The organism is Halomonas sp. 18071143 (assembly GCF_019211725.1).
GTDB lineage: Bacteria > Pseudomonadota > Gammaproteobacteria > Pseudomonadales > Halomonadaceae > Vreelandella > Vreelandella stevensii.
Map to the genome: position 1 here is coordinate 1,592,063 of NZ_CP078120.1, position 55,824 is coordinate 1,647,886.

Genomic DNA, 55,824 nt, shown 5'->3' on the forward strand with positions numbered 1-55,824 from the left:
AAGGGCTTGCCAGGGCAGGTGTCTGCTGGAGAAAGGGCGATCATGCAGAGTGCCAAGCGTAAAGAGGTGCAGGATGACCAAACGACCAAATGGACAGGGTGACGCTTCGATAGCCACCGTTTCGTGCAAGACCGAGCAGCTGCTGCTGGCAGCGTTGGAGCGGGGCGGCAGCTGCCTGGAAACAGGGCGCTACTTGATCAGCTATCGAGACGGCCAGGTGGAAGAGGGCATCAAGGCACTGCAAGCCCTTAACTTCCGTATTGCCGACGCGCGCGATTTCAGCGAGCAAGCGGTCAGCCTGGACGAAACCGGTGACGCAGAGGCGCTGGTATTTCCAGCGCTGGGCGTGGCCCTGGTGGGCGGCGATGCCTTGCAACACCACGGCATGGACGTACTGGACAAACTCGCGTTGAATAGCCCCATCGAGATCATCGAGCCCGAATATTTTGCCTTTTCGGAAAACTCGGAGTACTTGCGCGGTTTTCTGCGTGCCGCGACCACCATTGCCCGTGACATGGGGGTGGAGCTGGAGATGGAAAACGCCGTCGAAAAGCCAGAACAAGAGGGCCGCACCACCACCTGGGGGTTGGCCCGTTGCCGAGTACCCGCCAGCCAATGGAGTGGGGCAGGTATCAAGGTCGCCGTGCTGGATACCGGGATGGACCTGGGCCACCCGGAGTTTGCGGGCCGTGAATTTGTCGCGCGCAGCTTCGTCGGCGAGCCGGTGCAGGACCTCAATGGGCATGGTACACACTGTATTGGAACCGCCTGCGGCCCGAAGTCTCCCCGCGGTGATACCCCCCGTTACGGGGTTGCCTTCGATGCCCAGGTGCTGGTGGGGAAAGTGTTGACCAACTCGGGCAGCAGTACGGGCGCAGGCGTGTTGGCAGGTTTGAACTGGGCGATTGCCAATCGCTGTGAAGTGATCTCCATGTCACTGGGCAGCCAGAGCCCGGTACAGGCCGCCTACACCCATGCCGGTGCGGCAGCGCTACGCAACGACTGCCTGGTGATAGCGGCGGCAGGTAATTCAACCCTGCCAACCGGCGCCCCGGCGAACTCGCCCACGGTGATGTCGGTGGCTTCCCTGGATCCCAACCTGTCGGTGTCCAGCTTCTCCAATCATGGCAAGATCGAGCTGGCCGCTCCAGGGCGCGACGTGTTGTCTGCCTGGCCTCGGCCGACCTGTCACAAGGCCATCAGCGGTACCAGCATGGCGACTCCGCACGTGGCGGGCAGTGCGGCCCTTTGGGCCCAGTCGGATGCTTCATTGCGAGGCCGAAAACTGTGGGATCAGTTAATAGCCTCTGCTCGGCCTTTGCCGCTATCGCAAGAGCAGGTAGGCGCGGGGCTGGTACAAGCCCCTTAGGCTGCGTGGTGCGCTGGCGGTCTTCTCCGGCCGTCCAGCGCATGCCCATCAACACGTGTGGCATTGATTTTCGGGAGATACCTTCAATGGCAACGGTAACGCTCTGGCTGATCACGATCTCCAGCGATCAGCCCATCCATGACATCGCCACGCGTCTCAGCGCCGAAGGGTTCACCGTCCGCGAGGTGCTGGAGGAGATCGGCTGCATTACCGGCGCCGCCGATGACGCTACCGTCCAGCGGCTCAAACGCGTGCAAGGAGTGCTAGACATCGCCCCGGATACGCCGATGGATGTGGGGCCACCAGGTACGGATGAGACGTGGTGATCATGGCTTTTTGCGAGCTCATCAATCGAATGTGGCCGATTTAGTCAGTTCGCCTTGAGCGCACTCGCTTCCCCGCCGTGCTACTGCGGCTCCCCGTACTTTTCTTGCTGCCCGTCTTGCTGCCCGTCTTGCTGCCGGTACTCTTGCGCCGTGCGTAGCTCTTTTTGCTGGTTCCGCTGCGTTTGGCGGGGCCTGCGGCTTCGCCCTGAGCGGTTTGCAGGCTGTGGCGCAGTTTGCTGGCATCGCTTTGGCGCAGCAGGGTGTGCAAGTCTTCCAGCAGGGCGTGTTGGAAGGCGTTGGGGTCGTCCTGGCGTTCGGAGATCGCGCGCAGGCGCTGCTCCCAGAGAGCGGTGCGTTCGGGAGTGCTGACGGCGCTGGGCAGCGCGGCGATGAGGGCGACGCCAAGCTGTGTGGCGCGCAGGGCTTTTTGCTGGCGTACCAGGTAGCCGCGCTGCACCAGGGTTTCGATGATGCCGGCTCGGGTGGCTTCGGTGCCCAGGCCGTCGGTGTCGCGCAGGGTGCGGCGCACTTCCGGGTCGTCCACGTAGCGGCCAATGTTCATCATCGCCTTGATCAGGCTGGCGTCGGTGAAGGGTTCTGGCGGTCGGGTCTCTTTCTCTTCCACGCCTGCACCGAGAGCCTGGCAGGCTTCGCCCTGGGTCAGTGGCGGCAGCGGCGGGGCCTCTTCTCGGGTGGTGAACAGCGGCTTCCAGCCGGGGTCGAGAATGCTCTGGCCCCGCGTGCGGAAGGCTTCATCCAACAGGGTGAACTCGGCTTTGACTTCGAAAGTGCGCAGCGGGCGATAGAACTGTGCCATGACGTTGCGCACGATCAGTCGAAACACATGCCCTTCGGTGGCGGAAAGCTGGCTGAAATCGGCGGGTTTGCCGGTGGGGGCCAGGGCGTGGTGCGCGCCTACCTGTTTGTCGTTCCAGGCTTTTGAACGCAGGGTAAAGTCGGCTCCTTGGAGCCACCCGCGCAGGGTGTCGTCGTGTTGGCAGGCGCTGGCCAGGGTTTGTCGGGCCAGTGGCAAATGCTCCTCGGGCAGGTAGCGGCAGTCGGAGCGGGGGTAGGTAATCAGCTTGTGCTGCTCATACAACCGCTGGCAAATATCCAGCACCATCTGTGCAGAGAGGCCATGACGACGGGCGGCATCTACCTGCAGTGCAGAGAGCGAGTAGGGCAGCGGCGGGGCCTGGCGCTTCTCCTGCTGGTCTAATGTGGTGAGCGTGCCGCGGGCGCCGGGCAGTTGAACGGCCAGGGCATCGGCGGGGGTGCGGTCAATCAAGCGCCCTTGTTCATCCAGCGGCTGGTGCTCTTTGGGTGCCCACCAGGCGCGCAGCTGGCCCTGGGCCACCTGAAGGTCCACCCACAGCGGGTAAAAGGGGTGGGGCACAAAATCACGAATGGCGTTGTCGCGCCGCACGATGAGCCCGAGTACCGGGGTTTGCACACGGCCCACGGAAAGCACGCCGTCGTGGCCTGCCTGGCGGCCGGTAAGGGTCCAGGCACGGGTCAGGTTGATGCCGTACAGCCAGTCGGCGCGAGCGCGTGCCTGGGCCGCTTCGAACAGCGGCTGGAACTCGCTGTTCGGCCGCAGGCTGGCCAGGGCGCGGCTGACGGCGGGTCGGTTGAGGTCACTGACCAGCAGTCGCTGTACCGGGCCACGGTATTTCAGGTGCTCGATCACTTCCTGTACCAGCAGTTGGCCTTCGCGATCCGGGTCGCCCGCGTGCACCACGCTGGTGGCTTGCTTGATCAGTTTGCGAATCACCGCCAGCTGGCCACGTGCCTTGGGGCGCGGGACCAGCTGCCACTGCCGGGGCACGATGGGCAGCCTGTCCAACCGCCACTGTTTGTCGGCCGGGTCGTAGGCTTCCGGTGGGGCTTGCTCCAGCAGGTGGCCCAGGCACCAGGTCACGATGGTATCGCCGCATACAATCGCGCCATCCTGGCGTTGGCCGCCGGGCAGGGCATCGGCAATGGCCCGCGCCAGGCTGGGTTTCTCGGCGATAATCAAGCGCATGGGGTGTGATCCTGGAGGCAGTGAAGAACGAAAGGGCATGGTAGCAGAAGTGGCCAACGGGTTAGAGTTCTGATACATGAAAATGTATACAGGTGTCGTGGACATGCGGTAAAGCATCCGAAAAGGCGATCTCCATGCGCGAACGCGGCAGAACACGACGTTTACTGGGGCTGGGTGCCCGCACCGGCGGTGCACTGCTGAAGACTCGGCTGGGCGGCCAGGCAGATTGGCAGGCACTGGGCGAAGCGCTGTTCGAGGGGCTTTCCGAGTTGAAAGGCCCGGCCATGAAGCTGGCGCAGATCATGTCGCAGTGGGACGATTTGTTGCCGCCAGAGCTGGCCAACGAGCTGGCGCGCCTGCAGCGTCAGGCAGAGCCGATGCCGTGGCCCAAAATTCGCGAGGCGTTGGTGTTGCAGTACGGCGATATCGACAAGCACTTTCACAGCATCGAAGAGCGCCCGTTCGCCAGCGCCTCCATGGGCCAGGTGCACAAGGCCGTGACCCATGACGGTGAAACCGTGGTCCTCAAAGTGCAGTACCCCGGGCTTGCAGAGGTGCTGGAAAGCGACCTGAAGCAGGTCAAGCGGATCATGGGGCTGGGCCGCTGGTTCAAGGTGCCCCAGGCACGGCTGGATGCGCTGTTCGAGGAGTTGGCGGCGGGGCTGCGCGATGAACTGGATTACCATGCCGAGGCCCAAGCACTGGCGCGCTATCGCGAGCGCTACCTGAGCAACCCGGCGCTGGTGATCCCCGAGCCGCTGTTCGAGCTTTCCGGGCAGCATGTGCTGGCCATGCGCTATGTGGGCGGAACGCCGCTGCGTGAACTGGAGAGCGCCGACGATGCCACTCGCCAGCAGGTGGCTGTGGCGCTGGCCGACTGGATCACCGAAGAGCTGTTCACCTACCGCGAGCTGCATGCCGACCCCCACGCAGGCAACTTTGCCTGTGACGAGCAGGGGAGGCTGGTGATTTATGATCTGGGCGCCGTGATTCCGGTGCCGGAAGCGCGCCTGAAAGCCATGATGCAGCTTCTGGATGCCACCCTGGCACAGGACCCCATGGCCATGGACGATGCGCTGATGAAGATGGGCGGACGCCAGGGTCAGGGCGCTCCGCTGGCGCTCTACAAGGAGTCGGCAGAGTGCATCACGCCGCTGTTTGCGCCCGGCGAGCAGGACTTCAGCGATGTGCGTGTACACCGCCGACTGCGTGAGCTGACGCCCAAGGTATGGGCAGCCATGGACCGGCTGCAACCGCCGGCAGATACGCTGCTGCTTTCCCGAGCCCTGAACGGCCATTACTGGAATCTGGTAAGGCTGAAGGCGCGCCTCGACATGCAAGAGCGCACGCAGCCGCTGTTGACCTGGGCGCGCACCCCCTGACGGGGCCTTCTCCCTGAGCGATTGTCGCTGCGGCAGCGTGGTTAGCCATGCTAGACTACGGCGCTTTGAAAACGCGTATTGAAGACAGTGGAGACGGCAATGCTGGCGGTATGGGTCGATCAACTGCTGGGGTTTGCCTCTGGGGCACTCTCGGCAATCAGGCGGCAGGAGCACTACCCGGATTTCATGACCTGGGTGCGTGCCGAAGGCGCTGCATCCTTTAACGATAACCTAGCCACCGCGCAGGCGCTGGCGCCCATTTTATGGTCGCAGACACCGCTGGAGCGGCTGAACTTCGCCAGTGAACCGCTGGCCACGCCTGGCCGCAACGAGCCCTGCTGGTGCGATTCGGGCCGCAAGTACAAGCAGTGCTGCGACCGCGTCAACTTCCCCACCGAGATTCCCGAGCAGATGATGTGGATGCTCTCGCTGCGCGAGTGGAAAGGCGCCACTCTCAAGGCTGCCCTGGAGAGCCAGCAGGCACCGCCCCAGGCGCTGCTGGAAGCCGGGCTGATCGCGGCAGAAAGTGGCCAGACCGGCCGCGCCATGCAGATACTGGAGTCGTTGTTCGATGGCAGCGACTGGTCGCGGCTGCCTGAGCAGGCCGAACCCGCCTTCGAAATTTTGCTCGATATCTACCAGGAGCGTGGGTTCACCCGTAAACGCGCCGACCTGCTGGACGAGGTGATGGAGCGAGGGCCGCTGTTCTTGCGCGGCGTGGCCCTCGAGCGGCTGTGCCTGATGCACCTGGATAACGACGATCTCGACAGCGCTCGCGGGGCTTTTGTTAAAGCCCAGCAGGCGCTGCCCGACTCGCCGACGCTGGCCTATATCGAAGCCATGCTGCTGCTCCACGAAGGCCATGAGCAGGAAGCCAAGGAACGAGCCGATTTCTGGTATCGTCGCCTGGCACGCCAGGGCGGGCTGGATGACGAGCAGCTCGATTTTCTCGCCGCCCTGGCCGATAACCCTGGGGCCACCCTGGCCGACCAGCTATTGAGCGCCGAAGAGGACATGGCCACGCCGCTGGTGGCCCTGCAGGCGCTGCTGGCTGCGCTGCCCACCGCGCCGCTGTTGACCCTTACCCGTGACGATGAGCGGGGCCGCTTGCTGTATACCACCACCGCCCGTGAAGAGACGCTGTTTGCCGCCTGGCACGAGCAGTTCCAGGTGCTGGTGGACGAAGAGGTGGCGCTGGGTTTTCGGGACGACCCCTGGGTCAACGCCATCGACTGGATGTCCGAGCTGTGTGCCCACCCCGAGTGGTTGGATGCCCCCCAGGTCGTGCAGGATTTGACGCTGGCGCTGACCAGCCGTTTCGGCAGCCTGCCGTGGATGGCGCCCAGCCTGCTGGAGCCTCTGGCGCTGCGCCTCTCGCGTTGGCTGGAGCAGGTGAGGGCCGCTGGTGAAGGCAGCCTGTGCTGGGACGATGCCGATAATGCCATGCTGCTGCGTACCGGCCTGGCGCTGGTGGTGGGCATGGAGCGGGGCGCCCGGCAGCACTCTCGGGAGCTGGCCGAAGAGCTGCTGGCCATCGACCAGGAAGATAGCCTTGGGCTGCGTGAACTGGTGCTGGACCAGTTGCTGCGCGATGACCGCAACGAGGAGGCCCTGGCGTTGACCAACGAGCCGCAAAAGGACGACGGCTCGCTGGTGCTGGGACTATTGATGGGACGCACGCTGGCGCTTTATCGCCTGGGCCACCAAGAGGCGGCCGAGGCGGCGCTGGCCGATGTTATGGCCCACAGCCGCTATGCGCTGGAATTGATCTGCGCGGAAAACCCGCGCCCCTCCATGCCCCATCCGGATGGCCAGGTCGACCCAGGCTCCCGGGCGGAAGCCTGGCAGTACCGCACCCTGATGCGTGACCAGTGGCGCACCACGCCAGGCGCACTGGCCTGGCTGGAGCGCCACCGCTAGCGGGAAGCGATATTGGGCGTGGGCACCAGCTGCTTGTCGCGGCTGATCCAGATGGCCAGCAGGATGGCGGGCAGGCCCAGCAGGGTGGCGACCACGAAGAAGGTGGCGTAGCCCTGCGCCGTGACCACCAGGCCGCCAAAGCCGCTCAGGAATTTGCCTGGCAGCGTCATCAAGGATGAGAACAGCGCATACTGGGTGGCGGTATAGGCCCGTGAGGTGAGGCTGGAAAGAAACGCAATGAACACTGCGCTGGCCAGGCCATTGGCCAGGTTGTCACCAATAATGGTGATGACCAGCATCGGCACCTGGTTACCGATCAACGCCAGCACGGCAAACAGCAGGTTGGTCAGCGTGGCGGCCGCCGCGCCGAGAATCAGCACTGGGCCAATGCCGTAGCGGGCCACCAGTAACCCTCCCAGCAAACCACCGGTAATGCTCATGGCGATGCCGAAAATGTTGGTGACGCTGGCGATGGTGCCCAGTGAGAACCCAAGGTCGATGTACAGCGGGTTGGCCATGGAGCCCATGGCTAAATCACTGATGCGAAACACGCCGATAAATACCAGAATACCGAGTGCCTTCACCCCGTAGCGGCGAAAGAAATCGGTGAATGGGCAGACAATGGCCCCAATCGCCCAGGCGGTGATGCGCCGGAATACCTTGGGTTGACCGCGGCTGGCGCGGAGGAAGGCGCGCACCCTGGGCTCATGGATCAACTGCACGCTCAGCGACGCGCGCTGGGGCTCGGGGCGAATCAATACCGTCAGCACCCCGATACCCACCAGCGCCGCCATGCTCAGGTAGGCGGCGCTCCAGGAAAAGGCCGACGCCACGTAAAGCGCGCCAGCGCCCGCTGCGATCAATCCCCCGCGATAGCCAATGATGTAGGTCGAGGCCATGGCTGCCTGAAGGTCGTCGTTGGCCGATTCGATCCGGTAGGCATCGATGGCGATGTCCTGGGTGGCCGAGCCAAACGCCACCAGCAGCGCAAAGGCTGCGACCCAACCCAGATTACCCACGGGGTCGAGCCCGGCCAGCCCCACCAGCCCTGCGGCAATCATCCCCTGTGCCAGCAGCATCCAGCCTCTACGTTGCCCGAAGGTGCGGGTCAGCAGGGGCAGGGCCAGCCGGTCGACCACCGGTGCCCAGAAGAACTTGATGGAGTAGAGCATGCCGATCCAGGCGAAGAAGCCAATGGCGGCGACTTCCACGCCATCGCTGCGTAGCCATGCCGAGAGGGTCGAAAATACCAGCAGAAAGGGCAGGCCAGCGGAGAAACCAAGAAACAGCATGGTGATGACCGGCGCCTTGAGATAGATGGCAAGTGCCGCCAGCCAGCTACGCTGGGGGGTAGGGGTGGGCATGGGGTGTTTCGCTCCAAAAGAAAACCAGGGCGCAAGGCCCGCTAAAAACCGGTCGGTGGTAAACTGGGCCCGACATCCTATCAAGCCGACAGCTTACCGGAGAGGAGTTTTCCATGTCGATTACCGCCCATCAGGTCGTCACCTTGCATTATGTCCTCAGCGACGTGCTCAGCGATGGCAGTACCCGTGTGCTGGACGACTCTCGCGCGCGCGAACAGCCCCTGGAATACCTGCATGGCCACGATAACATTCTGCCTGGCCTGGAGCGCGATCTGGAAGGGCGCTCTGCTGGCGATGAGCTGCGTGTCACCTTGACCCCGGCAGATGCTTATGGCGTTCGCAACGAAGCGCTGGTGCAAGAAGTAAGCCGAGCATCGTTTGGCAGCGCGGAGCTTGCACCGGGCAGCCGTTTTCAAACCGAAGGCGAGGCCGGTCCGCAGATTGTCACCGTGCTGAGCATCGAAGGCGATACCGTCACGGTGGATACCAATCACCCGCTGGCCGGGCACACACTGCGTTACCACGTGACGCTGCTGGACGTGCGCGAGGCGACCCGCGCCGAATTGGCCAAAGGCCATCCGCTGCCGCCGGGTACCGAGCACAGCAAAGTCGAAGACCGCAAAGTGCTGTGACTGCTCCCCGCCCTGACGGGCGAGGCTTCCCACGTCTTAGGCCGCTGCCGGTGCGTGACCGGGCTTACACAGGCCTCGATGGGCAGAGACCGACAGTCCTTCGGCCTTTAACGTTAAAATGCCTTGCTGGCGAATGTTGATCGCGGCGTTTATGTCGCGGTCGATGCCTTGCGTGCCGCAGCCGGGGCAATCCCAAGTGCGAACCGTTAGCGGCATTTGTTCGACCTTGTGGCCGCAGCCTGCACAGGTTTTGGTGCTGGCAAACCACTGGTCGATTTTGACCAGATGCTTGCCTTGCTGCTTGGCTTTGTAGTCCAGTTTTTGGATCAGGCTGTGCCAACTGGCATCGGCAATATGTTTTGCCAGCTTGCGGTTTTTCAGCAGGTTTTTGACGTTCAAGGTCTCGACCACCACCGCTTGGTTATCGTCAATGAATTGTCGAGACAGTTTATGCTGGAAGTCAGCACGGGCATTGGCCAGGCGCTCGTGCGCCTTGGCAAGGGTTAGCCGTGCTTTCGCACGGCGCTTGCTGCCCTTCTGGCAGCGGGAAAGCGCTTTTTGTTTGCGCCGCAAATTAGCACGCGCCCGCTTCAAGAAACGAGGATTGGCCACTTTGCGGCCAGTCGAGTCGATAGCCAAATGCGTCAAGCCCATATCGACCCCCAGCACGGTGTCGACGGTTTGCAGCGGTGCGGGCGCCTCTACACCATCATCCACCAGCAGCGCGGCAAAATACTTGCCCGTGGTGGTGCGGGTTAAGGTGATGCTTTTCAGCGTGCCCGTTATGTCACGGTGAAGTCGGGCTTTAATCGGCGTGAGCTTCGGTATTTTGATCCAGCTCTCACCGACCTTGATGCCGGTACAGTGATAGCTCGATTGCTTACCGTGCTTGCGCTTGAATTTGGGGTAGCGGGCTTTTAACTGGGGGTTAAAGAAGTTCTGGAAGGCGCGATCCAAGTTAATGCACGCCTGCTGCAACGCAATTGAATCGTAGTCTTTCAGCCAGTGGTACTTGCGGGATTTTTTCGCTACCGCCAGTAGCGGCTTGAGGTCTTTCTTAGCCCGGAGCTTGGTGCCATGCCGCTTGTACTGCGTACTGATGATGTGCAGTGCCTTGTTGTACGCAAACCGCACCGCGCCGAACTGCTGATTTAAGAAATCAGCCTGTTCAGGGGTCGGGTAGATACGGACTTTAGTGGCTTTCAGCATGGCATTGCGGCTTATCAAGCTGTATATATATCCATATTAGCCGGTGAGGGGCGAAAATCAACCCCCAGCAGCGCTAGCGCGCTGCCCGCTTGTATCCCCGCCCGACTGGGCGAGGGTTTACGCGGGGTTTTGCTAAAACTGACGTACATCAAGTTCGCGACGCCCCATAGTGCGGTGGTTTTCAAAGGTTGACCCAGGTCAGTTTTCCCCTTCTCAAAACAGCTACGATGGCCTCATACATCACGGCGGGAGGGGAACATCATGTACTGGGACGATGCAGTCATTTTCGGCTTGGTAACTGTCGCATTGGTGATCGCGTTTATGGTGGGCTGGGTCGGCTTCGTGGTGCGTGATCATCTACGCAAGGATGAACGCAAGAAGCCTTGATCCAGCAGGCTGTAGCAGTCGTCAGGGGAGGGGGTTTACATGCAAGTGTAAACTTCCTTTTGCCGGCCCACTGGGCCGGCTTTTTTATGCCTGTGGTAAATCAGTTGACAGCCGTTGAAGTGTTTTGGCCTGATGCTCTGGTAAAGTGTGACCACTTGAACGCCTACCCTGACCAGGAACCGAACGGCCATGAACGCTGTGCTGCCACGTACTGCTGTAACGCCCCGCACTTCTTTGAAACCTCTCTGCAACATGGTGCTGGGGCTGCTCCTTGCGCTATGTCTCCCGACCTTGGCCCAGGCGCAGGCGTTGAATCTGGTCAATGGGGAGACCACCGAGAACAATCGCCATCAGTGATCTGCGTGAGCAGCCCAATACGACCTTTACCGTTTACGACCCTTATCAGGGGCGCGACGTGGAAATGCAGGGAATTCCGTTTCGTGAGTTTCTGGTGGAACACTTCGGGTCGGTACCCCCGCAACTGCACTTCACTGCCTGGGATGATTACGAAGTGACCCTGGGGGGCTGGGATAACCCGGTCTGGTATCTGGTCACCGTCGAAGATGGTGAGCCGCTGACGCTGCGCTCGCGGGGCCCGGTGCGTCTGGTGGAGCGTGAATACTCTGGCCGTGATACCGAAAACCTGCGTGAATTCAACGACTGGATCTGGATGATTCGCAGCATCGAGGCGCAGTGGTGAGTGCAGCGCCACCAGGAGAGCCAAAGCGTCGCCCCCGCTACATGACGTGGCTCTCCTTGAGCTTGATGAGTTTCATGGGCCTGATGGTATTGATCGTCTATGAGTCTCGTTGGGTCTACCCGGAAATCCAGGCCTACTTCAGCCAGACCGGCAGCCTGACCGGGCAGCAGCTGGCGACTCGGGCGAGAGGCTACGTGCAGAGCGCCCAAGAGTCGCTGCTGGTGGCGACGTCGCCACTGGACATCAGCGAGGCCAACCATGCGCTGGATCTTGCCTATGGGCTTTTCGATGTCAGTGTATACCGTCAGAACTACTCCTGTACCCTGCCCAGCTTGGCACTGGTCGACGAGATGACCGAACGCCTGGAACAACAGCAGATCGAACCCATCGACGCGGTCCACGCGCTATTCATCGCCGTGGACTGCCTGACGCGTATCGAAATGCACCAGTTGGATCGGCGCGGTATGGCGATCAATGATTTTTCCGAAAGCACCCGACGCCACAACCAGGTGTTGACCTACTCCAGTCTGCTGATCTTCGTGCTGGGTCTAGGGTTTTGGGCGATGCATGAGCGGCAGCTGCGTCAGACGGAAAACGCCACTGCTGAGAAACTGGACTGGATGGCCCGCGCCATGCGCGACCCGCTCACGGGGATCGGGAATCGCAGTGCACTGCATCAGGACGTGGTGAGTCGCGAGGGTGAGTCGTTGGGACTGATCTTGATCGACATCGATTTTTTCAAGCAGTACAACGATGCGCTGGGGCATCCTCAGGGCGACCGACTGCTGCGCCAACTGGCAAGCATGATCGAGCAGGCGCTGGGGCCGACGGCCCAGCTTTATCGATTGGGAGGCGATGAGTTTGCGGCGTTGCTACCGTGCCCTTCCAATAGCGTACTGGCACAGCAGTGCGAAGCGCTTCAGGCGGCGCTCGATGCGGCCGAGTACCCGCATCCCGCTCACCCGGATAAAAAACGCGTGACGCTCAGCGTAGGCGCCACGCGCTTTGCCTCGACGGCAACAGCATTCACGGGTGCCTACGAGGCGGCGGATAAAGCCTTGTACCAGGTCAAGACAGCAGGGCGGGATGGCTGGCAGATCACTGTAAGTGCATGACATCCCCATAAGGGGGGGGCAGGCGGCCCAGCATGTCGTTACGCGCGGCTAGCGGTATGCCTTTGTCCACCATATGGCATCGTTCAGATACTCCACTACCCGATTGAAGTGGGCATCGGTGATGCCCATGGTCTGGTGAGCACGGTCCATGGGCGGTCCATCGTACTGGCAAGGGTCATCGGCGATACGATACAGCAGGTTTTCCACGACGTTTTCCAGGCTGGCCTGCCCGCCGACGCGTTCGTATAACGTGGTAGATGGCTGCTGATGGGCGCAACCAGTGAGCAGGAGACCTGACAGGGCTCCAATGATCAACGTATTGCGGATGGCCAAGTGGCCAGGCAAAAGTGCGGGTTCTCGCAAATTGACGCAATGCAGGCATGGGATGTGCCTAAGCAGGGTCAGGGAAATGGCCTTATGATCTATTTATTATGTTGAAAAGTCATGTTTTTGCTCTAACGATAAAACCCTGAGAGGTAAAAAAGAGTAAACAATAGGGAAGTCATTGAAGGCGTCTGGTGTCGGTCACAGAGCTTGGCTAGAGTGATTTACGAAACGGTGTTCGTTAATTTGCTCAATCACCTTGATCAGGAGGATCACCATGCCCCATGAAACTGAAGAGGTATTGCAAAAGCGCCGCTCGCGCCGCCAGGTGCTGGCCAGCCTTGGGCTGGGTGCCGCAGCGCTCTACGTTGCTCCCACGTTCCTGTCGATGGGGCAGGCAGAAGCGCGCGTCCGTCGCTCACGGCACAGCCGTTCGCGGCCCAGCTACTCACGCCCCAGCTACTCACGCCCTCGGCACAAGCATCATGCCCGTCGTGATGAGCGATACTACCGCCCTCATGATCGCCGCCGGGCTGGCTATTCACGCCCGCATCGATCCCGCTGGGAGCGTGATGGCGTCATCGAAATCCGCCTTAGTCGCGTGCTGCCCAGGTGGTAACCGATCATGGTCATCCCTAATGAGCACGACTACCATCTGACCAGTATTGGCCCATGCCTGCGCCTGGTAGAGGCGGAGGATCTCTTGCCTGTGTTGCAGAAGGCCATGCCAGGCTGGCCCATCGAACGCTGCTCGGCGTTGCCGGAAGCCCCCGAAATCTGCGTTTGGCAGCACCCCGACGGCTACTGGCAGGAAGCGCCCGCGCTGCCCCAGGGGGCCTTGTTGGACACCGATGTTGGCACTGCCTGTAGCGTCGTCGCCGATTTGGCCGGGGCGTTCCTGCATCGCCACCCTGAGCTGGTGGGCTTGCACTGTGGCTCGGTGGAGCTCAACGGGCAGCTGGTGATTTTTCCCGATGCCCACCGGGCTGGAAAAAGCACCCTGACCTCGGCATTTGCTGCCGCAGGCTGCCGTGTGTTCGGGGATGATGTGCTGGCGCTCAATCCTGAAGGTGAAGGCATCGCGCTTGGCGTGGCGCCGCGTTTGCGGTTACCGGTCCCGGAGGCCTTGTCGGTAGATTTTCAGCACTTCGTGGCCTGCCATCTTGGTCCTTTCGACGACCGTTACGGTTATCTGAACTTGTCGAGTTCCCAACTGGCAGCCCATGGCGACCGCTCCCCGCTGGGGGCCGTGCTGCTCATCGACCGAGACCCCACGTTGACGGCCCCCCAACTGACACGCCTGAAGCCCGGCGATGGCCTATGGCAGTTGTTGCAACAGAACTTTGCCGAGCACGAGTCGGATCAGGCGCTGATGGAGCGCTTCCTGCCGCTACTGCAGCAGTTGCCGTGCTTTCTGCTGCGTTACGCGGATGCTTATGAGGCTGCCCTGTGGTTGGCACAGCGCTGGGAGGGTCGGCCTTTCTCGGCGGATCGCCAACAGAGCCAAGCGGTAGTGCGTGATGAACGCGGGACGGTGCCGTCACTGCCCTTGGACGACGCCCGCTACTGGCACACCAGCCCGGCGGCCTTCGAGTGGTCGCTGGGCGATGAGCTGTTCGTGATTGGCCAGAACGGGGGTGATATTCATCGAATGAACGCGACCAGCCGCGCAGTATGGGCTCTATTGCAGCATGAGCCGATGAACCTGCAGGAATTGAGTGAGACGCTCGTGGCGTTCTTCGAAGGGGCGTCGCTGCCGCAGGTAACGCGTGACGTGGCACAGTTGCTGGCCAATCTGGCCAAGGCGGGCTTGCTGCACAGTGTTGAAGCAGAGGTTGACAGGGTGACTGAGTGACCGGCTAACGCCAATGGTCGCGCCAGGCCTTCAATACCCGCTCGGGGTACCAGGTTTGCCCGAGGCTGCCGTTGTAGCGAGCCAGAGCGCGGGTGAAGTCACCCCGCTCGACGGCAAGATAGTGGGCCAGAATGGTGCTGCCGTAGCGCAGATTGCGGTTGGGGTCGGTCAGGTCGTCCATGGGCAGGCCCAGCTCGGCGACCCAGAAGGGCATGATCTGGCCCCTACTGCGAGCCCCATCATCAGGGCTCGCGTCAGGCCGTCCACCATGAAGGGCCGATCAGCCCTGTGCCAGGCCCGCTTTTTCACGCAGGAATTCGACGATCGTGTCGGCGGGCACCATGGTGGCGTCGCTGTCGCGGCGGCCCTTGTACTCCAGCTCGCCGTTGTCCAGGCCACGGTCGCCGATCACCAGGCGGTGCGGCACGCCCATCAGTTCCAGGTCGGCGAACTTGACGCCGGGACGAGTGTCGCGGTCATCCAGCAGCACGTCCAGACCTGCCGCCGTGAGTGCCTGGTAGAGGCGCTCAGACTCTTCACGCACCCGCTGAGACTTGTGGGCATTCATGGGCACCAGTGCCACCTGGAAAGGCGCGATGGCGTTGGGCCAGATGATGCCTGCATCGTCGTGGTTCTGCTCGATGGCAGCAGCAACCACACGGGTCACGCCAATGCCGTAGCAGCCCATGAACGGGTGGCTGGTCTTGCCGCTGTCGCCCAGTACGCTGGCATTCATGGCCTGGGAGTACTTCTGGCCCAGCTGGAACACATGGCCCACTTCGATCCCGCGTTTGATCAGCAGGGTGCCCTGACCATCCGGCGAGGGGTCGCCCTCTACCACGCTGCGCAGGTCGGCGACCTGGGGCAGGGGGGCGTCGCGCTCCCAGTTGATACCGAAGTAGTGCTTGCCATCGACGTTGGCGCCCGCGCCGAAGTCGCTCATCAGCGCCACGCTGCGGTCGATGATGATCGGCATGTCAAGGCCCACGGGGCCCAGGGAGCCCGGGCCGGCTCCTACTGCTGCACGAATCTCTTCTTCGCTGGCCATGGTCAGGGGTGCCTTGACCTGCGGCAGGTTCTCCGCCTTGACCTCGTTCAGCGCGTGATCGCCACGCACCAGCAGAGCAATCAGGCCACCTTCTGCGGCGTGGACCATCAGCGTCTTGAGGGTCTTTTCGATAGGCAGGTTGAACTGTTCGACCAGGGCGGCAATGGTCTTGGCATCGGGGGTGTCGACCAGACGCATCTCTTCGCTGGGCGCGCTGCGCTCTACCTGGCTGCCCAACGGGGCAGGCAAAGCTTCGGCTTTTTCGATGTTGGCGGCGTAGTCGGAAGCGTTGGAGAAGACGATATCGTCTTCGCCGGAGTCGGCCAGCACATGGAACTCATGAGAGCCGGTGCCACCGATGGAGCCGTTATCGGCAATCACCGGGCGGAAGTCGAGCCCCAGGCGCGTGAAGATACGCGTGTAGGCATCGTACATGGCCTGATAGGTCTCTTTCATCGACGCTTCATCGAGATGGAAAGAGTAGGCATCCTTCATGATGAACTCACGCGAGCGCATGACGCCGAAACGGGGGCGAATTTCATCGCGGAACTTGGTCTGAATCTGGTAGAAGTTCACCGGCAGCTGCTTGTAGCTGGAAATTTCCCGGCGCACCAGGTCCGTGATGACCTCTTCATGGGTGGGGCCCACGCAGTAGTCGCGGTCGTGGCGGTCCGTCAGGCGCAGCAGCTCGGGGCCGTACTGCTCCCAGCGGCCCGACTCCTGCCACAGGTCGGCGGGCTGTACGGCGGGCATCAGTACTTCCTGGGCCCCGGCGCGGTTCATCTCTTCACGCACGATGGCTTCGACCTTGCGCAGCGTGCGCAGGCCCAGCGGCAGCCAGGTATACAGGCCCGAGGTCAGACGGCGAATCATACCGGCGCGCAGCATTAACTGGTGGCTGATGACTTCAGCGTCGGCCGGGGTTTCTTTCAAGGTGGCGATCAATAGTTGGCTGGCGCGCATGGGCGTGAGCATTCCTTGGGTTGTCGATGGTGCTGAGTATGAGAAGCGCGTTGCGCTTAATCCAGCGTTGAAAGCGGCATTGTACGGCCAAGCGGGGAAGGCGGCAAAATCTTGTGTAGACGTCAGGGCGTGTGCTTAGCACGAAATATGCTAAACTCGACCCGTTTTGTAACGCGATAGCCTGCGCCTATAACAAGCGTGTCACTTCATACGATGGCTATCGTTACATTGAAAATTCCGAGGGAACCTCCATGCAGCAAGCAGTGCGCCGTTGGTTGACGGGGGCGGTCGTTGGTGTCTCCATTGTGGCATTGAGCGGGTGCGGTACGCTTTTCTATCCGGAACGCAAAGGCCAGCTGAGCGGTGATGTCGACCCCGTGGTCGCCATTGCCAATAGCGTTGGCCTGCTGTTCTTCATCGTGCCGGGCGTGATCGCCTACGCCGTGGACTTCTCCAACGGCACTATCTACCTGCCCAGCGAGAACAGTGCGTCCGTGGATATTCATCATCTCGACGATGCCATGGACGTGGCCTCGCTGGAGAAGTTGCTGTCCGACAAGGCCGGTCAGCCGGTAACGCTGGAGAACGAGCTGCTGGTCATCGAAGAGATGAGCAGTCTGGATGAAGCGCTGGCCATGGTGCGCATGTCCGGCGTGCTCGATGAAGAGCGCCTGGCCAACATGGAACCAGCGGTGATGTAACCACCGTACACCGCTGGCCGATAGACGCCCTGCCATCCACGATGGCGGGGCGTTTTTTTAGCGATCCTTCTGGTGCGCGCGGGCGCTGAATGTGCTGATCTTGAGTACCACAAGCCCCGCCACCAGGCCCCAGAAAGCCCCGCCCAGTCCCAGTAGCGTCACGCCGGAACCGGTGAGCAGGAAGGTCACGATGGCGGCATCGCGCTGTTCGCTCTTCTCGAAAGCGCCCGCGAGGCCCGTGCCCAGCGTGCTCAGCAGGGCAATGCCCACCAGTGCCATCACCAGAACGCTAGGCAAGGCGCTGAACACCCCGGTCACGGTGGCTCCGAAGATGCCCATGGCGATATAGAAGACCCCGGCAGCCACCCCGGCGGTGTAGCGCCGCCTGGGGTTGGGATGGGCGTCTGGGCCCAGGCATACCGCCGCACTGATGGCCGCCATGTTGAGCGCGTAGCCGCCAAACGGCGCCAGCAGCAGGGTGGCGCCACCGGTCCAGGTGATCAGCGGTGAGCTGTTGGGGCGATAGCCTGCCGCCCGCAAGACGGCGACGGCGGGCAGGTTCTGGGTCGCCATGGTGATGACGAACAGCGGAATGCCGATGCTGATCAGCGTCATCGGGTTGAATACCGGGGCGGTAAAGACCGGCAGCGTAGGCGCCAGCGGGATCGGCTGGGTCGAGATCTGGCCTTGCCACAGGGCCAGCCCCACGCCCACCAGCAGGACTCCCGGCACCGCCAGTGAGGGCCAGCAACGCCGCCCCGCGACCCAGGCAGCCAGCATGGCCAGCGGCAGCAGCCACTGGCTTTCCATGACGTTGAACAGCTCCAGCCCGAAACGCAGCAGAATGCCCGCCAGCAGGGCCGAGGCGATGGCGCCGGGAATATGGCGCATCAAACGCTCGAACAGCCCGGTGACACCGCACAGCGTGATCAACAGCGCCGAAAACAGAAACGCGCCGATGGCCTCTTCGATAGGAATTCCCGGCAGGCTGGTGGCCAGAAAGGCGGCTCCCGGCGTCGACCAGGCGGTCAGCAGCGGCATGCGGTAACGCAGCGAAAGCCCCAGCGAGGTGATGCCCATGCCGATGCCCAGCGCCCATAGCCAGGAGCTGATCTGGGCCGTGGAGGCGCCCGCAGCGGCGGCCGCCTGGAAAATGATCGCGGCGGAGCTGGTATAGCCGATGATGACGGCGACGAAACCGGCAATCAGCGTAGACAGGCTCATGTCCCGCCATAGATGAGGCGAGGCAGATGATGAAGAGGGCAGCGTCGTTGGCGTGTCCATGGGTGGCTCCCACGTGGTTATGTTGAGTGTGCGCTATAGCGCACGGATGGCCACGCTAACATTGTGCGTTATGACGCACAACCATTTTCTGGCATGATAGCCATTCGACCAGCCCCGCTATCTGAACCCGACCGTCAGGAGAGTCGCATGGCTTTAACGCCGCATACCATTGCCGAGCATATTTCAGGAACGGTGAAACAGCTGCGCAAGGAGCGGGGCTGGAGCCTCGATCGTGCGGCCAGTGAAACCGGTGTCAGCAAGGCGATGCTGGGACAGATCGAGCGTGGGGAGTCGAGCCCCACGGTGGCCACCTTATGGAAGATCGCCAGCGGCTTTCGGGTGTCGTTTTCTACCCTGTTCGACAGTGACAAGCCCGCGCTGGGCGAGCTGCATCGGGATGGGTGGGAGTCGGTGTGGGGGGATGACAGCGCGGGCATGCAGGCGCGCCTGCTGTTCCCCTACGACCCCCTGCTGGGGTTCGAGATGTTTCTGATCGAGCTGGCCCCGGGGGCCATGAGTGAGTCCACGGCCCATGCCAGCGGCGTGGTGGAGCACATCGTGGTGGTGGAAGGCGAGATGGAGCTGCGCATCGACGAGCGCTGGCAAACCCTGGGTGTTGGCGAGGGGCTGCGCTTTTTCGCGGACCGGCCCCACGCCATGCGCAACAACGGTACGTCGCGGTTACGCTTTCACGATGTGATTCACTACCTGCCGGGGGCGGCCTCCGGGGCCTGAGCGCGCAGCCAATTCAGCTCTTCGGCCCAGATCTCGGGCTCGATGGTTTCGAGAATCATGGGAATACCATCGATGCGCGCATCCTGCATGATCGTGGTGAAGGCCGCCAGGCCAATGTTGCCTTGCCCCAGGCTGTGGTGCCGATCCACACGGCTGGCGAAGTCGCTTTTGGCATCGTTGAGGTGCATGCCGCGCAGATACTCGAACCCCACCACGCTGCCCAGTTCGTCCAGCGTGGCGCGGGTCGCCTCGGCGCTGCGCAGGTCGTAGCCTGCGGCAAAGGCGTGGCAGGTGTCGATGCAAACGCCGACCCGGCGCTTGTCGTCCACCTGCTCGATGATGCTGGCCAGATGTTCGAAGCGCCAGCCCAGGTTGGTGCCCTGGCCTGCGGTGTTTTCGATGACCGCGGTCACGCCCTGAGTGGCATCCAGAGCCAGGTTGATGGATTCGGCAATGCGCGACAGGCAGTCGGCTTCGCTGATCTTGTTCAAATGGCTGCCGGGGTGGAAGTTCAACAGCGTCAGGCCCAACTGCTCGCAGCGCTGCATCTCATCGATGAAGGCGGCCCGCGACTTGTCGAGGCCTGCTGCCTCAGGGTGCCCCAGGTTGATCAGGTAGCTGTCGTGGGGCAGGATCTGCTCTGGCGCGAAGCCATGGACGCGGCACGCCTGCTTGAAGGCTGCGATGGCCTCGTCAGTGAGCGGTTTGCCCTGCCACTGACGCTGGTTTTTGGTAAACAGGGCAAACGCCGTTGCTCCGATCTCCACCGCGCGCTGCACGGCCTGATCAGCGCCACCGGCCGCGCTGACATGGGCACCAAGATACTTCATTGTCATCCTTCTTTTCGGTTGTCGAGATAGCGCTGGAAAGCGGCTGGTTCGTCGGTAATGGCACTGTTGATGCCCCAGGCCCAGCGGCTTTGAAACGCACTGGGATCGTTGGCGGTATAACACAGGACCTGATAGCCATCCCGGCGCATGGCAGCGGCCTGGGTGCGCTTCAGCCGGGGCCAGTGGGGGTGAATGCTGAACGCCTGGATGGCGGCACATTGGGCGCGCCACTGCTTGGGCAAACTGCCGTAAAGCGCGCCCAGGGCGAGAGCTTCTCGGGGCGCATGCCGACGGCTGTGGGCCAGTGCGGCCCCGTCAAAAGAGGAGACGATGCAGCGCTCGGCAGGTAGCGCTGCCAGCAGCATGGGCAGCACCGCATCGACCAGGGCAATGGGGTCGCGCCCCTTGTTGACCTTGATTTCCAGATTGACGCCCATTTCCAGCTCATTCAGCAGCGCCAGCATGGCCTCCAGGTTGGCCATGCGTTCCCCCGCAAAGCGGTCGCCGAACCAGCTGCCCACATCCAGCGCCTGGGCCTGGCGCCAGGTCATGCTGGCCAGCTCGCCGCGCCCGTCCGAACAGCGGCTTACATCGCTGTCGTGCCAGATCACGGGCATGCCGTCCCCCAGCAGTTGAACATCCAGCTCAACCCAACGAGCCCCCGCCTGATGAGCGGCGCGCACGGCGGTGAGGGTGTTTTCGGGGGCGGCCGCAGAGTAGCCGCGGTGGGCAATCAGGGTGGGTACTTCAATGGCAGGATGGGTCATGGACGATCCGTCTTGTGGTGACCAGGCGTGTTATAAAATGGCCCTTAGTCTAGCATGTACCCGTGACAGGCGTGTGTCGGCCAGAGGGTTGGACGACTTGATTTCAGCGCCCCGACGCGGTTGGATAGCGGGCCCGTGCCGTCCCCGTCATGTGTTTTCGGTCAGCGGTATTCAACGCGATCATTCACGGCAAACGATAATTCATAACAAGCGATACCCCATCGCCAATCACAGGAGTTTTTTGATGTCCAAGCGTATTCAATTTTCCACTACCGGTGGCTCCGACGTACTCGAGTGGGCCGAGGTCGAGCCTGTCGCACCGGCTGCCGGTGAAGTCCGTATCGCCAACAAGGCCGTTGGCCTGAACTTCATCGATATCTATTTTCGCACGGGCTTGTACCCGGCCCCCAGCATGCCTTCTGGCCTGGGCACCGAGGGCGCAGGCATCGTCGATGCGGTGGGCGAGGGCGTCACGCATCTCAAGGTAGGTGACCGCGTGGCGTATGCCCAGGGCCCGCTGGGTGCCTACGCCGAGTTGCACACGCTGCCCGCGGCCAAGGTGGTCAAACTGCCGGATTTCATCGACTTCGAAACGGCGGCGGCCAGTATGCTGAAGGGCTTGACGGTGCAGTACCTGCTGCGTCAAACCCAGCCGCTCAAGGGCGGCGAGACCATTCTGTTCCACGCGGCGGCCGGGGGCGTGGGCTCGATTGCCTGCCAGTGGGCCAAGGCGCTGGGCGTGAAGCTGATCGGCACCGTCAGCTCTCAGGAGAAGGCTGACCTGGCCATGGCCAATGGCGCCTGGGCCACCATCAACTACACCGAAGAGAACGTCGTCGAGCGGGTGCGCGAGCTGACCAACGGTGAAATGTGTGATGTGGTGTACGACTCCGTGGGCAAGGACACCTGGGAGATGTCGCTGGATTGTCTCAAGCCGCGCTCGCTGATGGTCAGCTTTGGTAACGCGTCCGGCCCGGTGGACGGCGTTAATATCGGTATCCTGAATCAAAAGGGATCGCTGTTCGTCACGCGGCCCAGCCTGAACGGCTATGCGGATACCCGCGAGCGGCTGGAAATGATGTGCGAAGAGTTCTTCGCCATGATCGAAAGCGGCAAGATTCGCATCGATGTCGCCAACCGCTACCCCTTGCAGGAAGCAGGCAAGGCCCAGGATGCGCTGCAGAGCCGCAAGACGACCGGCTCGACCATTCTGCTGCCCTGAGTCGCTCGCCTGAGCCGGGGGCTAGTCCACGTCGACATAGGCCCCCAGCTGGCGCATGCGCCGCTCGAAGCTGGCCACGTTATCCACCAGCTGGTCGGGGCCGACGGCTACGCACTCGGCCAGAATCGCTTCGCTGAGCGTGATGGCTGAGAGCAGCGACGGAAAGAAGTGAGGCGTGGCGTTGGCGACGGTGAACGTCACGCTGGCGCCAGGCACCAGCGGTGAGCGCAGGGTGTCGGTGATCACGATGGCCTGCACGCCGTTGGCGCGGGCAATCTCCAGCGCTTTGACCGTTTCGGCGCAGTAAGGCTCGAAGCCGAAAGCCACCACCACGTCCTGTTCGTCGAAGGGCGCCAGCTCCGTCAGGAGCCCGCCCTCCTGTCCGCGAATCAGCGTCACGTCGGGCATGGCGATACGCCCCACGTAGGCAAAGTGGTAGGCGCAAGCAAAGGTATCGCGAAAGCCGATCACGGCTACCCGGCGAGCCGCCAGTATGCGCTCGGCGGCGTCTTTTACCCGCGCTTGATTATCCGCCGTGAAGAGCCTGCCAATGTTGTCGAAAGCGGCATCACCCACCTCCACGAACAGCGCCTCTTGCGGGTTGCGCACCTGCTGCTTGAGCCGACTGGCACGGCCGCTCAGCTCGACCGGTGCGGCCTGCACCGCCGATTGAAAAACCTCCCGAAACGACTCGTAACTCTCGAAGCCCAGCCGCTTGGCCAGCCGGACCAGAGTGGAAGGCGTCACCGACGCGGCCTGGGCCGTTTTACGCACTGACTGAAACGCCATTTCCGTCGGGTGTTCCAACACATAGCTGGCCGCCCGTTTGAGCTGTGGGCTGAGCTTGGCGTAGTGCTCGGCCAGCTGCCGGTGGACGCTTTCCAGGTCGGGCGCAGGGCGGGTGGCGTGGTCAGGCATGGGGCTCTCTTTGATGAAGTGTAAAACGTTTGTGCCAATGATAAATGTTTTTGTCACGAATGTATTGATTATCCCCCAGCAGTGTCCTATCGTTCGGCAGTACGTTTGTTTCTCTTTTTCTATTTAAAGGAACAATCGTTTCCTTATTTGTTTTTTCCGAACGAGGTTACCAACAGCATCATGTCTGCCGACGCGCCCGCGCTGCCCACCTATGAAACGCTCCTGATCTCTCTGGATGAACACGTGCTGACCCTGCGGTTCAACCGACCCCACCGGCTGAACGCGGTGATTGAAACCCTTTATGAAGAGCTGCTCGATGCCCTGCGCTTTGCCCAGCGCGCAGCGCAGGTAAGAGCGGTGATCCTGACCGGAGAGGGACGCGCCTTTTGTGTCGGCGCGGACATGAAAGCCCATGGCAGTGCACAGCGCTCGCTGTTTCAGCGGCGGGCTTATCTGCAGTTGGGCAATGATGTCTGTGAAGCCATCGACCAGCTGGGTAAGCCGGTGGTGGCGGCCGTGAATGGCTATGCCTTGGGGGCGGGGGCAGAAATGGCCGTGGCCTGTGATTTCATCGTCATGGCTGAGGATGCCCAGATCGGCTTTCCGGAAACCAGTATTGGCACCTGTGTCGGGGGCGGTGTTTCGAAGCGTCTGCCGCAGTGGGTGGGTCTGGGCCAGGCGCGCCGCCTGCTGTATCTGGGCGACCGCATCGATGGCGTGGAGGCCACTCGGATCGGTCTGGCACTGGCCAACCATCCGGGAGCCGAGCTGATGGCCCAGGCCCAGGCGCTGGCTACTCGGCTGGCCGGGCAGGCGCCGGTCTCCATGGCGATGCTCAAGCCGCTGCTCAATCGCGCCAGCGAAACCAGCATGGAAAGCCAGCTTCAGCAGGAGCTGGACGCCGTGTTTACCTGCTCGATCACCGACGATTGGCAAGAAGGGGTCGATGCCTTTGCCGCACGACGTGCCCCGCGTTTTCAGGGCAAATGAGCCGGCTGCCACCCTGCAATCCTTTTATCGTCCGTTTCGCCCTACAGGTCACGTCATGAACCGCTTCAACGAATCACACGGCTCCCGCAGCCCGCTGCACACACTGCTTTCCCCAACGGGTATCGCTATTGTCGGTGCCTCTGCCGACCCGACCAAGCGCGGCTATAAAGCCCTGCTGGGGTTGATCAAGGGCGGCTATGAGGGGGCGATCTACCCCATCAACCCCAAGGCGGAGCAGATCCTCGACATTCCGGCCTGGCCCTCACTGGCGGACATGCCGGGTACGCCGGAGCTGGCTCTGTTGTGTACCCCGGCTGCCAGTGTACCGACGCTGATTGCCGAATGTGGCCGTCAGGGGATCAAGGGCGCGGTAGTGCTGGCTAGCGGGTTCGGCGAAACCGGGGCGGCGGGTGCTGCCCTGGAGGAAGCGATGATGGCGGCGGCCGAGGCGCATGGGGTGCGCATCATCGGCCCCAACACCTCCGGTCTGTTCAACCTGCATCAGCGCATCAACCTGCTGGACCTGACCAATGTCAGGGCAGGCGATATTGGTATCGTCTCGCAATCGGGCAATATGCTGCTGGCGCTGGCCCTGGAAGCACAGCATAACGGCCAGGTGGGGTTCAGTAGCTATATTGGCCCCGGTAACCAAAGCGACATTGGTTTCAACGACTACCTGCGCTATCTCGGTGAGGACCCGCATACCCGAGTGGCGACCCTGTACGTGGAAGGGTTTCGGGATGGACGGCGCTTTCTGGACGTGGCCCGCCAGGTCACGGCGCACAAGCCGGTGGTGGTGTACAAATCCGGCGCCACCGAGCAGGGGCAAAAAGCGGCCAGCTCGCACACCGGCGCTTTGGCAGGCAGCTACCAGATGACGGTAGACCTGCTGCGTCAGGTGGGTGTCAGCGTGGTGCAGTACTCCGACGAGATCCTGCCGGTTGCCGAAGGCCTGGGGCAATTGCAGCAGGCGCCCGGCAAGCGGGTCGTGGTGATTTCCGACGGCGGCGGCCAGGCCACCATCGCCGCCGACCGGCTCGCCGAAGCCGGGCTGAGCTTGGCGACGCTGGCACCGTCAACGCGTCATGCTCTGGAGGAGGTGCTGCTTCCTCAGGCGGCGCTGGACAACCCTGTGGATGTGGCGGGCTCCTCGGATGCCCGTCCGTCGCTGCTGGCTCGCTGCGTCGAGATCGTGATGGCCGACCCCGGCGTCGACAGCGTCTTCCTGGTAGGCATGTTGGGTGGCTACAGCCTGCGGTTTTCCGAGTCGCTGGCCGACGATGAGCTGCAGGGGGCAAAGCAACTGCTGGCGTTGGCCCAGGGCAGCGAAAAGCCGTTGGTGGTGTACAGCCTGTACGCGCCCATCAAGCCGCCTGCGCTACGCCACCTGCATGAATCAGGGCTGCCGGTGTATGCCTCCATCGAACACGCGGTCAGGGTGTTGGCGGCGCTGGGCGAGCGAGGCGAGTACCTGACGCAGGTTCGGCGCCTGGAGACGGCCTGGCAGCCCACGGCCAAGGGAGCCGCGCTGCTCGCTGGGGCCCGCGCGGAAGGGCGCGACCTGTTCGAGTTCGAAGCCAAGGCACTGTTGGCCGAACACGGCATTGCCGTGCCACCCCAGTGGTGGGTAAGCCAGGCTGATGAGCTGACATCGGTCATCGAACAGGCCGGCCAGCAGCCCTTGGCCATGAAGGTGGTGTCGCGGGACATTCTGCACAAATCCGATGCGGGCGGCGTCAAACTCCACCTGAGCGGGGAAGATGCGCTGCGCGAGGCGTTTCAGACCATCCAGCACAATGCCCATGCCTACGACCCTCGGGCCCGCTTCGAAGGCGTGTTGGTGAGCCCCATGGCCCAGCCGGGGGTCGAAGTGATCATCGGCATGTTCCGTGACCCGGTATTCGGGCCGGTGGTGATGTTTGGCCTGGGCGGCATTTTCGTGGAGGTGCTGGAAGACGTTGCCTTCCGGGCTCTGCCGCTGAGCGAGCGGGATGCCTACGCCATGGTGGAACAGATCAAGGCGCAGAAAGTCCTCGACGGCGTGCGCGGCGCTGCCGGTGTGAACAAACCGGCCCTGGTGGCTCTGCTGATGCAGGTCTCGCGGCTGGTGGAGGCCTACCCCGAGATTCAGGAACTCGACTTGAACCCCGTGCTGGCCTATCCGCAGGGGCACCCTACCGGGTATGCCATCGTGGATGCCCGCATTATCGTGGAGCGCGACCAATGACGATGACGTTGCCCAGCTTGACCGATGCCTCCCTGACGCTGCACGAGCGGGTCGCCACGCTGACCTTGAACCGCCATGACGTGCGCAACGCCTTGACCGGCACGGCACTGGTGGATGACATCGTGGCCACGGCTCGTTGGGTCAATGCTTACCCAGAGGTATCGGTGCTGGTCATCACAGGGGCAGGCAGCGCCTTCTGTGCAGGCGGCAATGTCAAGGACATGGCCAACCGCAGCGGCGACTTCGCTGGCGACGTGGCAGAAGTCGCCGAGCGTTATCGTCAGGGTATTCAGCGCATGCCGCTGGCGCTTGCCCAGGTGGAAGTGCCGATCATTGCCGCCGTGAATGGTGCGGCCATCGGTGCCGGGTTCGACCTGGCCAATATGGCGGATTTACGTATTGCTTCCCGCAAGGCGAGCTTCGGCGAGACGTTTCTCAATCTGGGCATCATTCCCGGCGATGGCGGTGCCTGGTTCCTGCAGCGCCAGATCGGCTATCAGCGTGCCTTCGAACTGACCCTGTCGGGCCGCGTGATCGATGCCGACGAGGCGCTTGCCTACGGCGTCGTGCTGGAAGTGGTCGAGCCTGAACAGCTCATGGAGGCTACCATGGCCCATGCAGCGCGTCTGGCCAGCCAGCCCCCCAAGGCCACGCGCCTGACCAAGCGGCTGATGAAAATGGCACCGGACATGGAGCTGAAAGCCTTTCTGGACGTTTGCGCCGTGTTCCAAGGGCTGTGCCATAACGAGCCCGAGCACCTGGAGGCCGTCGAACGCCTGCTGGAGCGCCTGCATCGCCCCGCCTGACGCTGAACCTGCACATCCCCTGGTACGCCTCTAACGCTCGGTTTTGCCGAGCGTTTTGCGGCTCCCTGCGCAGTGAATGACGGTTGTTCAGAGGCTGTACGGCCTGCTTGTGATCGTCTAATGTAATGAGAAGATGGCGGAGGGAGTCGCGCCGCTGTAACGCTCAGGGAGATGGCACTCTATGTCCATGGAAAGTTTGGGGCTTGCGCCCAGCACGTTGGTGTTTGTAGTTCTTGGACTCACCCTGGCGGCGTTTGTCTGGGGGCGTTTTCGCTATGATCTGGTGGCCCTGGCGGCCTTGCTGGGTTCGGTCATGCTGGGGCTGGTACCCGCAGACGATGCGTTCATGGGCTTTGGCCACCCGGCGGTGATCACCGTTGCCGCCGTGCTGGTGCTGAGCCGTGGTTTCGAACGCTCAGGGGTGGTGGACGTCATTGCCCATCAGGTGCTCAAGGTCGGGGAGCGGCTGCTGCTGCAGCTGCTGGTGCTGGTGGGCACGGTGGTGCTGTTGTCGGGGGTCATGAACAATGTTGGGGCATTGGCACTGCTGCTGCCGGTGGCCATGCGCCTGGCGCGAGAACACGATACTTCGCCCTCGCTGCTGTTGATGCCGCTGGCGTTCGGCTCGCTGCTGGGCGGCCTGACCACCCTGATCGGTACTCCGCCGAACATCATCATCTCGGCGTATCGTGGCAATATCACGGGCGAAAATTTCGGCATGTTCAGCTTTACGCCCGTGGGTGCTGCGGTGGCGTTGGTGGGTCTGGCCTTCATTGTGCTGGTGGGCTGGCGATTCACCCCCAAACGCAATGCCCAGTCGGCGGGTGATGACATGTTCGACACCGCCAATTACCTGGTCGAACTCAAGGTCAGCGAGGCCTCTAAAGCCAACGGACTGACGCTGCAACAGCTGCGCGACGAGCTGGAAGAGACCATTCCCGTGCTGGCGGTGGTGCGCGACGATGACCGGCGGGCAGGCTACCGTTTCCACGGCGTACTGCGCGAGGGCGATATCCTGCTGCTGGAGGCAGGCCCCGATGAATTGAGGCTGCTGGAAGACAAGGTGGGCCTGAGCGTCATTGCCGAGCCTGACGACGCCGAAGAAGACGAAAGCGATGAGCAAGCGGCGAAGGAGCGCCAACCGGTCGATACCGAAGGGCTGCAGTTGATCGAGGCGGTGGTGCGCAACGACTCGATGATGGTCAATCGCAGCGTGCGCCAACTGCGCCTGCATCATCAGTTTGGCCTGCATCTGGTGGCGGTGGCCCGTGACGGCGCCCGACTCAAGCAGCGGCTGCGTGACATTCGCTTTCAAACCGGCGACGTCCTGCTGCTGCAGGGCAGTGAAAACGAGATCGCCGACAGCCTGGCCACGCTGGGCTGCCTGCCGCTGGCCAACCGCGAGCTGAACCTGGGCCAGCCGCGCAAACTGCTGCTCTCTATCGGTATTTTCGTGCTCGCCATTATCGCCATGCTGCTGGATCTGATGCCCGCTGCGGTGGCCATGAGCACGGCGGCGCTGGTGTCGCTGTTGATCGGCGTGCTGCCGCTGCGAGAGGGGTATCAGGCCATCGACGGGCCGGTGATCGTGCTGCTGGCGGCCATGCTGCCCGTGGGCGAAGCGCTGGAAACCAGCGGCGGGGCAGCGATCATTGCCAACGCGCTGCTGACCTTTGGCCTGGAGTGGCCGGTGATCGTCTCCCTGGCGGGGCTCTTTCTGCTCTCCATGCTGCTGTCGAACGTGGTCAATAACGCCGCTGCCGCGCTGCTGATGGCGCCCATTGCCGCCAGCCTGGCCAATGGATTCGACGTTTCCCTGGACCCCTTCCTGATGGTGGTGGCCGTCAGCGCCTCTTGTGCCTTCCTCACGCCTATCGGTCATCAGTCCAACACCCTGGTGCTGGGGCCAGGGGGCTACCGCTTTGGTGATTACTGGAAGCTGGGATTGCCGCTTTCGCTGGTGGTGATGTGCGTGACGATACCGATGATTCTGTGGGTCTGGCCACTATAAGCAATACCTCATCGGCTTTTGGCCATGTTCGCGTGATCGATTATCGAAAATTTTGCTAATCTATTACGCACATGGATCAATCAATAACGAACAGGCCGGGCTTATGAACCAGCAGTATCGCCAGGATGCCATTGTCGAGCTGGTGCGCCAGCATGGTTACATGAGCATCGAGCAACTGACCGAACATTTTGCGGTAACGCCCCAGACCATCCGGCGTGATTTGAATACCCTGGCCAATGATGGGCGCGTCCGGCGCGTGCATGGCGGTGTAGGGGTCGAGTCGAGCACGGTGAATACCGCCTACAGCACGCGCAAGACGCTGCACCTGGAAGAGAAAGAGCGGATTGCCCGCTGCATGGCCCAGCATATTCCTCACCATGCTTCACTGTTCATCAATATCGGTACCAGCAACGAGATGATTGCCCAGGCGCTGCTGGAGCACCAGGGGCTGGAAATCATCACCAACAACCTGAACGTGGCTGCCATCCTGCAGCACAAGGAAGACTTCACGGTGATTATCGCCGGGGGGCAGGTGCGTTCGCGGGATGGCGGCATCATCGGTGAAGCCACCATCGACTTCATCAATCAGTTCAAGGTGGATTACGGCATCATCGGTATCAGTGGTATCGATGAAGATGGCTCGCTGCTGGAGTTCGACTATCAGGAAGTGCGCGTGGCCCAAGCCATTATCGCCAATTCTCGCCGGGTGTATCTTGCCGCCGACTACTCGAAGTTTCACCGTAACCCGGTGGTGCGTCAGGGCAATCTTTCGCAACTGGATGCGCTGTTCACCGACCGTCGGCCGCCGGAGTCGATTACCCGTCTGCTTACCCAGCACGATGTGGCGCTGCACATCGCCTGACCCAGCGGGAAAGGCGTCGCCACCTTGGCAAGTTTCATACTTGAGCATTGCGAGCCGCTGGCGTAGCCTTGGAGCATAATAAAACGAAACAAAACCGACAAAATCGAAAGAACCCTACAACAAAGTGAACACGATATGTCCTCCTTCATTCTTGCCATCGATCAAGGTACCACCAGCTCGCGTGCCATTCTCTTCGACCGCCAGGGCCAGGTAGCGGCCGTTGCCCAGCAGGAGTTTCCCCAGCACTTTCCCCAGGATGGTTGGATCGAGCACGACCCGGAGGATATCTGGGACTCCGTGGTGGCGACTTGCCGAGAGGTGCTGGCCAAGGCCCAGGTCAGTGCCGAACAGATAGACGGTGTCGGCATCACCAACCAGCGAGAAACCACGGTGGTATGGGATCGCGCCACGGGCAAGCCACTCTATAACGCCATTGTCTGGCAGGATCGGCGCACCTCCGAACGCTGTCAGGCGCTGCGGGACGCGGGCCATACCGAGGCGGTGCAGGCCAAAACCGGGCTGCTGATCGACCCCTACTTCTCTGCCACCAAGCTGGCCTGGATACTCGATCGGGTCGAGGGCGCTCGCGAACGGGCGGCCAAGGGGGAGCTGGCCTTCGGTACCATCGACAGCTTCCTGATCTGGCGCTTGACCGAAGGCCAACAGCACGTCACTGATGCCACCAACGCCTCGCGTACGGCGCTGTTCAACATTCATGAGCAGCGTTGGGACGATGAGCTGCTGGCGCTGTTCGGCGTACCCGACAACATGCTGCCAGACGTGAAAGACTCCAGCGACGACTTTGGCACGATGGCAGCCCACTGGCTGGGGGCTGCCTTGCCCATCGCCGGGGTTGCGGGTGACCAGCAGGCAGCCCTGGTCGGGCAAGCCTGCTTCAAACCCGGCATGGGCAAAAGCACTTACGGCACGGGCTGTTTCATGATCGTGAATACCGGCGATACGCCGTCGGTATCTCGCAACCGCCTGCTGACCACCGTGGGTTACCGGATCAATGGCCAGCCCACCTACGCCATGGAGGGCAGTATCTTCGTGGCCGGGGCGACCGTGCAGTGGCTACGTGACGGACTGAACCTGTTTGCCGACGCCTCGGAAACCGAAGCCTTGGCCCAGAAAACCCGTAGCGGGCACAGCGTGTACCTGGTGCCTGCCTTTACCGGGCTGGGTGCCCCCCATTGGGACCCCAAGGCCCGCGGCGCCATTTTTGGCCTGACCCGAGACACCGGGATCGCCGAAATCGTCGCGGCCGGGCTGCAGGCGGTGTGTTACCAGACTCGAGACCTTCAGCTCTGCATGAACGATGACATGGATGCCGCGCCAGGCAACCTGCGTGTCGATGGCGGCATGGTGAAAAATAGCTGGGTGATGCAGTTTCTGGCCGACATGCTCAACGTGCAGGTGGATCGACCGACGATTCTGGAAACCACGGCGCTGGGGGCGGCGTATCTGGCTGGGCTGCGGCTGGGGTGGTACGCCACCCTGGAAGAGATAGAACAGCTGTGGCGCTGCGAGAAGAGCTTCACGCCCAGCATGGAGGAGGCGACTCGCGAACAGCTTTATCAGGGCTGGTTGGATGCCGTTTCCCGCGTGCGCTCCACGTAGCCTCTATATCGCGCCTATTTGCTGCCTGGATTCAAACAATAAACGCTGCCCAAACAAGGGTGGCGTTTTTTTATGGGTAAGCGGATTAAATGGTTGATCTTACCTTTGCATGAGAGTGAGACAGACCGGCATCTCATCGGATTATCTGGTTGATGCTTCACCTACTGCTGGTGCATGTTTCCTTCGCTAATTCCAGCAAGACCCCCACACGCCTCAACTTCCCGGTCATCGTTGCAACTCGCTCTCAGTGAAACGAGTTGTTTCTCAAGCGCTTGCAGAGCGGTTATCTGCGACCGCACATGAGAGATGTGATCATCGAGCAAGGCGTTGACGGCGGTACAAGGCTGATGAGGGTCGTCCTGATAGCTCTGTAGTTCGTGAATCTCAGCCAGTGACAGGCCCAGGATTCTGCAGCGACGGATGAAGGCCAGCCCCTCACCATGCTTCTCGGTATAGACACGGTAACCGTTGTCCTGCCGATCAGGCGGCGGCAACAAGCCCTGCTGTTCATAGAAGCGGATCGTCTGTGTTTCGACCCCTACCAACTGCGCCAACTGACCAATGCGCATCAGCCTCCTCCCCAACGGATTCTTTACTCTATTGACCTTATAGTAGCTTTATAGTTTTAAATGGTACCACAACATTGTTCAAGTCGAGTCGTATCATGAGCAAATCCTGTGGTGGCGCCTGTGGCGGTGATGCAACGTCCGCAGCGGATACCGATATACAGGCCTCCTCCGAGGCGCCAGGGAGATGGGTCAGTGTTTATGCCGTGCCGAAGATGGACTGTCCATCAGAAGAACGAATGATTCGCCTAGCCCTGAACGGCTTTGAGGAGATTCGGGCGCTGTCCTTCGACTTGTCGAACCGCCGGCTGAAGGTCGTGCATGACGGCGAGGTCGAGCCCGTCACCTCGAAACTGAAGACCTTGGGGCTAGGCGCCTCGCTTCAGGAAACCGTCGCTGCAAATCCGGAGACCATCAAGGCCGCCGAGTTTTCGGCAGCTTCTGCTAAGCAAGAATCCGGGACCCTGCGCTGGTTGCTCGGCATCAATGCACTTCTGTTCGTGGTGGAAATGACTGCCGGTCTGATGGCTCAGTCAACTGGCCTCATTGCAGAGTCCCTGGACAATTTTGCTGATGCGGCAGTGTACGGACTCGCTCTTTATGCGGTTGGGCATAGCGTGAAAAGGCAGGTCCGTGTTGCGCACGTTGCTGGTGTGGTCCAACTGGTTTTGGCTGTTGGCGTACTCATAGAGGTGGTGAGACGCTTTGTATTCGGTAGTGAGCCTGAATCGCTGGTGATGATGGCTATCGCATTCGTCGCATTGATTGCCAATACCGCCTGTCTGCTGATGGTATCCAAACATCGGGAGGGCGGGGCGCACATGAAGGCAAGCTGGATATTCTCGGCCAACGACGTGGTGATCAACCTGGGGGTCATCACCGCCGGCGCCCTGGTCGCGTGGACCGGGTCCAATTATCCGGATCTGATTATCGGCACCATCGCGGGGGTAATTGTGCTTAACGGTGCTAGACGCATTCTGGCGCTCAAGGATTAAGCAATGTCCATTTTTGGCAAACATCTGTCACCGTACGCTCTGTTGTCCATCTCCGGCCTGCTGGCAGCGTCTGATCAGGCCGTAAAATGGCTGGTGCAACAATCAATGGCCTATGGCGAGTCTATTTCAGTGACCTCATTCTTTAACTGGGTACACGTATGGAATACCGGTGCCGCATTCAGTCTTTTTGCGAATGGTGGAGGCTGGCAGCGCTACTTTTTTATCGGAATCGCGGTAGTGGTCTCGATTTTTCTGATCAAGCTGATCCTTGAAAATCGTCATAAAGGAGAAGCCATCGCTTACAGTCTTATCCTCGGTGGCGCCATGGGCAACCTGATTGACCGGGTCTTTCGCGGCTATGTTGTGGATTCCTTTGATTTCTATTGGCGAGACTGGCATTGGCCGGCCTTCAACCTGGCTGATATTGCAATTGTCCTCGGTGCCTTACTTTTCGTTTCCAGCAGCTTGTTGGGTAAAAAAGCAAACACCAATGCCGAGCCGGATGGATCTGACTGACACCTACGCCTATACAACACCATGACCGAACTTCCCGACAACATCCTTCACCTGCCGCAATACCAAGTACTGGGCTGCAAATCAACCGACGACGAAATGCACTTCCAGGTGGACGTGCCCGATCCCATCGCCTGCGAGGAATGCGGCGTGCAGGGTGAGTTCGTACGGTTCGGCAAGCGTGACGTTCCCTATCGTGATCTGCCCATCCACGGCAAGCGGGTCACTCTCTGGGTGGTCCGCCGCCGATACACCTGCCGGGCCTGCAAGACAACATTCAGGCCCCAGCTACCGGAGATGGTGGACGGATTCCGTATGACACTGCGGCTGCATGAGTACGTGGAGAAGGAATCCTTCAACCACCCCTACACCTTTGTGGCGGCACAGACCGGCCTGGACGAGAAGACGGTGCGCGACATCTTCAACGCCCGCGCCGAGTTCCTCGGGCGCTGGCACCGCTTCGAGACGCCCCGCATCCTGGGCATTGACGAGCTATACCTGAACAAGCGCTACCGCTGCATTCTGACCAACATTGAGGAGCGAACCCTGCTCGACCTGCTGGCCACCCGCAGCCAGGACGTGGTGACCAACTACCTGATGAAGCTGAAAGACCGGCAGAAGGTCGAGATCGTCAGCATGGACATGTGGAACCCCTACCGGGCAGCGGTCAAGGCTGTGCTGCCCCAGGCCCGTATCGTGGTCGATAAGTTCCATGTGGCCGGTGGTGCGCATGGCCAACGATGCCCTAGAGAGAGTGCGCAAGGGCCTCAGAAAGGAGCTGAAACCGTCCCAGAGCCGGACTCTCAAGGGAGACCGGAAAATCCTGCTGAAACGCGCTCACGAAGTCTCAGACCGGGAGCGCCTCATCATGGAGACCTGGACAGGCGCGTTCCCGCAACTGCTGGCCGCCTACGAGCACAAGGAGCGCTTCTACGGCATCTGGGACGCCACCACACGGCTCCAGGCAGAAGCCGCCCTGGACGAGTGGATAGCCACCATCCCGAAGGGCCAAAAGGAAGTCTGGAGCGATCTGGTCAGGGCAGTGGGAAACTGGCGCGAAGAGACCATGACCTACTTCGAGACGGACATGCCCGTCACCAACGCTTACACGGAGTCCATCAACCGACTGGCCAAGGACAAGAACCGTGAAGGGCGCGGTTACTCCTTCGAGGTGATGCGGGCACGAATGCTCTACACCACGAAGCACAAGAAGAAGGCACCGACTGCGAAGGTCTCTCCTTTCTACAAGAAAACCATCGGTTACGGACTGCCGGACTTCGCAGAGGAACTCAACTACGGAGTCGATCTATCAACCATCTGAGGGTGGTATCAGATTGATGGGGTGAAGGTGCCCCATCAACCATTAAATCCGTATACCCGTATTTTTCCATCAGCTCATCCTTGCTTTCGACATGGGCAGGATCCAGCGGAATGCAATCCACCGGGCACACCTGCTGGCACTGGGGCTCGTCATAGTGGCCGACGCACTCGGTACACAGGTTGGGGTCGATCACATAAATCTCTTCACCTTGGGAGATGGCGTTGTTCGGGCACTCGGGTTCACAGACATCGCAATTGATGCAGTCATCGGTAATGATCAGGGCCATACAAATACTCCGGGGAAAGCGGGGTGGTATCAGCCGTGATAGCGTTTGAGCAGGGCATCATGCACTGCCGGATGCACAAACTGGGAAATATCGCCGCCAAGGGAGGCAATTTCACGCACCAGGGTGGAAGAAATGTAAGAGTACTTTTCCGAGGGGGTCAGAAACAGACTTTCCACCTGGGGCGCCAGTTGGCGATTCATGTTGGCCAGCTGGAATTCATACTCGAAATCCGATACCGCACGCAGGCCACGCAGCAGGATATTGGCATCGACTTCCTTGACGAAATGCGCGAGCAAGGAGGAAAAGCCGACCACTTCCACATTCGGCAGGTGGCTGAGTACTTCGCGCGCCAGCTCAACCCGCTGCTCAAGCTCGAAGGCCGGGTTCTTCTTGTTGCTGGCGGCAACGGCGACCACTACCCGGTCAAAGAGTTTGGACGCCCGCTCGGCCAGATCTGTATGGCCTTTGGTGATGGGGTCGAAGGTACCAGGATAGAGTGCGGTATTCATCGGGCAATTCCAGAATCGAGGACGTGGACTGCAGATGGTAGCCCAACGTCTGGGCAGGGCCAAGCGGGCAAGACGGAATCTGTCGGGCACAGGCCCTGACAGATTCAGGTTGCTCGGCGTTTCAGGCCGTCAACTCGTCGCGCAGCTGGGTTGCCAGGCGACCGACCAGGCCGTAGATAGAGAGCTGCGGGTTGGCGCCAATGCTGGTCGGGAACAGCGAGCCATCGAGCACCGACAAGTTACTCAACTGATGATGCCGGCCCTGACTGTTGACCACTGCTTGCTGCGGGTCCTCCCCCATGGCGCAACCACCCATCACGTGGGCGCTGGCCAGGTTGACGTCATAGATGCGGTAGCTCAATTGCTCGACCTGGGCCTTGAAGTCAGCCAGGTTACGGCTCAGGCGGCCATGGGCGTGTGCCGGCAATACCGCCTTGGCCCCGGCAGCAAACTGGATCTCACCCATCGCCAACCAGGCTCGCCGCGCGCTTTCCCACAGGTAATCGTTCAGCGGGTAGTCCAGTGTCGGGCTGCCGTCCTTGCGCAGTTGCACACTGCCACCCTGGCTCTGCTCATCAAAGCCATCACGCATCAGTGCGATCATCACATTGCTGTAGGCCAGGCGCTGCATGCGCTCGAAACTTTCCCGGCCATGCCCGCCAATGGTTGCGGCAGTGATACTCGGGTGGGTGGGCGGTACTTCCAGCTTGAAGCCCATGGGCCCGGTGGCGCCATTGCTCCACTGGAACTCATCGGAATAGATGGATTGTGGCGCTCCGTAAAAGCCATCGATGCGCTTGTCGAACTGCGCCACCGAGAAATTCACCGGGTGCAGGAAGGTACGCTTGCCCAGGCGGCCGTGGGGGTCGGGCGCTTCCGAGCGCAGCAGCAGCGCGGGCGAATTGATACCACCACCCGCCAGCACCACATGCTTGGCGCTCAGGCTAACCCGCGGACCATCGGCGCGGGTCAGGGTGCTGTTCATGCCACGGGCTTCAACGCCGGTAACCTGGTCACCACTGAACACCAGGCGTTCAGCGCGCAGCCGATGAATCAGGTGCGCACCAGCATCCAGCGCCGCCGGCACACTGGTTACCAGCATCGACTGCTTGGCATTCAACGGGCAGCCGGTACCGCAATAGCCCAGATTGGCGCAGCCGCGCACATTGCGCGGAATCACCGCCCAGTGCCAGCCAAGCTGCTCGCAACCGGCTTTCAGCACATCATTGTTGGCATTCGGCGGCACGGCCCAAGGCGAAATGCCCAGCCGCTCTTCGGCACGCTGGAACCAGGGCGCCATGCTGGCGCTGTCCAACCCGGCGACCTGATGCGCGTCGGCCCAGTGCTCCAGAGTCGCGTCAGGGGTGCGGAAACTGCTGGTCCAGTTCACTGTGGTAGTGCCACCCACACTCCGGCCCTGCAGAATCACAATGCCGTTGTCGCTGGTCGCACGCGCAGCGCCTTCCTGATACAGCTCGGCATAGGCCTTGGCCTCATTGCCCTTGAAGCTGCTGGAGGTAAACAGCCCACCTTCCTCCACCATCAGCACGCGCAGCCCAGCCTGGGCCAGAATCTCGGCGCTGGTCGCGCCGCCGGCACCGGTACCGATGATCAGCACATCGGCGTCAAAGCGGCTGTCGTTGTCCAGACTGGTCGCGTCAGTGACCTGCCAGCCGCGGGCAATGCCCTGGGTATAGATATCGGGTATCGACATGGAAGTATCCTGATCAGATGGCCGGCGGGCCGGGGTATTCAATGCTGTCCCAGGTTGCCGGCAAGGCATACCAGGCCATCAACAGCAGCTGCGTCAAAGCAGCATGGCCTTCACGCAGCAAAGCCAGCCGGCTATCGCGCCAGCGTGCCAGAAACGCAAGAACCTGCTCCGGTGAAGCATGCTCGAAACTGCCCCAGATACCCGTCATCGGCCCACGGGTAATGCCCATGCTGAGCAGGTCGAGCATCTCGTGAATGTCCTGATGAATCTGCGTGGACATATGCGCCAGGCTCCAGTCGAGCTGGCGCAGGGCCGCCGGGATCTGTGCCGGCATGGCAGGGTGCGGGCCGACCAGAGCGGGAAGAATCGCGCCCAGAATCGGCAGGTCGCTAGTGCGCAACACCTGGTAATCCGTGGCAGGTTCACTACTGCTGCAGCCGGTCAGGGTGGCCGTCATGCCGGCCGTGGTCAGTACTAGACTGGCCCCGGCGCCCAACTTGAGTAACTCCCGGCGGCTAAGCCGGGCCTGGGTGATGGAGGACATCGTTACCTCGCTAATGTGGCTGGGCCACTGTTATTGTTTTTTATCGATCTGCGGTTTTTTCGCTCAGAGCGCACATAGGTTACTGCGCTGTTGCATCAATTCGCTCACCAGCGCCATCTCAGCGAATAAACAACTTATAAACCCACTGCAGCATCTTTCCACCATAGGGTGGATAGATCGGCCGCGCACCATTGAAGCGTTGCTTGATGTAAACGCCCTTGGCCTTGCTGAAGGTCAGAAAACCCTCATGCCCGTGGTAATGCCCCATGCCCGACGGGCCGATGCCACCAAAAGGCATATCATCCTGCGCCACATGCAAAATAGTGTCATTGATGCACATCCCCCCGGCATGGGTAATCTGCATGATGCGCTGCTGATCGCTGCGGTCATAACCGAAGTAATACAGCGCCAATGGGCGCGGGCGGTCAGCAATATAGTCCAGCGCCTGCTGCAGATTCTGGTAGGGCACGATAGGCAGAATCGGACCAAAGATCTCCTCCTGCATCAGCGTCATCCCATCCGCAGTATCCAGCACCAGCGTCGGCGCGATAATCCGTGTATCGGCCAGATTCTCATTCGCCGGATTGACGGGAATCAGCCGGGCACCCTCACGCTCCGCCTGCTGCAACCAGTTACTCAAGCGCTGGTACTGCCGCTGGTTAATGATCCAGGTGTAATCCGGATTGTCGCGCAGCGTCGGATACATCCTGCTCAGCCCCTGATGCAGCGCATCAACCAAAGCATCCAGCTTATCTTCCGGGCAAAGCACATAATCGGGGGCCACACAGGTCTGGCCGGCATTGAACCCCTTGCCAAAGGCAATACGCTCCGCCGCATCGGCGATCGGCATATCAGGAGCAATCAACGCCGGCGACTTGCCGCCCAGTTCCAGTGTCACCGGCGTCAGATTCTCCGCCGCCGCCCGCATCACATGGCGTCCAATCTCGGTACCGCCGGTAAACAGCAAATGATCGAAGGGCAACTTCGAGAAGGCCTGACCAACCTCTACCTCACCGGTAATCACCGCGACCTCATCCTCACCGAAACAGCTGGCCAGCATCTGTCGCAGAACAGTAGCCGTTGCCGGCGTGGACTCGCTCATCTTGATCAGCGCCCGGTTACCCGCGGCCAGTGCACCGACCAGAGGGCCAATGGCCAGATACAGCGGGTAATTCCACGGCACCATGATGCCGATCACCCCCAGTGGCTGATAGACCACCCGCGCTTTGCCTGGCTGAAAGGCCATACCCACCTGTCGACGCGAAGGTTTCATCCATCCGCGGAGTCGTCTAGTGGTGTATTTGATGGCTTCTACCGAAGGGAGCAGCTCGGCCAGCAGGGTTTCATCCGCGCTGCGGCGGCCAAAATCGCTATTGATTGCACTGATCAGAGGCTGTTGATACTCGAGCAGCGCCTGTTTCAAGTGTTGGAGTGCCTTGATGCGCTGCTCTGCCGATGGCATGGGCGCGGCGCGAAAAGCCTTTTGCTGCTGTTGGAAAACCCTGTGCATGGCCTCAATTGCTTCAGTGCTCTCGGGCGTTGGCTGCGCGGCGTTCATAATGTCTCCGGTAGGCGGGTAGCAGCCTTGAGCAGCGCCGGGTTTCAGCGTTGGCACAGGTGCTGTATTGTTATGCTGAAAATTAATCTAGAGTAAATGCTCTAACCTGTCAAACCGGTGCAAAAGCCCAGATGAAAACCCGTGAACGCATCCTGCAAGCCAGCCTGTCGTTGTTCAATGAGCAGGGCGAACGCCAGGTCACGACTAACCATATTGCGGCCCACCTGGGGATCTCGCCGGGTAACCTGTATTACCACTTCCGTAACAAGGAACAGATAGTCGCCGAACTGTTCAGCCGCTACGAGGCGCAAATTGCTGACAGCCTGGCACTGCCGGGCGAGCGCAGCCTGGTTGCCGAGGACAAGGTGCATTACCTGGAAACCCTGTTTGAGGGCATCTGGGACTACCGTTTCCTGTACCGGGAGCTGGAGCACCTGTTGATCAGTGATCCGGCGCTGTCAGCGCGTTTTCGGCCCTTTGCCCAGCGCTGTATTGCCCAGGGAAGGGCCATCTATCAGGGGTTGGTGGATGGCGGCATTCTGTGTGCCGAACGGACTGACCCGCAGGCCATGGCGATCAACAGCTGGCTGCTGTTGACCAACTGGGTGTCCTTTGTCTGTTCGGTGGTCAGCAGTGAGCCGGGCCAGCCGCTGGACCAGCGTCTGTTGCGCCGCGGGGTGCACCAGGTACTGGCGCTGGAGCGCGGCCTGCTGACTCCCGAGGCCGCCGTCGTGGTCGAGCAGGCCATGGCAGACTTCTACCAGCCGTTACCGGGGCTCGACTGAGGTCGTCCTGGTTGCAGCTTTGCTGAGTGAGAGCCCGGCCTGCTCGGCCGCGGGCAGGAAGGCGCCGGGGGCCAGAATATCGCCACTGGCGGTCTGCCAGCGCAGCAAGAGTTCGCAGTGTCGACCACCACTGGCACCTGCCAGCGGCATTATGGGTTGCGCATAGAGCACAAATTCACGGTCGCGCAGTCCGGCCTTGATGGCTTCTTGCAGGGTTTTCTGCCGCAGGCGCTACTGATTGGCATGTTCAGCGTGGTGCAGGCGGTAGAATCGGCTGCCCGTCATATTGGCGGCCATGGCCAGGCCTTCCACCGCCAGGCGCAGTTCAGCGCTTCCGGCCTTGCCCCGCGGCATCAACACCATGCTGGGGCGCAGCAGCAGATTGGCGTGCTCAGCGCAAACGGGGCGACTATCCAGCTGCTGATAAAAGCTGAACACAATGGGCTCAACCTGAGGCATAGGCTCTTCCAGTGCTGCCGCATACAGGCCACGGCCAAGGCGTGCGTACTGGCCCAGACCAGCATGGGCACTAGCAGATAATTGGCAATCCAGCGGTATTCCGGGCTGGCCAGAAAGGCAATCAGGAGTACGGGTAACAGGCAGGCCAGCCATTGCCGCAGGAAGCGCCAGTCATCACTCTGGATGCGCAACCCCTGTTGCCGCAACGCTATAAGTAGAGGGGTGAACAAGAGCACCCCGATGGCGCTGGCAATCCAGTAAAAGGCCGCGATATCCAGCCAATGGAAGTCGGCAAAGTCGCCGCTGGTTACAATCGCCAGACTGCCGAACAGGGCAGCACTGGTGGCGCCAGGGAGCAGGCCACGCAGATACAAGTTGCTCAGGTTGCTCAGGGCGCGATGGTTGCTCAAGGTCCAGCGGCCCGGCCAGTACCAGGCCAGCAGCCCGGGCAGGCAGGCTTCAGCAAACAGCAGTGGCCAGGTCCCGGGTGCCAGCCCTTGCAACCAGGCCCAGCCGATCATGCCGAGCCCGACGCTCAGGGTTGCCAGGCGGCCCCAGAGCAGCGCCACCGCAACGGACAGCCCGGTAACCGGCCAGATCAGCGAGATATCACCGGCCACCGAGGTAAAGCGCGATAGCCAGGCCACAGCCAGCGTCAGCTGATGCTGGCGAGTCCGGGAGACTGCATGGGCCGATCCTGTCAAAAGTTACTCGGCAGTATAGAAAAGCCGAAACTGGCTGACCACCGCTTGTTCAGGTACGCCCGCTCAAGACCGTATCCAGCCACTCTGGCAAACGTCGCTCGAGATAATAGCGTGGTCGCCAGGGTGGCCCTTCGATAAAACCGACATGCCCGCCTTTGGCGTACAGCTCCATCTCGGTGCCGGGGGCCAGTTCAGCCAGTTCCGGCACTGTGTGGGGAAACACAAAAGGATCATCCAGCGCCTGGATGATCAGCGTGGGCACGCGTATAGCGGAGAGAAAATAGCGGCTGCTGCAGCGGCGGTAGTAATCCTCGGCGCTGGCAAAACCATGCAGCGGAGCAGTAACCCGGTGATCGAAATCCCAGAAGCTGTCCATGCCTTCCAGTGAGCCGATGGCGCTGAGCCGGGCGTGCTCGGCGTGCAGGCCTTGATGCGCAAACAGCCGCTGCTTGTTGCGCGTATAGGCCAGCAAGTCGCGCAGAAAGCGCGTCTGATAAACACGTGAAAAGCCCTGGCGGATGCGGTCGGCGCACTGATCGAGACGAAAAGGCACGGAAATCGCTGCTGCAGCACGCAGTCGGCAGTCAGGGCCGGTTTCACCCAGGTATTTGAGCAATACATTGCCGCCCAATGAATAGCCAGCGGCAGCCAGGGTGCGCCCGGGGTGTTGCTGGCTGAGGTGATCCACTACTTCGGCGAGGTCTTCGCTGGCGCCGGAATGGTAGCTGCGTGCGCGCTGATTGGGCTCGCCGGAACAGCCGCGCCAGTTGACCGCTACGCTGGGCCAGCCCTGCGCTGCCAGCGCCCGTTGCTGGCCGAGAATATACAAGGAGCTGGAGCTGCCGGTCAGGCCGTGCAGCAGAATCACCAGCGGTACATCGGGGCCGTCCGGGCCGTACCAGTCCAGATCAAGAAAATCACCATCACTCAGGGTCAGGCGCTCGCGCCGACGTTGCAGTCTGGGTGCACGTCGGAACAAGACGCTGAACAGTGTCTGGCTATGCCCGCCAGGCAGCCAGCGTGCCGGGCGGAACAGGCTCATGCCTGGCGCTGCCACAGGCTGTAATGCACCTGACCGGCGCGCTTCTCGCGGTGCAGATGCCAGCTGGCCGGCAGTGCCAATTGTGCCGGGCGCTGCTCGCTTTCCAGGTAGATCCAGGCGCGGCTGGTCAGCCAGCCATTGGCTTCCAGCGCCTGGCAGGCGGGCAACAACAGATCCTGATGGAAGGGCGGGTCAAGAAAGGCAATCTCATAGGGCGCTGCTGGCGGCGTGGCGAGCAGGCTCAAGGCGTCCTGCTGGCGCACCTCGCCGCGCTCGCAGTGCAATGTCTGCAAATGGCCGCGCAGGGTGCTGACCACCTCACGGCTGAGATCGCAGGCCAAGACTTCGGCGGCCCCGCGCGACAGGGCCTCCAGCGTCAGCGCACCGCTGCCGGCAAACAGGTCCAGGCAACGGGCATCCTCGACCTGGCCGCTGAGCCAGTTGAACAGGGTTTCACGCACGCGGTCCGGCGTGGGCCGCAGGCCGGGCAGGGCGTTGAAGGCAAAGCGCCGGCTGCGCCACTCCCCGGCAATGATACGCAGCTCGCCGCGCTCGGTGGGGGAAAAGGCCCTGGGTTTCTTTGCCCGGCTCATGCCTCATCCTCCGGTGTCTGGCCCAGGGTGATGATCAACCGCTGGTCGGCAGGCAGGCGCTGCTGCAGCACGCTGCGAATCTCCTCCAGGGTCAGGCTTTCGATGTCACTGATCAGTTGCTGGAACTGATCGGGCGGCAGGCCATAGAAGCCGTTGGCCGCCAGTTGACCGACGATGGCGCTGTTACTGGCGGTGCCCAGCACAAACTGGCCGAGCAATTGACGCTTGGCGCGGGCCAGTTCGTCCTCGGTCGGGCCTTCGGCGATAAAGCTGTCCAGGGTGTCATTGATCACCTCGAGCGCCTCGGCGGTCTGGTCACTGCGCGTCTGCATGCTGATCATGAAGGGCCCGTTGCTCCCGTCTTATTCACGAGCCTTGACCTAAAATAAAGAAGGCGAGTGGTTTATTCTTTATAATCAATATGTTCGGCAAGAACTTGATTAGAGAGGGCCGCTCGCCATGGGTGAAACACTACCAAGCTGGAAACCAGCCTGCAACTTATCTGTTTCAGTGCAGCTCAGTGAACAAAAAACCAGTAGTGATGCCGGTGCATTCTTGCTGCGCGAGGTGCTCGATCGCAGCGGTGTGATTGAGAGCTTGGATCGGCAGTTGCTTGATGATCGTGACCCCGCACGTGTGCAACATAGTTTGTCCAGTCAGCTTCGTACTCTGCTGATTCAGCGTGCGCTGGGCTGGGACGATCTGAGTGATACGCAAACACTAGCAAACGACCCGGTTTTGCAGCTGGCCTGCAGCGATCAGCGCAGCACCACGCCACTAGAGCAGCCCCGTCCTTCGCAGCCAACCCTGTCGCGTCTTCTGAATCTGTTGGCCACAGATATCAACCAGTCTGCATTTCATGACGGTTTGCTCGACATGGCCATGTGGCGACTGTCTTCGATGCGCAGCGGCAAGCCATTGTCATCGATCACGTTGGATGTCGATGGCCTGCCCATTGAAACTTTTGGCCAACAAGTCAGAACGGGCTACAACAGCTATGTTGGTTATTCACACTACTCACCGCTGGTGGCTTCTATCGCTGAAACGGGCGACATGGTTGGCGGCCTGTTACGAGAGGGAAACAGCGGTTGTGCAGTACAAGCTGAGCACTGGATTCCCAAGCTGGTTGAACGGATTGGCAAGACAACCGGCACCAAGGTCAGAGTTCGTTTTGATGCGGGTTTTACTGGCAACCCAACACTTTCGGCACTGGATGACGCCAATATTGAATATGTTGGTCGATTGTCCAGCAATACCGTACTTGAGCGCGAAGCGGCACACTACCTCAAGCGCCCAGTGGGTCGGCCAACCCATCAACTACGCGAGTGGTGCCATGAGTTTTACTATCAGGCACAGTCTTGGGAGAAGCCGCGCCGCATTATTTTAGTGGTCTGCGAGCAACCGGATGATCTGTTTTTAAAACATTTTTTCCTAGTCACCAGCCTGGACTGGAAAGACTGGACACCGCATAAAATTCTGCAGCTGTACCGCAAACGCGGGAAAGCTGAGGGGCACATGGGCGAACTGAAAGACACGCTCAACGTTCACCTATCTTCTACCTGCCGTGGTGCGTCTACCGTGCAACAGGTGATGGGCCGCAATCAGGTCAGCCTGCTGCTGAGTCTCTACGCTTATCAGATGCTGCACAGTCTGCGAGCGCTGATGGAGCGCGTCACACAAAAGGGCTGGAGCATACGCAAAGTCCGCGAGCAGATCCTGAAAACAGCAGCGACCGTGGCCGTGCATGCGCGAAAAATAGCAGTTCATATCGGACAGTCTGGCGGCAAATGGTGGCCCAGTCTGCTTAAAAACTTGCCTCGACTGCATCAGGCTCAAACTTAAACCGAGGCACGCAACAAACAGGTTATCGGCTGAACGGCTGAGGTTTTATCTTGCCTAAATGATAAGAAAAGCTGTGAAAGAGTTGAAAGCAGGCACAAAACCTTTCTGTTTTTACGCTGACAAAGTAAATACACTACCGAAAATCGTACCCCCCAGCCCGAAAACGGTTAGAGGGTCATCAAGCTGCCGAAAATGAGTCACTTTGAGAGCTCTCATGAATAAGACGGGTTGCTGGCCATGGGAATGAAGGGTAAGCGGATTAAATGGTTGATCTTACCTTTGCATGAGAGTGAGACAGACCGGCATCTCATCGGATTATCTGGTTGATGCTTCACCTACTGCTGGTGCATGTTTCCTTCGCTAATTCCAGCAAGACCCCCACACGCCTCAACTTCCCGGTCATCGTTGCAACTCGCTCTCAGTGAAACGAGTTGTTTCTCAAGCGCTTGCAGAGCGGTTATCTGCGACCGCACATGAGAGATGTGATCATCGAGCAAGGCGTTGACGGCGGTACAAGGCTGATGAGGGTCGTCCTGATAGCTCTGTAGTTCGTGAATCTCAGCCAGTGACAGGCCCAGGATTCTGCAGCGACGGATGAAGGCCAGCCCCTCACCATGCTTCTCGGTATAGACACGGTAACCGTTGTCCTGCCGATCAGGCGGCGGCAACAAGCCCTGCTGTTCATAGAAGCGGATCGTCTGTGTTTCGACCCCTACCAACTGCGCCAACTGACCAATGCGCATCAGCCTCCTCCCCAACGGATTCTTTACTCTATTGACCTTATAGTAGCTTTATAGTTTTAAATGGTACCACAACATTGTTCAAGTCGAGTCGTATCATGAGCAAATCCTGTGGTGGCGCCTGTGGCGGTGATGCAACGTCCGCAGCGGATACCGATATACAGGCCTCCTCCGAGGCGCCAGGGAGATGGGTCAGTGTTTATGCCGTGCCGAAGATGGACTGTCCATCAGAAGAACGAATGATTCGCCTAGCCCTGAACGGCTTTGAGGAGATTCGGGCGCTGTCCTTCGACTTGTCGAACCGCCGGCTGAAGGTCGTGCATGACGGCGAGGTCGAGCCCGTCACCTCGAAACTGAAGACCTTGGGGCTAGGCGCCTCGCTTCAGGAAACCGTCGCTGCAAATCCGGAGACCATCAAGGCCGCCGAGTTTTCGGCAGCTTCTGCTAAGCAAGAATCCGGGACCCTGCGCTGGTTGCTCGGCATCAATGCACTTCTGTTCGTGGTGGAAATGACTGCCGGTCTGATGGCTCAGTCAACTGGCCTCATTGCAGAGTCCCTGGACAATTTTGCTGATGCGGCAGTGTACGGACTCGCTCTTTATGCGGTTGGGCATAGCGTGAAAAGGCAGGTCCGTGTTGCGCACGTTGCTGGTGTGGTCCAACTGGTTTTGGCTGTTGGCGTACTCATAGAGGTGGTGAGACGCTTTGTATTCGGTAGTGAGCCTGAATCGCTGGTGATGATGGCTATCGCATTCGTCGCATTGATTGCCAATACCGCCTGTCTGCTGATGGTATCCAAACATCGGGAGGGCGGGGCGCACATGAAGGCAAGCTGGATATTCTCGGCCAACGACGTGGTGATCAACCTGGGGGTCATCACCGCCGGCGCCCTGGTCGCGTGGACCGGTTCCAATTATCCGGATCTGATTATCGGCACCATCGCGGGGGGCATTGTACTTAACGGTGCCAGACGCATTCTGGCGTTGAAGGGTTAAATAATGCTCATTATTGGCAAAAAGCTCTCGCCGTATGCCCTATTGTCCATATCGGGCCTGCTGGCAGCGTCTGATCAGGCCGTAAAATGGCTGGTGCAACAATCAATGGCCTATGGCGAGTCTATTTCAGTGACCTCATTCTTTAACTGGGTACACGTATGGAATACCGGTGCCGCATTCAGTCTTTTTGCGAATGGTGGAGGCTGGCAGCGCTACTTTTTTATCGGAATCGCGGTAGTGGTCTCGATTTTTCTGATCAAGCTGATCCTTGAAAATCGTCATAAAGGAGAAGCCATCGCTTACAGTCTTATCCTCGGTGGCGCCATGGGCAACCTGATTGACCGGGTCTTTCGCGGCTATGTTGTGGATTCCTTTGATTTCTATTGGCGAGACTGGCATTGGCCGGCCTTCAACCTGGCTGATATTGCAATTGTCCTCGGTGCCTTACTTTTCGTTTCCAGCAGCTTGTTGGGTAAAAAAGCAAACACCAATGCCGAGCCGGATGGATCTGACTGACACCTACGCCTATACAACACCATGACCGAACTTCCCGACAACATCCTTCACCTGCCGCAATACCAAGTACTGGGCTGCAAATCAACCGACGACGAAATGCACTTCCAGGTGGACGTGCCCGATCCCATCGCCTGCGAGGAATGCGGCGTGCAGGGTGAGTTCGTACGGTTCGGCAAGCGTGACGTTCCCTATCGTGATCTGCCCATCCACGGCAAGCGGGTCACTCTCTGGGTGGTCCGCCGCCGATACACCTGCCGGGCCTGCAAGACAACATTCAGGCCCCAGCTACCGGAGATGGTGGACGGATTCCGTATGACACTGCGGCTGCATGAGTACGTGGAGAAGGAATCCTTCAACCACCCCTACACCTTTGTGGCGGCACAGACCGGCCTGGACGAGAAGACGGTGCGCGACATCTTCAACGCCCGCGCCGAGTTCCTCGGGCGCTGGCACCGCTTCGAGACGCCCCGCATCCTGGGCATTGACGAGCTATACCTGAACAAGCGCTACCGCTGCATTCTGACCAACATTGAGGAGCGAACCCTGCTCGACCTGCTGGCCACCCGCCGCCAGGACGTGGTGACCAACTACCTGATGAAGCTGAAAGACCGGCAGAAGGTCGAGATCGTCAGCATGGACATGTGGAACCCCTACCGGGCAGCGGTCAAGGCTGTGCTGCCCCAGGCCCGTATCGTGGTCGATAAGTTCCATGTGGTGCGCATGGCCAACGATGCCCTAGCAGCCTGTCGGTCTTTCCGTTGCACCGTGAGATACTGACCACCGTCATCGCCGAGCTGAGAAGATCGCCATGAGCCGCTTCATCCCTGTGGATCGCCAGACCGATTACCTGCTGCCGCCTTCGGTAGACGAGTGGTTGCCCGATGGTCACCTGGCGCGGTTCGTTGTCGATGTTGTCGAACAACTGGACCTCTCGACGTTGACCCGGCGTTACATGGGGCGGGGTTCCAAGGCACATCACCCGGCGGTGCTACTGAGCCTGCTGATCTACGGCTACGCCACCGGGGTGGTCTCCAGCCGCAAGATCGAGCGTGCCACCTATGACTCGGTGGCGTTCCGCTACCTGGCCGCCAATACCCATCCCGACCATGACACGCTGGCCACCTTTCGCCGCCGCTTTCTGCCGGAACTGGAACAGTTGTTCGTACAGGTGCTGCTGCTGGCCCGCGAGATGAAGCTGCTCAAGCTTGGCACCATCGCCCTGGACGGCACCAAGCTCAAGGCCAACGCCAGCAAGCACAAGGCGTTGTCGTATGGCCAAGAAGCTGGAGGCACAGTTCAGGGCAGAGGTGAAAGCGCTGACCGAGCGGGCCGAGTCGGCGGACAAGGAGGACGCGGCCGACGGCATGGATATCCCCGCCGAGATTGCCCGCCGTGAAGCCCGCCTGGCGGCCATCGCTGAGGCGAAGGCCAAGATCGAGGCGCGCGCCGAGGAGCGGGACGCCACCGAGCAAGCCGCCTATCAGGAAAAGGTGGCGCGGCGGGAGGCGCAGCGCAAGGCCGGCAAGAAGCCCCGTGGGCGTGACCCCGAACCGCCCACTGGTGGCCCGCGTGACAAGGATCAGATCAATTTCACCGACCCGCAGTCGCGCATCATGCCGGTCACCGGCAAGGGGTTTGATCAGTGCTACAACGCCCAAGCCGCGGTTGATACCGAGAGTCTGCTGGTGACCCATGTCCACGTCACGCAGGCGACCAATGACAAGCAGCAAGTCATGCCGCTACTGACGGCCGGCAAGGTTACCCGGAAACGCTGGGAAAACCTGACCACCTGCTGGGTGATACCGGCTACTTCAGTGCCAGCAATATCCAGGCCTGCCATGACCATGGTATCGAACCGCTGTTGGCGATGAAGCGAGACGTCCATCACCTTCCGGTCTTTGAACGTTTCGCCGCGGATCCGCCTGCCCCGGAGAGCGAGGACCCCGTCGAACAGATGGCACACCGCTTGAAGACGCAGGCGGGCCGAGCGCTCTACGCATTGCGCAAACATACCGTGGAGCCGGTCTTCGGGATCATCAAACACGTGATGGGGTTCCGGCAGTTCTCGCTACGCGGACTGGATAAGGTCAGCGGCGAGTGGCGATTGGCCACCATGGCGTGGAATATCAAGCGGATGCACCGGTTGACGGCGGGCTGAGGGCTCGCCGCGCCCAACCGGCCAGCAGGCAAGGCGTCAGAACCGCCTTGCAGAAGCTGAGGGGCAGGTTAAGAGCCACACAACAGCACCAACACCAACACCAACACAGGGGGGGGTGAAGAACCCACGCCTCAGCTCATCCATTAACCTCAAGTCCGACAGACTGCTAGAGAGAGTGCGCAAGGGCCTCAGAAAGGAGCTGAAACCGTCCCAGAGCCGGACTCTCAAGGGAGACCGGAAAATCCTGCTGAAACGCGCTCACGAAGTCTCAGACCGGGAGCGCCTCATCATGGAGACCTGGACAGGCGCGTTCCCGCAACTGCTGGCCGCCTACGAGCACAAGGAGCGCTTCTACGGCATCTGGGACGCCACCACACGGCTCCAGGCAGAAGCCGCCCTGGACGAGTGGATAGCCACCATCCCGAAGGGCCAAAAGGAAGTCTGGAGCGATCTGGTCAGGGCAGTGGGAAACTGGCGCGAAGAGACCATGACCTACTTCGAGACGGACATGCCCGTCACCAACGCTTACACTGAGTCCATCAACCGACTGGCCAAGGACAAGAACCGTGAAGGGCGCGGTTACTCCTTCGAGGTGATGCGGGCACGAATGCTCTACACCACGAAGCACAAGAAGAAGGCACCGACTGCGAAGGTCTCTCCTTTCTACAAGAAAACCATCGGTTACGGACTGCCGGACTTCGCAGAGGAACTCAACTACGGAGTCGATCTATCAACCATCTGAGGGTGGTATCAGATTGATGGGGTGAAGGTGCCCCATCAACCATTAAGGAAACGCTGCATAAATCTCGCCGGAGCTGCCTCGTAGCCACCGGCGAGGTAAAATCTGACCTGTCCAACACCCGCTGACAGAGCCACTCCGATGAAACAGATCTCATTCGCCCAGGCTGAGCACCAGAACAAGAAGAAGGTCACCCGCCGCGAGCGGTTTCTTGCCCAAATGGAGGCGCTGGTGCCGTGGCCGCGGCTGATCGAAGCACTGTCGCCGTCCTACTTCCCGAATTCAGCGGGCAAGCGAGGCCGGCCACCCATTGGCCTGGAGCGTATGCTGCGCATCTACTTCCTGCAGCAGTGGTATGCCCTGGCCGATGAAGCGCTGGAGGATGCCCTCTACGACAGCCAGGCCATGCGTGATTTCATCGGTATCGATCTGGCCATCGAGAGCGTGCCGGACGCGACCACGCTGCTGCGCTTCCGTCACCTGCTGGAGCAGCATGCCCTGACCCAGCGGATCTTCGATGAGATCAACGCCCACCTGACCGAGCAAGGCCTGTTCATGCGTGAGGGCACCATTGTCGATGCGACCATCGTGGCTGCTGCGCCTTCCACCAGGAACAAGGCCAGGCAGCGCGATCCAGAGATGAAGCAGACCCGGAAGGGCAAGCAGTATTACTTCGGCATGAAGGCCCATATCGGTGTCGATGCGGTCACTGGGCTGACCCACAGTGTTGCCGCCACGTCGGCCAACGTCGCCGATGTCACCATGACCAGTGAATTGGTCCGGGACGATGACAAGCGGGTATACGGCGACGCGGGCTACACCGGTATGTGGAGCTATCTGGGCGAAGAGAAGGATGCCCCGGATTCCCGTTGTTGCGTCGCCGCCAGGCGCAGCACTATCAAGAAGATGGAAGACAGCCCAATGAAAGTACTGCTGCTGAAATACGAGAAGGCCAAGGCCAGCATCCGCGCCAAGGTCGAGCACCCGTTTCATGTCCTCAAGAACCTCTTCGGCTACCGGAAGGTTCGCTACAAGGGGCTAGCCAGGAACCAGGCGCAGCTGTTCACCCTGTTCGCCCTCGGCAATTTGTTGCTGGCTGGACGATGCCAGGGCCATGCTGACGGGGCCAGTGTGTCTTGAATCAGGCCTGGCAGCCGGATAACCCGGCTGCCAGGGTAAAAAGGCCACCTTTAGTGGCCAGAAAGTGATCGTTGACGCGGTGAATATGCCGCCCTGAACGCTTCAGCTGCTCAGAGGCGAATTGATCAGCGATTCCTTAAATCCGTATACCCTTTTTTATTATGTTTTTTCAGTATTCAGTTTTTTGTTAGCACTCTTACTTGTTTTTCAAGTTTCATTTAAAACAGTCGTTTAACTGCGCTTGTGAAAGTAACCATCAGCACTTTCATGGTTTTGACGTTTCTGTAGTCAAACTACAACCGCGCCTGCTGCCAAGGGTGCATTGTGAGTATTGCCCCCGTGAACCATAGTGAAGTCATGGATCACGGCGGTGTCTTGTTATCCCGATACGCCGCAGGGTTCCTTGCTACACACCGAGGCGCTGATGTTTTACCAAAGCGCCAAAGGCGAAGGTCTTGTAACGCTTGTGACCGTTTCGCAGTTACCGAACTGGGCACTTACCCGGCCCAGCATGAGTAGCAATGTCATCATTCTTCATTAATAAGATGGCTGCTTGATTACCACACTCCGTGAACCGTAACAGGCAGCGGCTGAGCATACCATGAGGGACTTACCATGAACTGCATCGAATTGAGCCAACAAGCTGACCGTATCGCTAGCACTTTCAGTAAACAGGATCTGGCCAAACTGGTCCTGGCGCTAAAAGGCAATCGCGAGTCGCTGCAACACGCGGTCGAGGTCATCGACACCATCGACAGCCGACAGGGGTGTACCCTGGAAGAGGCCTGGGATGAAGTGTTGGCCGGCGACTCTCAACTGGCGGTGGTACACGACGAGTAGGTCGTCACTCGCTTGCTGAACTGATTGGCCCCCTGCCAGTGATGGCAGGGGGCTTTTTATTGGGTTTTTATTGGGCGTGCACCTGCAAGCGGGGGGGTTACGCCAGGCTGGCGGGTTAGCTGGGGGGGCGAGAAGTATCGCGGTTTTCCGCAAAGTAAGTGGCCAGGCGTGCCTCGGCCTCTTCACCGAACAGCACGCGGCAGGCTTCTTGCAACCCGCTGGAGTGGCGTAGCTGCTCGTGATGAACCACCATCGACACCTTGGCACGCCGACGCAGAAAATCTTCCAGCTGGGTGATCATTTCATGGTCTCGGGCATGCTCGATTTCACAGCGGATGTACTCGGTGCCTTCGATGAGAATATCGGCCTCCGAAGGGTCCTGGCGGATCTTTTCCAGCATCGGGATGGCCTGTTCGGCGTAGCGTCGCCACAGCCGAGAGGATAGCGGCTCGGAGGAGGTGGCGGCCGTCATGGCGTCCAGATTCATGCGCTTGGCCTGGTCCATGAACTGCTGCTTGACCGGCTCGGGCGGCTCACCGTACCAGTGAAAACTGGGGTCGGGCAGGGTAACGCCCAGTTTCATGACTTCACCGGAAATTTCATCGCCCACGTTCAGGCAGTCGGTCAGCTTGCCGCCAAAGATGCTGATATGCGCGCTTTCCGGGTTGGTATCGATGACGTGCTTGCGTGACAGCTGCAGAAAGTCTCGGTCGCTGCCTTGTTCGGCCTTGATGGCCAGCGGCCGTACGCCGCAGCGGGTGGAGATGATGTCATCCTGGGTCAGCGGCTTGTCCAGTGTCAGTCGCTTGTTGATGTTTTCCAGCACGAAGGCGATGTCGTCTGCCGTGACATCGACCTCAGGGCTTTCCATGTGCGTATCGGTGGTACCGATACAGGTACGATTGCCCATGGGGATCACGAAGAACAGACGGCCATCATCGGCAAAGAAGGCCAGCACGCGCTTGGTCGCCGTGAGCTGGGGCACGATGAGGTGAATGCCCTTGGAGTACAAGTGCTGATGGGTGGTCTTCTGGCCCGTCAGGGCATTGTGCTGGTCGACCCACGGCCCGGCGGCGTTGATCAATACTTTTGAATGAATATTGAAGGTCGTGCCGTCCATGACGTTGCGGGCGCGGGTGACCCAGTGTTCTCCATCGCGTTCGGCGCCCAGCGACTCGACGTAATTGGCGGCGACGGCACCGTAGTTCAACGCATGGCGCACGAAGTTGAAGACGAAGCGGGCATCGTTGTCGTGCAGGTAGGCATCGGAATATTCGAACCCGCCCACGGCATCCTTGATATCGATGATGGGCTCTTCCTGCTTGAGCTTTTTGGGAGACAGAAGGCGGGGCAGGCGTGTAAAGCCATTGCCCATCAGCCAGTACAGCCAGGTACCCGCCCACAGATAGCGAGGCGAGTGCCGAAAACCTTGGGTGATGGTGGTCAAAAAGCGAATTTCTTCCACCGTCGAAGGGTAGCTCTTGATCAGGTGGTTACGGCTCTTGCAGAGCTTGCGCACCAGGGCAAAGTCCTTGCTTTCCATATACTTGATCCCCCCCCAAACCAGGTTGGAGGAGTGCATGCTGGTACTGCCAGCGAAGTCACCACGGTCAATCAGGGCCACTTTGGCGCCTTTGCCGGCCAGCGCCGCAGCGGTGGCTGCACCATTGATGCCACCACCAATGATCAGTGCGTCAAAGTCATCGGTGTGCAATTTCTCTACATTACGGTTACGCAGTTTCATGGCGGATCCACTTATCAAGAAAAAGCCCCAGGTTGGCACGCGGTCGTCACTGACTCCTGAAACGATGGGCGGGCTCGCGCCCGCCCAAGGGCTCAGCGAGTGCCTGCGGCCATCCAGGCTTCCATCATTTCGTCGTAGGGTACGGTGGTACCCTGCGGCATTTCATCGTCGAGTTTTGGTTTGGGCGCGCCGTCCTGATCCAGCCAGTACTGGGGGTCACGCTCCTCGTTGAGTACCGGGGCATAGCTGTCGAACACATTGGCCCGAGCCAGGCGATTCATGGTGTTGTCCATGTCGGCCGCCAGCTTGTCCAGACCTTCCTGGGGCGTGACTTCACCGCTCATGACCGGTGCCAGGTTTTGCCACCACAGCGGTGCCATGCGCGGATAGTCAGGCACGTTGGTGCCGGTCGGCGTCCAGTTGGACTCGTTGGGGCTGCGGTAGAATTCCACCAGGCCGCCGAGTTTGGGGGCCATTTCGCTCATCTGGTCCGAGAAGATGTCGGATTCACGAATGGGCGTGAGGCCGTGCATCAGTTTTTCCAGCGAGGTGGTCTTGGCCACGGTGAACTGGGCGAACAGCCAGGCCGCCGTACGACGGTCTTCGGGCGTGGAGTCGAAGAAGGTCCAGGCACCTACGTCCTGATAACCCACTTTCATGCCTTCTTCCCAATACGGGCCCGTGGGCGAAGGTGCCATGCGCCACAGCGGGTTGCCTTCGTCATCGGTCACGGCCACGGAGGGGTCGGTCATGTCGGCAGTGAAGGCGGTATACCAGAAGATTTGCTGGGCAATGTGACCCTGCGCAGGCACCGGCCCGGCTTCACCGAACGTCATGCCCTGGGCTTCGGCAGGCGCAAAGTCACGCAGCCAATCCACGGCTTTCTGCATGGCAAATACCGACGCCGGTGAGTTGGTGGCACCACCGCGGCTGACGCTGGCGCCCACTGGCTGGCTCTCCTCGTTCACGCGGATGCCCCAGTCGTCGACGGGATTGCCAAACGGCACCCCTGGGCTGCCCATGCCGGCCATCGACAGCCAGGAGTCGTGGAAGCGCCAGCCCAACGACGGGTCGCGGCGACCATAATCCATGTGGCCATACACTTTGGTGCCATCGATCTCGCCCACGTGGACGGTAAAGAACTCGGCGATATCCTCGTAGGCCGTCCAGTTGGTGGGAACGCCCAGGTCGTAACCGTAGATTTCCCGGAACTGTTCCTGCAGGTCTTCACGCTGGAACCAGTCATAGCGGAACCAGTAAAGGTTGGCGAACTGTTGGGTCGGCAGTTGGTAGACGCTGCCATCAGGCCCGGTGCCGTACTGCAGGCCGATGAAGTCGTCCAGGTCCAGCGTAGGCAGGGTGTAGTCTGCCCATTCGTTGTCCATGGCCTCGGTCAGGTTGATGGTGGTGCCGTAACGGATATGCGTGCCGATGGAGTCGGTATCGTTGACGAAACCGTCATAGATGCTGTTGCCGGACTGCATCTGGTTCTGCATGGTGTCCACCACATCGCCTTCGCCGATGATGTTGTGGGTGATGTTGATACCGGTCAGCTCGCTGAACGCCGGGGCCAGCACTTCGCTTTCGTAGACGTGGGTCGTCAGACCCTCGGCGACGGTCTGAATATTCATGCCTCGGAACGGCTCGGCAGCCTTGGCGAACCACAGCAGCTCCTCTATCTGCTCCTCGCGGCTCAGGGTAGAGTTCTGGAAGTGCTCATCGACCAGCCGTTCGGCGATGGCGCGTGCTTCCTGGTCGTCGGCCATGAGGGCCCCCGAGGCCAGCAGCAGGCTGGCAGCGAGGGTAGTGAGTTTGAAGTTGTTATTACGCATGTTGACCTCGTTTTGTTGTGCTCTTCCCTGATAACGTGAGCATCCTTGGTACCGCGGTAGTACGCCGAGACCGCCCAGTAGGCGCTTAGCCCCAGC

The 55,824-nt window shown here is 60.6% G+C and carries 51 protein-coding genes and 6 pseudogenes (1 of these 57 running past the window's edge); 31 read left to right on the forward strand and 26 right to left on the reverse strand.

Annotated features, from left to right (window positions below):
- The first annotated feature begins 73 nt into the window (after positions 1-73).
- Entirely contained in the window at positions 74-1,369 is a 1,296-nt protein-coding gene (locus tag KVY02_RS07380; protein ID WP_218314874.1) for a S8 family serine peptidase, read from the forward strand.
- 86 nt (positions 1,370-1,455) lie between these two features.
- Positions 1,456-1,695, forward strand: coding sequence for a hypothetical protein (locus tag KVY02_RS07385; protein WP_016913642.1), 240 nt, complete (start codon positions 1,456-1,458; stop codon positions 1,693-1,695).
- 40 nt (positions 1,696-1,735) lie between these two features.
- On the opposite strand, the gene KVY02_RS07390 is transcribed toward KVY02_RS07385, so the two are convergent.
- On the reverse strand, positions 1,736-3,721 hold the full coding sequence (locus KVY02_RS07390; RefSeq protein ID WP_218314875.1) for a DNA topoisomerase III: 1,986 nt from the start codon (positions 3,719-3,721) through the stop codon (positions 1,736-1,738).
- A gap of 134 nt (positions 3,722-3,855) precedes the next feature.
- Here KVY02_RS07390 and KVY02_RS07395 point away from each other — a divergent pair, with 134 nt between their 5' ends.
- A complete protein-coding gene (locus KVY02_RS07395) occupies positions 3,856-5,103 on the forward strand; it encodes an ABC1 kinase family protein (RefSeq protein ID WP_218314876.1) in 1,248 nt (415 codons plus the stop codon).
- 99 nt (positions 5,104-5,202) lie between these two features.
- A complete protein-coding gene (locus tag KVY02_RS07400) occupies positions 5,203-7,023 on the forward strand; it encodes an SEC-C metal-binding domain-containing protein (RefSeq protein ID WP_218314877.1) in 1,821 nt (606 codons plus the stop codon).
- On the opposite strand, the gene KVY02_RS07405 is transcribed toward KVY02_RS07400, so the two are convergent.
- On the reverse strand, positions 7,020-8,387 hold the full coding sequence (locus KVY02_RS07405) for an AmpG family muropeptide MFS transporter (RefSeq protein WP_144982559.1): 1,368 nt from the start codon (positions 8,385-8,387) through the stop codon (positions 7,020-7,022). The genes KVY02_RS07400 and KVY02_RS07405 overlap by 4 nt on opposite strands.
- Positions 8,388-8,500: 113 nt before the next feature.
- Here KVY02_RS07405 and KVY02_RS07410 point away from each other — a divergent pair, with 113 nt between their 5' ends.
- Positions 8,501-9,019 carry an FKBP-type peptidyl-prolyl cis-trans isomerase gene (locus tag KVY02_RS07410; protein WP_081137208.1) on the forward strand — a complete coding sequence of 173 codons (519 nt, stop codon included), beginning with the start codon at positions 8,501-8,503 and terminating at the stop codon, positions 9,017-9,019.
- A 36-nt stretch (positions 9,020-9,055) separates the two neighbouring features.
- On the opposite strand, the gene KVY02_RS07415 is transcribed toward KVY02_RS07410, so the two are convergent.
- Positions 9,056-10,228, reverse strand: a complete 1,173-nt coding sequence (locus KVY02_RS07415; RefSeq protein WP_016913648.1) for an RNA-guided endonuclease InsQ/TnpB family protein — start codon at positions 10,226-10,228, stop codon at positions 9,056-9,058.
- 261 nt (positions 10,229-10,489) lie between these two features.
- Between KVY02_RS07415 and ccoM the strand changes: the two genes are divergently transcribed.
- From ccoM to KVY02_RS07425, 3 genes are all read left to right on the forward strand, one after another.
- Positions 10,490-10,615 carry a cytochrome c oxidase subunit CcoM gene (gene ccoM, locus KVY02_RS18300; protein WP_016913649.1) on the forward strand — a complete coding sequence of 42 codons (126 nt, stop codon included), beginning with the start codon at positions 10,490-10,492 and terminating at the stop codon, positions 10,613-10,615.
- Between the two features lie 322 nt (positions 10,616-10,937).
- Positions 10,938-11,315, forward strand: a complete 378-nt coding sequence (locus KVY02_RS07420) for a hypothetical protein (protein WP_237718580.1) — start codon at positions 10,938-10,940, stop codon at positions 11,313-11,315.
- A 41-nt stretch (positions 11,316-11,356) separates the two neighbouring features.
- On the forward strand, positions 11,357-12,430 hold the full coding sequence (locus KVY02_RS07425) for a GGDEF domain-containing protein (RefSeq protein WP_218315062.1): 1,074 nt from the start codon (positions 11,357-11,359) through the stop codon (positions 12,428-12,430).
- A gap of 48 nt (positions 12,431-12,478) precedes the next feature.
- On the opposite strand, the gene KVY02_RS07430 is transcribed toward KVY02_RS07425, so the two are convergent.
- Positions 12,479-12,775 (reverse strand): hypothetical protein, encoded by a 297-nt coding sequence (locus KVY02_RS07430; RefSeq protein ID WP_256357586.1) that lies wholly within the window; start codon positions 12,773-12,775, stop codon positions 12,479-12,481.
- 256 nt (positions 12,776-13,031) lie between these two features.
- Between KVY02_RS07430 and KVY02_RS07435 the strand changes: the two genes are divergently transcribed.
- A complete protein-coding gene (locus KVY02_RS07435; protein ID WP_218314878.1) occupies positions 13,032-13,373 on the forward strand; it encodes a hypothetical protein in 342 nt (113 codons plus the stop codon).
- Between the two features lie 6 nt (positions 13,374-13,379).
- Positions 13,380-14,609 carry a PqqD family protein gene (locus KVY02_RS07440; RefSeq protein ID WP_218314879.1) on the forward strand — a complete coding sequence of 410 codons (1,230 nt, stop codon included), beginning with the start codon at positions 13,380-13,382 and terminating at the stop codon, positions 14,607-14,609.
- A gap of 4 nt (positions 14,610-14,613) precedes the next feature.
- On the opposite strand, the pseudogene KVY02_RS07445 reads toward KVY02_RS07440, so the two are convergent.
- Both KVY02_RS07445 and KVY02_RS07450 read right to left on the reverse strand, forming a co-directional pair.
- A pseudogene (locus KVY02_RS07445) lies at positions 14,614-14,838 on the reverse strand (lytic transglycosylase domain-containing protein); the annotation flags it as partial.
- Between the two features lie 51 nt (positions 14,839-14,889).
- Positions 14,890-16,620 (reverse strand): proline--tRNA ligase, encoded by a 1,731-nt coding sequence (locus tag KVY02_RS07450; protein ID WP_218314880.1) that lies wholly within the window; start codon positions 16,618-16,620, stop codon positions 14,890-14,892.
- 251 nt (positions 16,621-16,871) lie between these two features.
- Here KVY02_RS07450 and KVY02_RS07455 point away from each other — a divergent pair, with 251 nt between their 5' ends.
- Positions 16,872-17,321 (forward strand): hypothetical protein, encoded by a 450-nt coding sequence (locus tag KVY02_RS07455; protein ID WP_081194035.1) that lies wholly within the window; start codon positions 16,872-16,874, stop codon positions 17,319-17,321.
- Positions 17,322-17,378: 57 nt separating this feature from the next.
- Here KVY02_RS07455 and KVY02_RS07460 read toward each other — a convergent pair whose 3' ends face one another.
- On the reverse strand, positions 17,379-18,605 hold the full coding sequence (locus tag KVY02_RS07460; RefSeq protein ID WP_081194034.1) for a benzoate/H(+) symporter BenE family transporter: 1,227 nt from the start codon (positions 18,603-18,605) through the stop codon (positions 17,379-17,381).
- A gap of 147 nt (positions 18,606-18,752) precedes the next feature.
- Between KVY02_RS07460 and KVY02_RS07465 the strand changes: the two genes are divergently transcribed.
- A complete protein-coding gene (locus KVY02_RS07465; protein ID WP_016913660.1) occupies positions 18,753-19,340 on the forward strand; it encodes a helix-turn-helix domain-containing protein in 588 nt (195 codons plus the stop codon).
- On the opposite strand, the gene nfo is transcribed toward KVY02_RS07465, so the two are convergent.
- Positions 19,310-20,170: a deoxyribonuclease IV gene (nfo, locus tag KVY02_RS07470; RefSeq protein ID WP_218314881.1), complete on the reverse strand. Its 861-nt coding sequence runs from the start codon at positions 20,168-20,170 to the stop codon at positions 19,310-19,312. The two genes, KVY02_RS07465 and nfo, sit on opposite strands and share 31 nt — an antisense overlap.
- Positions 20,171-20,172: 2 nt before the next feature.
- Positions 20,173-20,937: a glycerophosphodiester phosphodiesterase family protein gene (locus KVY02_RS07475; protein WP_218314882.1), complete on the reverse strand. Its 765-nt coding sequence runs from the start codon at positions 20,935-20,937 to the stop codon at positions 20,173-20,175.
- Between the two features lie 244 nt (positions 20,938-21,181).
- Between KVY02_RS07475 and KVY02_RS07480 the strand changes: the two genes are divergently transcribed.
- Positions 21,182-22,159, forward strand: a complete 978-nt coding sequence (locus KVY02_RS07480) for an NADPH:quinone reductase (RefSeq protein WP_081137220.1) — start codon at positions 21,182-21,184, stop codon at positions 22,157-22,159.
- Between the two features lie 21 nt (positions 22,160-22,180).
- On the opposite strand, the gene KVY02_RS07485 is transcribed toward KVY02_RS07480, so the two are convergent.
- A complete protein-coding gene (locus KVY02_RS07485) occupies positions 22,181-23,077 on the reverse strand; it encodes a MurR/RpiR family transcriptional regulator (RefSeq protein WP_218314883.1) in 897 nt (298 codons plus the stop codon).
- Between the two features lie 180 nt (positions 23,078-23,257).
- On the opposite strand from KVY02_RS07485, the gene KVY02_RS07490 reads away from it, so the two are divergent.
- The 6 genes from KVY02_RS07490 (at position 23,258) to glpK (ending at position 31,593) form a co-directional block, all read left to right on the forward strand.
- Entirely contained in the window at positions 23,258-24,067 is an 810-nt protein-coding gene (locus tag KVY02_RS07490) for an enoyl-CoA hydratase/isomerase family protein (protein WP_026001668.1), read from the forward strand.
- Between the two features lie 55 nt (positions 24,068-24,122).
- Positions 24,123-26,294 (forward strand): acetate--CoA ligase family protein, encoded by a 2,172-nt coding sequence (locus KVY02_RS07495; protein ID WP_218314884.1) that lies wholly within the window; start codon positions 24,123-24,125, stop codon positions 26,292-26,294.
- Positions 26,291-27,100: an enoyl-CoA hydratase-related protein gene (locus KVY02_RS07500; protein ID WP_218314885.1), complete on the forward strand. Its 810-nt coding sequence runs from the start codon at positions 26,291-26,293 to the stop codon at positions 27,098-27,100. Before KVY02_RS07495 ends, KVY02_RS07500 begins: the two co-directional genes overlap by 4 nt.
- Before the next feature lie 181 nt (positions 27,101-27,281).
- The gene (locus tag KVY02_RS07505) at positions 27,282-29,111 is read left to right on the forward strand and encodes an SLC13 family permease (protein ID WP_218314886.1); all 1,830 of its coding nucleotides are present in this window, start codon (positions 27,282-27,284) and stop codon (positions 29,109-29,111) included.
- Between the two features lie 103 nt (positions 29,112-29,214).
- Positions 29,215-29,973, forward strand: a complete 759-nt coding sequence (locus KVY02_RS07510; RefSeq protein ID WP_016913669.1) for a DeoR/GlpR family transcriptional regulator — start codon at positions 29,215-29,217, stop codon at positions 29,971-29,973.
- A gap of 135 nt (positions 29,974-30,108) precedes the next feature.
- Positions 30,109-31,593 carry a glycerol kinase GlpK gene (glpK, locus tag KVY02_RS07515; protein ID WP_218314887.1) on the forward strand — a complete coding sequence of 495 codons (1,485 nt, stop codon included), beginning with the start codon at positions 30,109-30,111 and terminating at the stop codon, positions 31,591-31,593.
- 161 nt (positions 31,594-31,754) lie between these two features.
- On the opposite strand, the gene cadR (KVY02_RS07520) is transcribed toward glpK, so the two are convergent.
- Positions 31,755-32,162 (reverse strand): Cd(II)/Pb(II)-responsive transcriptional regulator, encoded by a 408-nt coding sequence (gene cadR, locus KVY02_RS07520; RefSeq protein WP_070461291.1) that lies wholly within the window; start codon positions 32,160-32,162, stop codon positions 31,755-31,757.
- 95 nt (positions 32,163-32,257) lie between these two features.
- Between cadR (KVY02_RS07520) and KVY02_RS07525 the strand changes: the two genes are divergently transcribed.
- The 3 genes and pseudogenes from KVY02_RS07525 (at position 32,258) to KVY02_RS07535 (ending at position 34,988) form a co-directional block, all read left to right on the forward strand.
- Entirely contained in the window at positions 32,258-33,154 is an 897-nt protein-coding gene (locus KVY02_RS07525; RefSeq protein ID WP_218314888.1) for a cation transporter, read from the forward strand.
- 3 nt (positions 33,155-33,157) lie between these two features.
- Positions 33,158-33,670 carry a signal peptidase II gene (lspA, locus tag KVY02_RS07530; protein ID WP_008609163.1) on the forward strand — a complete coding sequence of 171 codons (513 nt, stop codon included), beginning with the start codon at positions 33,158-33,160 and terminating at the stop codon, positions 33,668-33,670.
- Between the two features lie 21 nt (positions 33,671-33,691).
- Positions 33,692-34,988, forward strand: a pseudogene (locus KVY02_RS07535) (ISL3-like element ISPpu12 family transposase).
- 58 nt (positions 34,989-35,046) lie between these two features.
- On the opposite strand, the pseudogene KVY02_RS07540 reads toward KVY02_RS07535, so the two are convergent.
- The 5 genes and pseudogenes from KVY02_RS07540 to KVY02_RS07560 all read right to left on the reverse strand — a co-directional run.
- Positions 35,047-35,274, reverse strand: a pseudogene (locus KVY02_RS07540) (YfhL family 4Fe-4S dicluster ferredoxin); the annotation flags it as partial.
- Between the two features lie 29 nt (positions 35,275-35,303).
- Entirely contained in the window at positions 35,304-35,783 is a 480-nt protein-coding gene (gene coaD, locus KVY02_RS07545; protein WP_081194025.1) for a pantetheine-phosphate adenylyltransferase, read from the reverse strand.
- A 121-nt stretch (positions 35,784-35,904) separates the two neighbouring features.
- Positions 35,905-37,497, reverse strand: a complete 1,593-nt coding sequence (locus tag KVY02_RS07550; RefSeq protein WP_218314889.1) for a GMC family oxidoreductase — start codon at positions 37,495-37,497, stop codon at positions 35,905-35,907.
- Between the two features lie 13 nt (positions 37,498-37,510).
- Positions 37,511-38,041: a hypothetical protein gene (locus KVY02_RS07555; protein ID WP_218314890.1), complete on the reverse strand. Its 531-nt coding sequence runs from the start codon at positions 38,039-38,041 to the stop codon at positions 37,511-37,513.
- A gap of 118 nt (positions 38,042-38,159) precedes the next feature.
- Positions 38,160-39,599: a coniferyl aldehyde dehydrogenase gene (locus KVY02_RS07560; protein ID WP_218314891.1), complete on the reverse strand. Its 1,440-nt coding sequence runs from the start codon at positions 39,597-39,599 to the stop codon at positions 38,160-38,162.
- Between the two features lie 131 nt (positions 39,600-39,730).
- Here KVY02_RS07560 and KVY02_RS07565 point away from each other — a divergent pair, with 131 nt between their 5' ends.
- Positions 39,731-40,384 carry a TetR/AcrR family transcriptional regulator gene (locus KVY02_RS07565; RefSeq protein WP_218314892.1) on the forward strand — a complete coding sequence of 218 codons (654 nt, stop codon included), beginning with the start codon at positions 39,731-39,733 and terminating at the stop codon, positions 40,382-40,384.
- Here the strand turns inward: KVY02_RS07565 and KVY02_RS18535 are convergent.
- The 6 genes from KVY02_RS18535 to KVY02_RS07590 all read right to left on the reverse strand — a co-directional run bounded on the left by KVY02_RS18535 (position 40,367) and on the right by KVY02_RS07590 (position 43,523).
- Positions 40,367-40,534, reverse strand: coding sequence for a hypothetical protein (locus tag KVY02_RS18535; protein WP_371317419.1), 168 nt, complete (start codon positions 40,532-40,534; stop codon positions 40,367-40,369). The two genes, KVY02_RS07565 and KVY02_RS18535, sit on opposite strands and share 18 nt — an antisense overlap.
- 81 nt (positions 40,535-40,615) lie before the next feature.
- The gene (locus KVY02_RS18305; protein ID WP_256357587.1) at positions 40,616-40,747 is read right to left on the reverse strand and encodes a hypothetical protein; all 132 of its coding nucleotides are present in this window, start codon (positions 40,745-40,747) and stop codon (positions 40,616-40,618) included.
- Complete coding sequence (locus KVY02_RS07575) at positions 40,738-41,547, reverse strand: MASE1 domain-containing protein (protein WP_218314894.1); 810 nt, start codon at positions 41,545-41,547, stop codon at positions 40,738-40,740. The genes KVY02_RS18305 and KVY02_RS07575 overlap by 10 nt, the downstream gene beginning before the upstream one ends.
- Before the next feature lie 49 nt (positions 41,548-41,596).
- The gene (locus KVY02_RS07580; RefSeq protein ID WP_218314895.1) at positions 41,597-42,589 is read right to left on the reverse strand and encodes a hydrolase; all 993 of its coding nucleotides are present in this window, start codon (positions 42,587-42,589) and stop codon (positions 41,597-41,599) included.
- Positions 42,586-43,182 (reverse strand): 16S rRNA (guanine(966)-N(2))-methyltransferase RsmD, encoded by a 597-nt coding sequence (gene rsmD / locus KVY02_RS07585; RefSeq protein ID WP_218314896.1) that lies wholly within the window; start codon positions 43,180-43,182, stop codon positions 42,586-42,588. The genes KVY02_RS07580 and rsmD overlap by 4 nt, the downstream gene beginning before the upstream one ends.
- Positions 43,179-43,523, reverse strand: a complete 345-nt coding sequence (locus KVY02_RS07590) for a M16 family metallopeptidase (RefSeq protein ID WP_218314897.1) — start codon at positions 43,521-43,523, stop codon at positions 43,179-43,181. Before KVY02_RS07590 ends, rsmD begins: the two co-directional genes overlap by 4 nt.
- A gap of 118 nt (positions 43,524-43,641) precedes the next feature.
- Here KVY02_RS07590 and KVY02_RS07595 point away from each other — a divergent pair, with 118 nt between their 5' ends.
- Complete coding sequence (locus KVY02_RS07595) at positions 43,642-45,024, forward strand: IS1380 family transposase (protein WP_045632137.1); 1,383 nt, start codon at positions 43,642-43,644, stop codon at positions 45,022-45,024.
- 335 nt (positions 45,025-45,359) lie between these two features.
- Here KVY02_RS07595 and cadR (KVY02_RS07600) read toward each other — a convergent pair whose 3' ends face one another.
- A complete protein-coding gene (cadR, locus tag KVY02_RS07600; RefSeq protein ID WP_070461291.1) occupies positions 45,360-45,767 on the reverse strand; it encodes a Cd(II)/Pb(II)-responsive transcriptional regulator in 408 nt (135 codons plus the stop codon).
- Positions 45,768-45,862: 95 nt separating this feature from the next.
- Between cadR (KVY02_RS07600) and KVY02_RS07605 the strand changes: the two genes are divergently transcribed.
- The 7 genes and pseudogenes from KVY02_RS07605 (at position 45,863) to KVY02_RS07635 (ending at position 52,152) form a co-directional block, all read left to right on the forward strand.
- Positions 45,863-46,759: a cation transporter gene (locus tag KVY02_RS07605; RefSeq protein WP_218314898.1), complete on the forward strand. Its 897-nt coding sequence runs from the start codon at positions 45,863-45,865 to the stop codon at positions 46,757-46,759.
- A 3-nt stretch (positions 46,760-46,762) separates the two neighbouring features.
- Positions 46,763-47,275 carry a signal peptidase II gene (gene lspA, locus KVY02_RS07610; RefSeq protein ID WP_016915550.1) on the forward strand — a complete coding sequence of 171 codons (513 nt, stop codon included), beginning with the start codon at positions 46,763-46,765 and terminating at the stop codon, positions 47,273-47,275.
- Between the two features lie 21 nt (positions 47,276-47,296).
- Positions 47,297-48,025, forward strand: a pseudogene (locus KVY02_RS07615) (ISL3-like element ISPpu12 family transposase); the annotation flags it as partial.
- Positions 48,026-48,083: 58 nt separating this feature from the next.
- A pseudogene (locus tag KVY02_RS07620) lies at positions 48,084-49,433 on the forward strand (IS1182 family transposase).
- 166 nt (positions 49,434-49,599) lie between these two features.
- Positions 49,600-50,175, forward strand: a pseudogene (locus KVY02_RS07625) (ISL3-like element ISPpu12 family transposase); the annotation flags it as partial.
- Between the two features lie 138 nt (positions 50,176-50,313).
- Complete coding sequence (locus KVY02_RS07630; RefSeq protein ID WP_081191873.1) at positions 50,314-51,312, forward strand: IS5 family transposase; 999 nt, start codon at positions 50,314-50,316, stop codon at positions 51,310-51,312.
- Between the two features lie 615 nt (positions 51,313-51,927).
- On the forward strand, positions 51,928-52,152 hold the full coding sequence (locus KVY02_RS07635) for a hypothetical protein (RefSeq protein ID WP_016913671.1): 225 nt from the start codon (positions 51,928-51,930) through the stop codon (positions 52,150-52,152).
- 115 nt (positions 52,153-52,267) lie between these two features.
- Here KVY02_RS07635 and KVY02_RS07640 read toward each other — a convergent pair whose 3' ends face one another.
- The 3 genes from KVY02_RS07640 to KVY02_RS07650 all read right to left on the reverse strand — a co-directional run.
- Positions 52,268-53,896 carry a glycerol-3-phosphate dehydrogenase/oxidase gene (locus KVY02_RS07640; protein WP_218314899.1) on the reverse strand — a complete coding sequence of 543 codons (1,629 nt, stop codon included), beginning with the start codon at positions 53,894-53,896 and terminating at the stop codon, positions 52,268-52,270.
- Between the two features lie 92 nt (positions 53,897-53,988).
- Positions 53,989-55,728, reverse strand: a complete 1,740-nt coding sequence (locus KVY02_RS07645) for an ABC transporter substrate-binding protein (RefSeq protein WP_218314900.1) — start codon at positions 55,726-55,728, stop codon at positions 53,989-53,991.
- 85 nt (positions 55,729-55,813) lie between these two features.
- A protein-coding gene (locus KVY02_RS07650) for a DUF2160 domain-containing protein (RefSeq protein ID WP_039178296.1) crosses the window boundary here: on the reverse strand, positions 55,814-55,824 show its 3' end. It continues 262 nt past the right edge of the window; the window shows 11 of its 273 coding nt (coding positions 263-273); its start codon lies off the right edge, out of view; the stop codon is at positions 55,814-55,816.

Coding starts and splice junctions, on each gene's coding strand:
- KVY02_RS07645 (WP_218314900.1), bottom strand. CDS start 55,728: ATGCGTAATAACAACTTCAAACTCACTACCCTCGCTGCCAGCCTGCTG.
- KVY02_RS07505 (WP_218314886.1), top strand. CDS start 27,282: ATGTCCATGGAAAGTTTGGGGCTTGCGCCCAGCACGTTGGTGTTTGTA.
- KVY02_RS07450 (WP_218314880.1), bottom strand. CDS start 16,620: ATGCGCGCCAGCCAACTATTGATCGCCACCTTGAAAGAAACCCCGGCC.
- nfo (WP_218314881.1), bottom strand. CDS start 20,170: ATGAAGTATCTTGGTGCCCATGTCAGCGCGGCCGGTGGCGCTGATCAG.
- KVY02_RS07385 (WP_016913642.1), top strand. CDS start 1,456: ATGGCAACGGTAACGCTCTGGCTGATCACGATCTCCAGCGATCAGCCC.
- KVY02_RS07510 (WP_016913669.1), top strand. CDS start 29,215: ATGAACCAGCAGTATCGCCAGGATGCCATTGTCGAGCTGGTGCGCCAG.
- KVY02_RS07635 (WP_016913671.1), top strand. CDS start 51,928: ATGAACTGCATCGAATTGAGCCAACAAGCTGACCGTATCGCTAGCACT.
- KVY02_RS07555 (WP_218314890.1), bottom strand. CDS start 38,041: ATGTCCTCCATCACCCAGGCCCGGCTTAGCCGCCGGGAGTTACTCAAG.
- cadR (WP_070461291.1), bottom strand. CDS start 32,162: ATGCGCATTGGTCAGTTGGCGCAGTTGGTAGGGGTCGAAACACAGACG.
- KVY02_RS07480 (WP_081137220.1), top strand. CDS start 21,182: ATGTCCAAGCGTATTCAATTTTCCACTACCGGTGGCTCCGACGTACTC.
- KVY02_RS07525 (WP_218314888.1), top strand. CDS start 32,258: ATGAGCAAATCCTGTGGTGGCGCCTGTGGCGGTGATGCAACGTCCGCA.
- KVY02_RS07605 (WP_218314898.1), top strand. CDS start 45,863: ATGAGCAAATCCTGTGGTGGCGCCTGTGGCGGTGATGCAACGTCCGCA.
- KVY02_RS07550 (WP_218314889.1), bottom strand. CDS start 37,497: ATGTCGATACCCGATATCTATACCCAGGGCATTGCCCGCGGCTGGCAG.
- KVY02_RS07495 (WP_218314884.1), top strand. CDS start 24,123: ATGAACCGCTTCAACGAATCACACGGCTCCCGCAGCCCGCTGCACACA.
- KVY02_RS18305 (WP_256357587.1), bottom strand. CDS start 40,747: ATGGTGTTGATGCCGCGGGGCAAGGCCGGAAGCGCTGAACTGCGCCTG.
- KVY02_RS07460 (WP_081194034.1), bottom strand. CDS start 18,605: ATGGACACGCCAACGACGCTGCCCTCTTCATCATCTGCCTCGCCTCAT.
- KVY02_RS07580 (WP_218314895.1), bottom strand. CDS start 42,589: ATGAGCCTGTTCCGCCCGGCACGCTGGCTGCCTGGCGGGCATAGCCAG.
- KVY02_RS07590 (WP_218314897.1), bottom strand. CDS start 43,523: ATGATCAGCATGCAGACGCGCAGTGACCAGACCGCCGAGGCGCTCGAG.
- KVY02_RS07565 (WP_218314892.1), top strand. CDS start 39,731: ATGAAAACCCGTGAACGCATCCTGCAAGCCAGCCTGTCGTTGTTCAAT.
- KVY02_RS07485 (WP_218314883.1), bottom strand. CDS start 23,077: ATGCCTGACCACGCCACCCGCCCTGCGCCCGACCTGGAAAGCGTCCAC.
- KVY02_RS07595 (WP_045632137.1), top strand. CDS start 43,642: ATGGGTGAAACACTACCAAGCTGGAAACCAGCCTGCAACTTATCTGTT.
- KVY02_RS07560 (WP_218314891.1), bottom strand. CDS start 39,599: ATGAACGCCGCGCAGCCAACGCCCGAGAGCACTGAAGCAATTGAGGCC.
- rsmD (WP_218314896.1), bottom strand. CDS start 43,182: ATGAGCCGGGCAAAGAAACCCAGGGCCTTTTCCCCCACCGAGCGCGGC.
- KVY02_RS07380 (WP_218314874.1), top strand. CDS start 74: ATGACCAAACGACCAAATGGACAGGGTGACGCTTCGATAGCCACCGTT.
- lspA (WP_016915550.1), top strand. CDS start 46,763: ATGCTCATTATTGGCAAAAAGCTCTCGCCGTATGCCCTATTGTCCATA.
- ccoM (WP_016913649.1), top strand. CDS start 10,490: ATGTACTGGGACGATGCAGTCATTTTCGGCTTGGTAACTGTCGCATTG.
- KVY02_RS07395 (WP_218314876.1), top strand. CDS start 3,856: ATGCGCGAACGCGGCAGAACACGACGTTTACTGGGGCTGGGTGCCCGC.
- KVY02_RS07415 (WP_016913648.1), bottom strand. CDS start 10,228: ATGCTGAAAGCCACTAAAGTCCGTATCTACCCGACCCCTGAACAGGCT.
- KVY02_RS07475 (WP_218314882.1), bottom strand. CDS start 20,937: ATGACCCATCCTGCCATTGAAGTACCCACCCTGATTGCCCACCGCGGC.
- KVY02_RS07425 (WP_218315062.1), top strand. CDS start 11,357: ATGACGTGGCTCTCCTTGAGCTTGATGAGTTTCATGGGCCTGATGGTA.
- KVY02_RS18535 (WP_371317419.1), bottom strand. CDS start 40,534: ATGCCGCTGGCAGGTGCCAGTGGTGGTCGACACTGCGAACTCTTGCTG.
- KVY02_RS07390 (WP_218314875.1), bottom strand. CDS start 3,721: ATGCGCTTGATTATCGCCGAGAAACCCAGCCTGGCGCGGGCCATTGCC.
- KVY02_RS07490 (WP_026001668.1), top strand. CDS start 23,258: ATGTCTGCCGACGCGCCCGCGCTGCCCACCTATGAAACGCTCCTGATC.
- cadR (WP_070461291.1), bottom strand. CDS start 45,767: ATGCGCATTGGTCAGTTGGCGCAGTTGGTAGGGGTCGAAACACAGACG.
- KVY02_RS07420 (WP_237718580.1), top strand. CDS start 10,938: ATGGGGAGACCACCGAGAACAATCGCCATCAGTGATCTGCGTGAGCAG.
- KVY02_RS07630 (WP_081191873.1), top strand. CDS start 50,314: ATGAAACAGATCTCATTCGCCCAGGCTGAGCACCAGAACAAGAAGAAG.
- KVY02_RS07500 (WP_218314885.1), top strand. CDS start 26,291: ATGACGATGACGTTGCCCAGCTTGACCGATGCCTCCCTGACGCTGCAC.
- KVY02_RS07435 (WP_218314878.1), top strand. CDS start 13,032: ATGCCCCATGAAACTGAAGAGGTATTGCAAAAGCGCCGCTCGCGCCGC.
- coaD (WP_081194025.1), bottom strand. CDS start 35,783: ATGAATACCGCACTCTATCCTGGTACCTTCGACCCCATCACCAAAGGC.
- KVY02_RS07400 (WP_218314877.1), top strand. CDS start 5,203: ATGCTGGCGGTATGGGTCGATCAACTGCTGGGGTTTGCCTCTGGGGCA.
- KVY02_RS07455 (WP_081194035.1), top strand. CDS start 16,872: ATGCAGCAAGCAGTGCGCCGTTGGTTGACGGGGGCGGTCGTTGGTGTC.
- KVY02_RS07465 (WP_016913660.1), top strand. CDS start 18,753: ATGGCTTTAACGCCGCATACCATTGCCGAGCATATTTCAGGAACGGTG.
- KVY02_RS07440 (WP_218314879.1), top strand. CDS start 13,380: ATGGTCATCCCTAATGAGCACGACTACCATCTGACCAGTATTGGCCCA.
- KVY02_RS07405 (WP_144982559.1), bottom strand. CDS start 8,387: ATGCCCACCCCTACCCCCCAGCGTAGCTGGCTGGCGGCACTTGCCATC.
- glpK (WP_218314887.1), top strand. CDS start 30,109: ATGTCCTCCTTCATTCTTGCCATCGATCAAGGTACCACCAGCTCGCGT.
- KVY02_RS07640 (WP_218314899.1), bottom strand. CDS start 53,896: ATGAAACTGCGTAACCGTAATGTAGAGAAATTGCACACCGATGACTTT.
- KVY02_RS07410 (WP_081137208.1), top strand. CDS start 8,501: ATGTCGATTACCGCCCATCAGGTCGTCACCTTGCATTATGTCCTCAGC.
- lspA (WP_008609163.1), top strand. CDS start 33,158: ATGTCCATTTTTGGCAAACATCTGTCACCGTACGCTCTGTTGTCCATC.